47 protein-coding genes and 1 pseudogene (1 of these 48 running past the window's edge) are annotated in these 57671 nt (G+C 71.6%); 34 read left to right on the top strand and 14 right to left on the bottom strand.

The features are described from left to right. Positions 1–21: the 5' portion of a helix-turn-helix transcriptional regulator gene (locus VE614_RS27285; protein WP_324942686.1), read on the bottom strand. Its footprint begins 279 nt before the window's first position; 21 of the gene's 300 nt are visible here — the first part of the coding sequence; the start codon lies at positions 19–21; the stop codon falls past the left edge of the window. 177 nt (positions 22–198) lie between these two features. On the opposite strand from VE614_RS27285, the gene VE614_RS27280 reads away from it, so the two are divergent. The 8 genes from VE614_RS27280 to VE614_RS27245 all read left to right on the top strand — a co-directional run bounded on the left by VE614_RS27280 (position 199) and on the right by VE614_RS27245 (position 11656). Continuing rightward, positions 199–654 carry a helix-turn-helix transcriptional regulator gene (locus tag VE614_RS27280; RefSeq protein WP_324942683.1) on the top strand — a complete coding sequence of 152 codons (456 nt, stop codon included), beginning with the start codon at positions 199–201 and terminating at the stop codon, positions 652–654. Positions 655–806: 152 nt separating this feature from the next. Further along, the gene (locus tag VE614_RS27275) at positions 807–1043 is read left to right on the top strand and encodes a hypothetical protein (protein ID WP_324942680.1); all 237 of its coding nucleotides are present in this window, start codon (positions 807–809) and stop codon (positions 1041–1043) included. 45 nt (positions 1044–1088) lie between these two features. After that, on the top strand, positions 1089–2465 hold the full coding sequence (locus VE614_RS27270) for an integrase (protein ID WP_324942677.1): 1377 nt from the start codon (positions 1089–1091) through the stop codon (positions 2463–2465). A gap of 479 nt (positions 2466–2944) precedes the next feature. Next, a complete protein-coding gene (locus tag VE614_RS27265; protein ID WP_324942675.1) occupies positions 2945–4984 on the top strand; it encodes a thioredoxin domain-containing protein in 2040 nt (679 codons plus the stop codon). 189 nt (positions 4985–5173) lie between these two features. After that, the gene (locus VE614_RS27260) at positions 5174–6436 is read left to right on the top strand and encodes a glycosyltransferase (RefSeq protein WP_324942672.1); all 1263 of its coding nucleotides are present in this window, start codon (positions 5174–5176) and stop codon (positions 6434–6436) included. Continuing rightward, the gene (locus VE614_RS27255) at positions 6433–8079 is read left to right on the top strand and encodes a phospholipid carrier-dependent glycosyltransferase (protein WP_324942670.1); all 1647 of its coding nucleotides are present in this window, start codon (positions 6433–6435) and stop codon (positions 8077–8079) included. The genes VE614_RS27260 and VE614_RS27255 overlap by 4 nt, the downstream gene beginning before the upstream one ends. Beyond that, positions 8076–9257 (top strand): glycosyltransferase, encoded by a 1182-nt coding sequence (locus tag VE614_RS27250; RefSeq protein ID WP_324942667.1) that lies wholly within the window; start codon positions 8076–8078, stop codon positions 9255–9257. The genes VE614_RS27255 and VE614_RS27250 overlap by 4 nt, the downstream gene beginning before the upstream one ends. Further along, the gene (locus tag VE614_RS27245) at positions 9254–11656 is read left to right on the top strand and encodes a galactose oxidase-like domain-containing protein (RefSeq protein ID WP_324942664.1); all 2403 of its coding nucleotides are present in this window, start codon (positions 9254–9256) and stop codon (positions 11654–11656) included. Before VE614_RS27250 ends, VE614_RS27245 begins: the two co-directional genes overlap by 4 nt. A gap of 72 nt (positions 11657–11728) precedes the next feature. On the opposite strand, the gene VE614_RS27240 is transcribed toward VE614_RS27245, so the two are convergent. The 4 genes from VE614_RS27240 to trhA all read right to left on the bottom strand — a co-directional run bounded on the left by VE614_RS27240 (position 11729) and on the right by trhA (position 15490). Then, positions 11729–12466 (bottom strand): Mut7-C RNAse domain-containing protein, encoded by a 738-nt coding sequence (locus tag VE614_RS27240; RefSeq protein WP_324942660.1) that lies wholly within the window; start codon positions 12464–12466, stop codon positions 11729–11731. A 4-nt stretch (positions 12467–12470) separates the two neighbouring features. Beyond that, positions 12471–13100, bottom strand: a complete 630-nt coding sequence (locus VE614_RS27235; protein WP_324942657.1) for a TetR/AcrR family transcriptional regulator — start codon at positions 13098–13100, stop codon at positions 12471–12473. Then, positions 13097–14650, bottom strand: a complete 1554-nt coding sequence (locus VE614_RS27230; RefSeq protein ID WP_324942655.1) for an MFS transporter — start codon at positions 14648–14650, stop codon at positions 13097–13099. Before VE614_RS27230 ends, VE614_RS27235 begins: the two co-directional genes overlap by 4 nt. A gap of 111 nt (positions 14651–14761) precedes the next feature. Continuing rightward, positions 14762–15490 (bottom strand): PAQR family membrane homeostasis protein TrhA, encoded by a 729-nt coding sequence (gene trhA / locus VE614_RS27225; protein WP_324942652.1) that lies wholly within the window; start codon positions 15488–15490, stop codon positions 14762–14764. 303 nt (positions 15491–15793) lie between these two features. Between trhA and VE614_RS27220 the strand changes: the two genes are divergently transcribed. Together VE614_RS27220 and VE614_RS27215 are read left to right on the top strand one after the other, a co-directional pair. Further along, positions 15794–17629 carry a phosphoenolpyruvate carboxykinase (GTP) gene (locus VE614_RS27220; protein WP_324942649.1) on the top strand — a complete coding sequence of 612 codons (1836 nt, stop codon included), beginning with the start codon at positions 15794–15796 and terminating at the stop codon, positions 17627–17629. A 266-nt stretch (positions 17630–17895) separates the two neighbouring features. Then, on the top strand, positions 17896–19629 hold the full coding sequence (locus VE614_RS27215) for an Ig-like domain repeat protein (RefSeq protein ID WP_324942646.1): 1734 nt from the start codon (positions 17896–17898) through the stop codon (positions 19627–19629). 208 nt (positions 19630–19837) lie between these two features. On the opposite strand, the gene VE614_RS27210 is transcribed toward VE614_RS27215, so the two are convergent. Continuing rightward, positions 19838–20251 (bottom strand): hypothetical protein, encoded by a 414-nt coding sequence (locus VE614_RS27210; protein WP_324942643.1) that lies wholly within the window; start codon positions 20249–20251, stop codon positions 19838–19840. 100 nt (positions 20252–20351) lie between these two features. Then, a complete protein-coding gene (locus VE614_RS27205) occupies positions 20352–21563 on the bottom strand; it encodes a pyridoxal phosphate-dependent aminotransferase (RefSeq protein WP_324942639.1) in 1212 nt (403 codons plus the stop codon). 125 nt (positions 21564–21688) lie between these two features. Between VE614_RS27205 and VE614_RS27200 the strand changes: the two genes are divergently transcribed. Continuing rightward, a complete protein-coding gene (locus tag VE614_RS27200) occupies positions 21689–22408 on the top strand; it encodes a hypothetical protein (protein ID WP_324942637.1) in 720 nt (239 codons plus the stop codon). Between the two features lie 157 nt (positions 22409–22565). Further along, positions 22566–23405: a serine protease gene (locus tag VE614_RS27195; RefSeq protein ID WP_324942634.1), complete on the top strand. Its 840-nt coding sequence runs from the start codon at positions 22566–22568 to the stop codon at positions 23403–23405. Between the two features lie 4 nt (positions 23406–23409). Here the strand turns inward: VE614_RS27195 and VE614_RS27190 are convergent, their stop codons facing one another. Together VE614_RS27190 and VE614_RS27185 are read right to left on the bottom strand one after the other, a co-directional pair. Further along, positions 23410–25020: a D-aminoacylase gene (locus VE614_RS27190; RefSeq protein ID WP_324942631.1), complete on the bottom strand. Its 1611-nt coding sequence runs from the start codon at positions 25018–25020 to the stop codon at positions 23410–23412. Between the two features lie 11 nt (positions 25021–25031). After that, positions 25032–26303, bottom strand: coding sequence for an amino acid deaminase (locus VE614_RS27185; protein ID WP_324942628.1), 1272 nt, complete (start codon positions 26301–26303; stop codon positions 25032–25034). A 138-nt stretch (positions 26304–26441) separates the two neighbouring features. Here VE614_RS27185 and VE614_RS27180 point away from each other — a divergent pair, with 138 nt between their 5' ends. The 5 genes and pseudogenes from VE614_RS27180 to VE614_RS27160 all read left to right on the top strand — a co-directional run bounded on the left by VE614_RS27180 (position 26442) and on the right by VE614_RS27160 (position 30839). After that, complete coding sequence (locus VE614_RS27180) at positions 26442–27500, top strand: sugar kinase (protein WP_324942625.1); 1059 nt, start codon at positions 26442–26444, stop codon at positions 27498–27500. Beyond that, positions 27497–28258 (top strand): IclR family transcriptional regulator, encoded by a 762-nt coding sequence (locus tag VE614_RS27175; protein ID WP_324942622.1) that lies wholly within the window; start codon positions 27497–27499, stop codon positions 28256–28258. The genes VE614_RS27180 and VE614_RS27175 overlap by 4 nt, the downstream gene beginning before the upstream one ends. Then, positions 28255–28665 carry a RidA family protein gene (locus VE614_RS27170; protein ID WP_073932203.1) on the top strand — a complete coding sequence of 137 codons (411 nt, stop codon included), beginning with the start codon at positions 28255–28257 and terminating at the stop codon, positions 28663–28665. The genes VE614_RS27175 and VE614_RS27170 overlap by 4 nt, the downstream gene beginning before the upstream one ends. Positions 28666–28782: 117 nt before the next feature. Then, positions 28783–30248: pseudogene (locus tag VE614_RS27165) on the top strand (GntP family permease). 63 nt (positions 30249–30311) lie between these two features. Beyond that, the gene (locus VE614_RS27160; protein WP_324942616.1) at positions 30312–30839 is read left to right on the top strand and encodes a hypothetical protein; all 528 of its coding nucleotides are present in this window, start codon (positions 30312–30314) and stop codon (positions 30837–30839) included. Here the strand turns inward: VE614_RS27160 and VE614_RS27155 are convergent. Continuing rightward, entirely contained in the window at positions 30836–32221 is a 1386-nt protein-coding gene (locus tag VE614_RS27155) for a M14 family metallopeptidase (protein WP_324942612.1), read from the bottom strand. The two genes, VE614_RS27160 and VE614_RS27155, sit on opposite strands and share 4 nt — an antisense overlap. Before the next feature lie 370 nt (positions 32222–32591). Here VE614_RS27155 and VE614_RS27150 point away from each other — a divergent pair, with 370 nt between their 5' ends. The 7 genes from VE614_RS27150 (at position 32592) to VE614_RS27120 (ending at position 40519) form a co-directional block, all read left to right on the top strand. Further along, positions 32592–34922, top strand: a complete 2331-nt coding sequence (locus tag VE614_RS27150) for an ATP-binding protein (RefSeq protein ID WP_324942610.1) — start codon at positions 32592–32594, stop codon at positions 34920–34922. Positions 34923–35161: 239 nt separating this feature from the next. Continuing rightward, positions 35162–36079: an MEDS domain-containing protein gene (locus VE614_RS27145; RefSeq protein ID WP_324942608.1), complete on the top strand. Its 918-nt coding sequence runs from the start codon at positions 35162–35164 to the stop codon at positions 36077–36079. 90 nt (positions 36080–36169) lie between these two features. Next, positions 36170–36661, top strand: a complete 492-nt coding sequence (locus VE614_RS27140; RefSeq protein WP_324942605.1) for an ATP-binding protein — start codon at positions 36170–36172, stop codon at positions 36659–36661. Positions 36662–36798: 137 nt separating this feature from the next. After that, positions 36799–38118, top strand: a complete 1320-nt coding sequence (locus VE614_RS27135) for an Nramp family divalent metal transporter (RefSeq protein ID WP_324942602.1) — start codon at positions 36799–36801, stop codon at positions 38116–38118. A 104-nt stretch (positions 38119–38222) separates the two neighbouring features. Beyond that, positions 38223–38732: a SigE family RNA polymerase sigma factor gene (locus VE614_RS27130; protein WP_324942599.1), complete on the top strand. Its 510-nt coding sequence runs from the start codon at positions 38223–38225 to the stop codon at positions 38730–38732. 62 nt (positions 38733–38794) lie between these two features. Further along, a complete protein-coding gene (locus VE614_RS27125; protein ID WP_324942596.1) occupies positions 38795–40063 on the top strand; it encodes a hypothetical protein in 1269 nt (422 codons plus the stop codon). Between the two features lie 189 nt (positions 40064–40252). Continuing rightward, positions 40253–40519 (top strand): hypothetical protein, encoded by a 267-nt coding sequence (locus VE614_RS27120; RefSeq protein ID WP_324942593.1) that lies wholly within the window; start codon positions 40253–40255, stop codon positions 40517–40519. 430 nt (positions 40520–40949) lie between these two features. Here the strand turns inward: VE614_RS27120 and VE614_RS27115 are convergent, their stop codons facing one another. From VE614_RS27115 to VE614_RS27100, 4 genes are read right to left on the bottom strand one after another with little or no spacing between them, the layout of a single operon-like run. Next, positions 40950–45476 carry a putative T7SS-secreted protein gene (locus VE614_RS27115; protein WP_324942590.1) on the bottom strand — a complete coding sequence of 1509 codons (4527 nt, stop codon included), beginning with the start codon at positions 45474–45476 and terminating at the stop codon, positions 40950–40952. After that, a complete protein-coding gene (locus VE614_RS27110) occupies positions 45473–45964 on the bottom strand; it encodes a hypothetical protein (protein ID WP_324942586.1) in 492 nt (163 codons plus the stop codon). The genes VE614_RS27115 and VE614_RS27110 overlap by 4 nt, the downstream gene beginning before the upstream one ends. Next, the gene (locus VE614_RS27105; protein ID WP_324942583.1) at positions 45954–46430 is read right to left on the bottom strand and encodes an SseB family protein; all 477 of its coding nucleotides are present in this window, start codon (positions 46428–46430) and stop codon (positions 45954–45956) included. Before VE614_RS27105 ends, VE614_RS27110 begins: the two co-directional genes overlap by 11 nt. A 58-nt stretch (positions 46431–46488) precedes the next feature. Beyond that, positions 46489–48189, bottom strand: coding sequence for a chitinase (locus tag VE614_RS27100; protein ID WP_324942580.1), 1701 nt, complete (start codon positions 48187–48189; stop codon positions 46489–46491). Between the two features lie 368 nt (positions 48190–48557). On the opposite strand from VE614_RS27100, the gene VE614_RS27095 reads away from it, so the two are divergent. Genes VE614_RS27095 through VE614_RS27050 form a run of 10 tightly spaced genes read left to right on the top strand, consistent with a single transcriptional unit; the run spans position 48558 to position 57662 of the window. Continuing rightward, positions 48558–49406, top strand: a complete 849-nt coding sequence (locus tag VE614_RS27095; protein WP_324942577.1) for a hypothetical protein — start codon at positions 48558–48560, stop codon at positions 49404–49406. Positions 49407–49454: 48 nt separating this feature from the next. Then, complete coding sequence (gene cpaB, locus VE614_RS27090) at positions 49455–50162, top strand: Flp pilus assembly protein CpaB (protein ID WP_324942574.1); 708 nt, start codon at positions 49455–49457, stop codon at positions 50160–50162. Positions 50163–50171: 9 nt separating this feature from the next. Further along, the gene (locus VE614_RS27085; RefSeq protein WP_324942571.1) at positions 50172–51428 is read left to right on the top strand and encodes an AAA family ATPase; all 1257 of its coding nucleotides are present in this window, start codon (positions 50172–50174) and stop codon (positions 51426–51428) included. A 2-nt stretch (positions 51429–51430) separates the two neighbouring features. Next, entirely contained in the window at positions 51431–51826 is a 396-nt protein-coding gene (locus VE614_RS27080; RefSeq protein WP_324942568.1) for a TadE/TadG family type IV pilus assembly protein, read from the top strand. A gap of 1 nt (position 51827) precedes the next feature. Further along, positions 51828–52205, top strand: a complete 378-nt coding sequence (locus VE614_RS27075) for a TadE/TadG family type IV pilus assembly protein (protein ID WP_324942565.1) — start codon at positions 51828–51830, stop codon at positions 52203–52205. Next, positions 52202–53539, top strand: a complete 1338-nt coding sequence (locus VE614_RS27070; RefSeq protein ID WP_324942562.1) for a CpaF family protein — start codon at positions 52202–52204, stop codon at positions 53537–53539. Before VE614_RS27075 ends, VE614_RS27070 begins: the two co-directional genes overlap by 4 nt. 44 nt (positions 53540–53583) lie before the next feature. Beyond that, positions 53584–54528 carry a type II secretion system F family protein gene (locus tag VE614_RS27065; RefSeq protein WP_324942559.1) on the top strand — a complete coding sequence of 315 codons (945 nt, stop codon included), beginning with the start codon at positions 53584–53586 and terminating at the stop codon, positions 54526–54528. Between the two features lie 33 nt (positions 54529–54561). Further along, positions 54562–55449: a DUF5936 domain-containing protein gene (locus VE614_RS27060; RefSeq protein WP_324942554.1), complete on the top strand. Its 888-nt coding sequence runs from the start codon at positions 54562–54564 to the stop codon at positions 55447–55449. 12 nt (positions 55450–55461) lie between these two features. Next, on the top strand, positions 55462–56877 hold the full coding sequence (locus VE614_RS27055; protein ID WP_324942551.1) for a sensor histidine kinase: 1416 nt from the start codon (positions 55462–55464) through the stop codon (positions 56875–56877). Continuing rightward, complete coding sequence (locus tag VE614_RS27050; RefSeq protein ID WP_324942548.1) at positions 56874–57662, top strand: response regulator transcription factor; 789 nt, start codon at positions 56874–56876, stop codon at positions 57660–57662. The genes VE614_RS27055 and VE614_RS27050 overlap by 4 nt, the downstream gene beginning before the upstream one ends. Positions 57663–57671: the final 9 nt, after the last annotated feature.

The raw sequence follows: 57671 nt of genomic DNA, 5'->3' as shown, positions 1-57671 counted from the left end.
GGTGGGGAGGGGTCTGTGCATGTAGAGAAAGCTAGCGACTATGAATAGCGATTGCTAGTGATACTCGCTAGTAATCTCTAGAAATCTCCAACTGTGCTCAGCGGCAGCCCTTTGGGGTTCGCCAAAGAAGGGCCAAGATCTGGCCAGGAAGGTGGAGATTTCTGGCGGTAGCTAGAGGTAGCTGCCATCATGTGCGGCATGGCGCTCACCAGCGATGACACCAGCCGTCACCGGCGGAGACTCGGATCCCTCGTGACCCAGCGACGCGCTGCGCTCGGCATCACGGACAAGCGCGTCGCCGCGAAGCGCTGCAACATGTCGGTGACGACCTACACCAAGATCGAGAACGGCGACCCAGTCAACCCTCTGAGCTACGCGAAGCTGGAGCAGGGTTTCGGCATGGTCGCGGGTTCGTGCGGGGCGGTGCTCGACGGCGCGGAGTCGATCATGCTGCTGGATGGTGGCGAGCTGTTCGTCGCCGGCCGCTCGGTGGCCGTCGATCGCAGCCAGCTTGAGCCGACGCTCCGGGAGGCCATCACGAAATGGACGAGGCTTGTCCGACCCGACATCACGCTCGGTGAGGATCAGGCCATGACTGACGGCATCCTGGAGGAGCTGCGGAGGCGCGGACTCCTTCCGGATTCCGAGAAATAGTGAGCGCTGACGTACAACCTTTTGGTGTGATCAGATCGTGACCATTGTTGACCGAAAATTCGGTCAACACCCCTGTCGTCACCCTCCGCCACATGCGAGTCTGGCGTCTCGCCTGCCTGGGGGGCTTCCGAAACCTCGACGAGGGGGGACACATGCCGACAGCGAAGGCCATCACGTACGACCGGGAGCCCGGCTTCATCGCCGACGTGCTGGAGATCGACGGCGCGAGCGTCTGCGTAGTGAACCCCGCAGCACTCAAGGACGCCGGCACCCGGTCTCTGGTGCGGCAAGTGGCACAGGGGCGCGGACTCGACTGCGGGACATGCCGCGGATGCCTGGTCGGTACAACCGTGCAGGACGGTGGCGGCGGAACCGTGACGGCGGAATGAACCACTGACGGTCCGCTCCCGCCAGAGACCTCTGAGGGAGGGCGCATGCCCTACGTGGAGCGACGCGGCAACAGCATCCGCGTCAAGTGGTGGGGCGGCGAGTACAAGCCAGGCCCGGACGGCAAGCCCACCAAGACCAAGAAGTACGAGTCCGCCTCCGGGCCAGAGCCCGGCGTTCCGTTCAGGGATGAGGAGGAGGCGTACAACTACGGCCTCGACCGGGAGCACGACGTCCGCCACGGCAAGCACATCCCGCGCGCGGACGCGAGGACGCCGATGGAGGAGTACTGCTGGACCTGGTTCGAGGCGGCGGAACTCCGCCCGAATTCCGTCGACACCTACAAGTCCATGCTCAACGCGGTGATCATCCCAGACTGGCAGGGGCGTGCTGTCGGTGCCATCACGCCCCCTGAGTACGACCTGTGGAAGAAGAGCATCGAACGCAGGTACTCCGCGAACTACGCCAGCCAGCTGCGCGGGGTGTTCCGCATGCTGATGGAGGACGCCGTCCTCAAGTACAAGCTGCGCACGGACTCGCCGATCGTCGAGCAGCACCGACGCGGCCGGTACACCAAGAAGCAGACGCGCCGGAAGAAGCGGCAGCTGCCCATCGAGGCCGTGCACAAGCTCGCCGTCAACGCCTACCACGTCTGGGGCTTCACCGGCTGGACGTACATCTGGACCGTCGCCTTCACCGGCATGAGGCCGCCCGGCGAGATGTACGGTCTCCAGCGCGGCTACACCTCGGCGCACTGGCCGGCCTCCGACCCGGATCCGGAGAGGCGCAAGGAGGCCCTGGAGCGGTACCAGGGCAAGCTGCACGCGCTGCGTGTGCAGCACCAGCTCTACCGAGCGGACGGCCTACCGACACTCGCCGGTCCGAAGTATGAGTCCTACCGGACGCAGGTGATCCCCCCGTTCCTGCACGAGATGCACGCCGCGCTGCTGGCCTCTCATGACAAGCCGTTCGTGTTCCTATCGCTGACCGGCAAGCCGCTGCTGGGAGCGCAGTTCGAGCGGGACTACTGGCATCCGATCCGGGACGGCGCCAAGGAGCGGAAGGCGCGCAAGGGCTACGAACGGTTCACCCGGCCCAAGCTGCCGGCCGTGGAAGAGATGGCAGGGCAAGATCTCTACCGATTGCGGCACTGGCACCGGGAGCTGCTGGACGAGCCGGGCGCCGACATCGCGCGCGTCGCGAAGGAGGCCCGGATGGGTCACGAGCTGCCGGGCGTTGAGGGCGTCTACAGCATGGTGACCTTGGCGATGGAGGAGCGCATCGTCGAGTACCTCCAGGAGGTCTGGGAAAAGTTTCTGAGCACGGGCCCGTGGCTTCCGCCTTTTCCCAACGCTCTCCCAGATGATCAAGGAAACGCTCCGTCCGCGCTGTTCAGCGACTTCCGCATCCTTGAAGGAGAGTGATGAAGTCGATGAACCGGCACATGGGCAAGGTCGACTTCGAGGAGGCCCCGGCGGCCGACGCCGAGACCCCGGCGGCCGGAGCCAAGGCCGACAAGGGCTGACCCGCGCGGACGGGGCGGGCGGCGCCCGCCGCCTCTCACCGCGCCGCCGGTACCGCCACGCCCATCACCTCCCGGGCGTGGCGGCTCGGCACCATGCCCAGCGGCCAGCTCCAGGCGCGCCCACGCCTCGCCGTGCGCGACGCCGATCCGCTTCCCGTCGGTACGGCCGCCCGACCGCCGCACCTCCTCCTCCACGGCCCGGGCAAGCAGCCGCTCTGCCTCGACCCGATGACTGTCCCGCATGGCACGTCCCCCTCCGACGGCAACGGCGTTCCCGGTCAAGTGCGATGTGCATGACGAGTCCAGGAGAGAGGGCGGGGCCCGCGCCGTGTCCTGTGCCGTGCGCCGATTCCGGGGTACTGCGGCAGGATGGATTCCATGCCGAACCGACTGGCCCACGAGACGTCCCCCTACCTGCTCCAGCACGCGGACAACCCCGTCGACTGGTGGCCGTGGTCCGAGGAGGCGTTCGAAGAGGCGCGACGGCGGGATGTGCCGGTGCTGCTCAGCGTCGGCTATTCGAGCTGCCACTGGTGCCATGTCATGGCACACGAGTCGTTCGAGGACGAGGCGACGGCCGTCTATCTCAACGAGCACTTCGTCAGCGTCAAGGTCGACCGCGAGGAACGCCCCGACGTGGACGCCGTCTACATGGAGGCCGTGCAGGCCGCCACCGGGCAGGGCGGGTGGCCGATGACCGTGTTCCTGACGCCGGACGCCGAGCCGTTCTACTTCGGGACGTACTTCCCGCCCGCGCCGCGGCACGGGATGCCGTCGTTCCGGCAGGTGCTGGAAGGGGTGCGGCAGGCGTGGGACGACCGGCGCGAGGAGGTCGCCGACGTCGCGGGGAAGATCGTGCGGGACCTCGCCGGGCGGGAGATCGACTACGGCGCCGGGAAGCAGGTGCCGGGGGAGCAGGAGCTGGCGCAGGCGCTGCTCGGGCTGACCCGGGAGTACGACCCGCAGCGCGGCGGGTTCGGCGGGGCGCCGAAGTTCCCGCCGTCCATGGTGATCGAGTTCCTGCTGCGGCACGCGGCGCGGACCGGGTCCGAGGGCGCGTTGCAGATGGCCGCGGACACCTGTGAGCGAATGGCCCGGGGCGGGATCTACGACCAGCTCGGGGGCGGATTCGCCCGCTACTCCGTGGACCGGGACTGGGTCGTGCCGCACTTCGAGAAGATGCTGTACGACAACGCGCTGCTCTGCCGGGTCTACGCACATCTGTGGCGGGCCACCGGCTCGGAGCCGGCCCGCCGCGTCGCCCTGGAGACCGCCGACTTCATGGTGCGCGAACTGCGCACCGCCGAGGGCGGTTTCGCCTCCGCGCTCGACGCGGACAGCGACGACGGCACGGGGCGGCATGTCGAGGGCGCCTACTACGTCTGGACCCCGGAGCAGCTGCGCGCCGTGCTCGGCGAGGAGGACGCCCGGCTCGCCGCGCAGTACTTCGGCGTGACCGAGGAGGGGACCTTCGAGCACGGGTCCTCGGTGCTGCAGCTCCCCCAGCAGGAGGGCGTCTTCGACGCCGGGAAGGTCGACTCCGTGCGGCGGCGGCTGTTCGCCGCCCGGGCCGAGCGGCCCGCTCCCGGCCGGGACGACAAGGTCGTCGCCGCCTGGAACGGCCTCGCGATCGCCGCGCTCGCCGAGACCGGCGCCTACTTCGACCGCCCCGACCTCGTCGACGCCGCCCTCGCCGCCGCCGACCTGCTGGTCCGGGTGCATCTCGACGACCGCGGGCAGCTCGCCCGCACCAGCAAGGACGGCCGGGCCGGCGCCAACGCGGGCGTCCTGGAGGACTACGCGGACGTCGCCGAGGGGTTCCTCGCGCTGGCGTCCGTGACGGGGGAGGGGGTGTGGCTGGACTTCGCCGGGCTGCTGCTCGACCACGTGCTCGTGCGGTTCGCCGACGAGAAGTCCGGCGCGCTCTTCGACACCGCGGCCGACGGCGAGCGGCTGATCCGCAGGCCGCAGGATCCGACCGACAACGCCGCCCCGTCCGGCTGGACCGCCGCCGCGGGCGCGCTGCTGAGCTACGCCGCGCAGACCGGCTCGGAAGCCCATCGGACCGCCGCCGAGCGGGCGCTGGGCGTGGTGCGGGTGCTCGGGCCGCGGGTGCCGCGGTTCATCGGCTGGGGGCTCGCGATCGCGGAGGCGCTGCTGGACGGGCCGCGCGAGGTGGCGGTGGTGGGTCCCGCCTTCGACGACGCCGCGGCCCGTGAGCTGCACCGGACGGCGTTGCTCGGGACGGCGCCGGGCGCGGTGGTCGCGTACGGCACGGCGGGCGGCGAGGAGTTCCCGCTGCTCGCCGACCGGCCGTTGACGGGCGGTGAACCGACCGCGTACGTCTGCCGTAATTTCACCTGCGACGCCCCGACGACCGACCCCGAGCGGCTGCGCGCCGCGCTGTCGGGGCGGTGAGCGCTGCCGGAAATGAACGGTAATTGAGCAGGTGTTCGGGTAGATCCCGCTAGTCACCCGACCGCGCCGAACACGCTTTTTATCGGAACAGCTCCCGCACTTCACGCTTCCCCCCTAGTCTCTGCACATGCCGCGACGGCTGTGGCCGGCCGTCGCGTGTGGGGGGTTTCGGGATCTGGGGGGATCTGTTTGCTGACGTCTGTCTTCATCGCTGCCGTCTCGCTCGCCCTGTTCTGGATGGCGGCGTTCACCCTGTGGTGGCAGATGCACGCGTGGCGCACGCCCGAGGTGCTGGCCTCCACCCGGTTCAGCCGTCCGGACGGCGCGGAACAGCTGTCCTTCTCGCTGCTGCTCCCGGCGCGGCACGAGCAGGCGGTGCTGGACCACACCATCCAGCGGCTGCTGGAGTCCGCGCACGCCGACTTCGAGATCATCGTGATCGTCGGGCACGACGACCCGGAGACCGCCGAGGTGGCGCACACGGCCGCCGCGCGGGACCCGCGCGTCCGGGTCGTCGTCGACACCCATGAGAAGAAGAACAAGCCGAAGGCCATGAACACGGCGCTGCCGCACTGCCGCGGCGACGTCGTCGGGGTCTTCGACGCCGAGGACCAGGTTCATCCGGAACTCCTCGCCCACGTCGACCACGCCTTCCGCGCCACCGGCGCGGACGTCGTCCAGGGCGGAGTGCAGCTGATCAACTTCCACTCCAGCTGGTACAGCCTGCGCAACTGCCTGGAGTACTTCTTCTGGTTCCGCTCACGGCTGCACCTGCACGCGCAGAAGGGGTTCATCCCGCTCGGCGGCAACACCGTCTTCGTCCGCACCGCCGTGCTGCGCGAGGCGGACGGCTGGGACCCCAACTGCCTCGCCGAGGACTGCGACCTGGGGGTCCGCCTCTCCAGCGTCGGCAAGAAGGTCGTCGTCGCCTACGACTCCGAGATGGTCACCCGCGAGGAGACCCCGGGCTCGCTGATGAGCCTGCTGAAGCAGCGCACCCGCTGGAACCAGGGCTTCCTCCAGGTGTACCGGAAGAAGGACTGGAAGCAGCTGCCCTCCTTCGGGCAGCGGCTGCTCGCCCGCTACACCCTCATGACGCCGTATCTCCAGGCGGTCTCCGGTGTGGTCATCCCGCTCAACGTGGCCATCGCGCTCTTCCTCGACGTGCCGGTCGGCGTCGCCTTCATCACCTTCCTGCCGGCCGTCACCGCCCTGGTGACCTTCGTCTTCGAGCTGGTCGGACTGCACGACTTCGGCAAGCAGTACGGCCTGCGCGTCCGCTTCGTCCACTACGTGAAGCTCATCGTGGGCGGCCCCTTCTACCAGGTGCTCCTCGCCGGGGCCGCCGTCCGCGCCGTCTGGCGGGAACAGCGCGGCCGCAACGACTGGGAGCTGACCAGCCATGTCGGCGCTCATCTCGCGCACGTGAACCGAGAGGACGTTCCTGCGTGACCTCCACCCTTCCCGCGGCGACCGGAATCACGGTCCCCGCGCAACGGACGGCTGCGCCCACGATCCGTTCGACCGGTCGAACACAGCCTCCGCAGCGACTGCGCTCCTCCCGTCCCGACCTGCTCCTGTGCGGTCTCCTCCTCGTCGCGATCCTCGTCGTCCAGGGCTGGAACATCGCCGACTACCCCACTCTCAGCGACGACGAGGGCACCTACCTCGCCCAGGCCTGGGCCGTCCAGGAGGGCCGCGGCCTCGCCCACTACACCTACTGGTACGACCATCCGCCGCTCGGCTGGATCCAGATAGCCGTGCTCACCTGGATACCCGCCCTGATCAGCCCGGACTCGATGACCGTCGGCTCCATGCGCGCCGCGATGCTGCTGATCGGCGCGGTCAGCGCGGTCCTCGTCTACGTCCTCGGCCGCCGCCTCGCCCTGCCCCGCTGGGCCGCCGCACTCGGCATGGCCCTGTTCGGGCTCTCCCCGCTGGCGGTCGTCCTCCAGCGCGAGATCTTCCTCGACAACCTGGCCGTGATGTGGACGCTCCTCGCGTTCACCCTCGCCGCCTCCCCGAGCCGCCACCTGTGGCACCACTTCGGCGCGGGCATCGCCGCCGCGACGGCCGTGCTCACCAAGGAGACGATGCTCGTCGTCCTGCCCGCCCTGCTGCTCACCATGTGGCGGCACAGCCACCGCGACACCCGCAAGTTCGCGGTCACCGGCGCCATCACCGCCTGCGCCCTGATCGGCCTGTCCTATCCGCTGTTCGCCCTGCTCAAGGGCGAGTTGCTGCCCGGTGACGGCCATGTGTCCCTGTGGGACGGCATCCTCTACCAGATGAGCCGCCCCGGCTCCGGTTTCATCCTCGACCCGGGCTCCGGCTCGTACGGCGTCCTCCAGTCCTGGCTCTACTACGACCGTGTGCTGCCCCTCGGGGGCCTCGCCGGTGCCCTGCTGCTCCTGCTGACCTGGCGCTGGTCGGTCACCGCCCGCGCGCTCGCCGGACCCGCGCTGACCGTGGCGATCCTCGCCCTGGTCGCCCTGCGCCCCGACGGCTACCTGCCCGCGATGTACATCATCCAGGCGCTGCCGTTCCTCGCCCTGGTCCTCGCCGGAGGCACCGCCAGCGTCGCCCACGCCGTACTGCACAAGCGGCGCCGCGCGGGGCGCCGGCCCCACGCCCGCTACGCGCTCGCCGCCGTCCTCGCGCTCGCCGCGAGCGCCTACGCCGTGCCCCGCTGGTACGACGGCGCCCGCACCGCGATCACCACCGACGCCAACGCCCCCTACCGGGCCGCCGCGCGATGGCTGGGCACCGAGGTGGAGCACCCCGGGGACACCCGCGTCCTCGTCGACGACGCCCTCTGGCTGGACCTCGTCCACCAGGGCTACGAACCCGGCCTCGGCGCCATCTGGTTCTACAAGGCCGACCTCGACCCCGCCGTCACCAGGACCATGCCGCGCGGCTGGCGGGACCTCGACTACGTGGTCGCCTCGCCGACGGTCCGGCGCGACGCGGTCGACCTGCCGAACGTCAGGGCGGCCATCGAGCACTCGGCGCCGGTCGCCGTCTTCGGCACCGGAGCGGACCGGATCGAGATCCGGCGCATCCAGCGGGCGGGCCTCCCGGGAGGCACCCGATGAGCCAGGACTCCGCCGTTCCCGAGGAGGCCGTCACGGCGGCCGATGTCCCGGGCGCCGTCCCCGAGCCGGGCGCCGTCACCCTCGTCGTCCCGACCTTCAACGAGGCGGCGAACGTCCGCCGGCTGCTGCGCCAGATCACCGAGTCGGTACCGTCCCGGCTGCCCTGCGAAGTGGTCTTCGTGGACGACTCCACCGACGACACCCCGCAGGTCATCCGCGACGCGGCACGGGACTGCCCGTTCCCGGTGACCGTGCTGCACCGTGAGGAGCCCGTGGGCGGGCTGGGCGGCGCGGTCGTCGAGGGCATGCAGGCGGCCGGGTCGGACTGGATCGTCGTCATGGACGGCGACTGCCAGCATCCGCCGTCCCTCGTCCCCGACCTGGTCGCCACCGGCGAACGCGCGGGCGCCGGACTCGTGGTCGCCTCCCGCTACCTCAAGGGCGGCAGCCGCGCAGGGCTGGCCGGCGGCTACCGCATCGCCGTCTCCCGGGCCGCGACCTGGCTGACCAAGTCCCTCTTCCCACGCCGGCTGCACGGCATCAGCGACCCGATGAGCGGCTTCTTCGCCATCCGCCGCAGCGATGTCAGCACGGAGATCCTGCACCCCCTCGGCTACAAGATCCTGCTGGAACTCGCGGTGCGCGGCCGTCCGCGCACGGTCACCGAGATCCCGTTCGTCTTCCAGGAGCGGTTCGCCGGCGAGTCCAAGTCCACCGCCAAGGAGGGGCAGCGCTTCCTGCGGCACCTCGCCGGACTGCGCACGGCCGGTCCGCTGGCCCGGATGCTGGTGTTCGGGCTGATCGGACTGACCGGATTCGTGCCGAACCTGGCCGCCCTGTGGGCGATGACCGAGGCGGGGCTGCACTACCTGCCCGCGGAGATCGTCGCCAACCAGTTCGGCGTGGCCTGGAACTTCCTGCTCATCGAGCGGCTGCTGTTCCGCGACCGGCGCCGGCACCGGCACTGGGCCGACCGCACCGCGCGGTTCGCGCTGCTCGCCAACGCCGACCTGCTGCTGCGCATCCCGCTGATCGCGCTGCTGGTCGCGCAGTTCGGGCTGGCCGCGCTGCCCGCCACGGCGCTCGCGCTCGTCCTCACCTTCGTCCTGCGCTTCGCCGGCACGGAAGCGCTGGTCTATCTGCCACGCAGGAGCCGTAAAGCTAGGAGTACCGCATGAGATCCAGCCGGAGAACGGCCGTCCTGGCCGCCCTGGGCCTCGCCGGAGGCCTCCTCCTCACCACCCCCCAGCCCGCCTCCGCCGCCAACCTCATCAAGAACCCCGGATTCGAGACGGCCGGCACCGGCGACCTGCCGTACTGCTGGCAGAAGTCCGGCTGGGGCGACAACGACTTCACCTTCACCACGACGGCCGACGCGCACTCCGGCGGCAAGGCGATGAAGGTCGAGCTGACCCGGCGGGCCGACGGCGACCGCAAGGCGCTGATCACCGAGTCCGCGGACTGCGCGCCGGTGGTCGCCGCCGGCAAGCAGTACGACCTGTCCCTCTGGTACCGGACGACCACGCCGGACGCCAACATCACCCTGTTCCGGCACGACACCACGGCGGGCTGGCAGTACTGGACCGACCTGAAGACGCTGGAGATGGCGGCGGACTGGACCCGGGCCACGGTCCGCACTCCCGAGGTCCCGGCCGGCACCGACCGCATCAGCTGGGGCGTCTCCGTCTACGGCACCGGCTCGGCCACCACCGACGACTACACCATGGAACAGGTCGCCGACCCGGTCCCGCCCCCGCAGTGCACGGGCACCGCCGAGCAGTGCGCCAACGGCAGGTGGGACGTGCTGCCCGCCCAGAACCCCGTGCGCTCCATGCACTCGGTCGTCCTGCACAACGGCAGGGTCCTGCTGATCGCGGGCTCCGGCAACGACCCGGAGAAGTTCGAGGCGGGCACCTTCACCTCGGCGGTCTACGACCCGGCGAACGGCACCTACAAGATCATCCCCACCCCGAAGGACATGTTCTGCGCCGGACACGTCCAGCTCCAGGACGGGCGGGTGCTGGTGATGAGCGGCAACAAGGGCTATCCGTCGGCGGACGGGAAGATCGGCTACCAGGGGTACAAGGACTCGTACGTCTTCGACCCCGGGACCGAGACGTACACGAAGACCAACGACATGAACGACGGGCACTGGTACCCGTCGGCGACCATCCTCGGCAACGGCGACGTGCTCTCCTTCGGCGGGCTCAAGGAGGACTCCACCGGCTCGGTCACCGCCGACCGCTGGTCACAGGCCGAGCAGCGCTGGCTGCCCACCTGGCAGGTCAAGCAGACCTGGTCGTACTGGGGCCTGTACCCGTCGATGATCCTCATGCAGGACGGGCGGCTCTTCTACTCCGGCAGCCATGTCTTCGGCAACAACATCCCCGGCACCGGCGCCGCGATCTACGACTACGACGCCAACACCATCACCCAGGTGCCCGGCCTGCAGAAGAAGGACGAGCGGGACCAGTCGGCGAGCGTGCTGCTGCCGCCCGCGCAGGAGCAGAGGGTCCTCACCATCGGCGGCGGCAACATCGACTCCAACCCCGACGCCAACCGCCTCACCGACGTGATCGACCTCAAGCAGCCGAACCCGCAGTACGTCGCCGGGCCGCCGCTCCCGCAGGGCACCGTCGACTTCGGCAACGGCAAGGTCGCGCAGACCGGTGACCAGGGCAAGATGTACGCCTCCGCGGTGCTGCTGCCCGACGGCAAGGTGCTGGAGACGGGAGGCGCCCTGCACAACCGCGCCGACCCGGTCTTCGAGACCTCGCTCTACGACCCCCCGACGAACACCTTCGACCCGGTGGCCGTCGACCCCGAGGCGCGCGGCTACCACTCCTCGGCGTTCCTGCTGCCCGACGGCCGGGTGATGGCCACCGGCGACAACCCGGGCAACGGCAGCTGGAACCACAACGTGTCCGTCTACACCCCGCCCTACCTCTTCAAGGGCCCCCGCCCGACGATCACTTCGGTGATCGACACCGAGTGGACCTACGGCGACACCCAGCGGATCACCGTCGACCGGCCCATCGCCAAGGCCGAACTGATCCGCCCGGCCGCCGTCACCCACTCCTCCGACCCCAACCAGCGGTTCGTGGACCTGCCGCTGAGCGTGGACGGCGACAACGTCGACCTGAACGTGACGAGCAACCCCAACCTGGCCCCGCCCGGCTGGTACATGCTCTTCGCGGTCGACGCGAACGGGGTGCCCTCGGTGGCGAAGTGGGTGCACCTCCAGGGCCCGGCCGCGCTCAAGGCCACCGACGCCGCCGCGCACATCCACTCCTTCGCGGACGACCTCCAAGGCACGGTGCAGCGCCCCGGCAAGAAGCGCGCCTCCCAGCCGGTCGGCCCGGCCGTCTCCGGCTGCGACCGGCACTACGGCTCCGCCAACGTCTGCGTGCCCACCGCCTTCCCGCCCCAGGTGAAGGAGACGGCCACCGCCCGCTGCGGCTGGCTGGGGCAGAACGACTACGGCCGTCTGAAGGTCAACGGCGCGGACGACCCGCTCGGTCTCGACCCGGACAGGGACGGGGTGGCCTGCGGAAAGGGGGACCTGACGAGGCGCTGAGCACCCCGGCAGGGGAGCGGGGAACTGCGCGACCGGCCAGAGACGGCCCGCGGTTCCCCACGGCGCTCCCCGTCAACGGCGCTCCGAGCGGAGCGCGAGCGCGCGCTCCACGATGGCCTCCAGCTGGTCGTGGTGCGCGCCCTTCCAGTAGGCGCGCCCGCACGCGCCGCACTGCGCGAACACGTCGTACGTCCGCTGGGTGCCGGCCTCCAGCCGGTCCGCCACCTCCTCCTTGGTGGCCTCCTCGAGCAGGCCGTTGCACGCGGTGCAGCGGGTCCATGGGCGCAGCTCGGGGCGGAACCGGTCCAGGATGTCCTGGAGCTGGTCGTCGGGCCGGGTGCTGTAGACGAAGGCGCCGGCCCACAGCTCACGGCGGCGCAGCAGGCCCCGGTCACGGCTGAGCATGACCCGCCGCTCGGCGGCCGAGCGGGCGGCGAGGGCGGCGTCGCCGATGTCCGTCGACTCGTACGCCGTGTCCACGCCGAGCAGCCGCAGCCGGCGGGCCAGCGTGCCGAGGTGCACGTCGAGGAGGAAGCTCAGGGGAGCACCGGGCACCCGCTGCGGGCGGGCCACGGCCCGTACGGCCACCCGCTCGCCGTCCCGGGGGATGTGCCCGGTGGGCACCGGCCGCCCGTCGACGACCAGTTCACCGACCTCGGTGAGCGGCACCCCGAGGGATTCGACGACGTGACCGAGCGTGGAGACGCCGTCGGTGGCGAGGGGGCTCGCGCCGCGGCGGCGCTCCTGTGGCACGAACAGGGCCAGTTCGGGGGCGACTTCGACGTGGATCTCGGCTGCGTGTGCGTTCACGGGATCAGGATGTCAGGCCGTGTTCCAAGACGGTGAGGGCGCGGTCCACCAGCTCCCCGAGATCCTCGCTGAAGCCGCCCCTCACCCAGTGCCGGGTGGCTTCCATCAGACCGCCGAGCAGGGACATCGTGAACACCCGCACCTCAAGGCTCTCCGGGTCCCGGCCGGTGCGCTCGGCGATGGCCGCGGCGAGCAGGTCGCCCGTGGCCGACATGCTCTCCATCATCCGCGAGCGCACCGCCGGCACCTCGGTCATCAGCGTCGTGCGCAGCCTGGTCACCCGGGGATCCTCGTGCGCGCCGAATCCGACGGCCTTGCGCAGTACGTACCGCAGGGACTCCAGCCAGGGCTCGTCCGCGGGCCGCTCCCGCAGTTCCGCCAGCAGCAGCGGGTCGTACTCGTCCGTGAGGACGATGTCCTCCTTGGTCGGGAAGTAGCGGAAGACGGTCGACGGCGAGACCTCGGCCCGGTCGGCGATCTGCTCGATCGTGGTGGCCTCGTACCCCTGCTCCTCGATCAGCGCGTAGGTGGCCGCACGGATCGCCTCACGGGTCTTGATCTTCTTCCGTTCCCGGAGTCCCAGCTGGGGGCGGTCGGCGGGGGCGGAGGTGCGTGCGGCCGTCATGCAGGTCATTGTCCGGCATCGGCGGCGGGCGTGGCCATCTCCGGGGCGGCGGGCGCGCTCCGGGCGCCGGGCAGGAAGCCCACCACCAGCAGCGCGGACACCAGCGAGGCCAGCGCGCACACCAGCAGCACCAGGGCCATGCCGTGCGCGTACGCGCCGTTCGCCGAGGCGATCAGATCGGGTGCGCCCACCCGTTCGGCGACGAGGTGGGCCGCGACCACCGACTCCCCGGCCGTGTCCGCGGCCCGCTGGGGCAGCCCCGCGACATCGAGCCGGTCCCGGAAGGCGCCGCTGAGCAGCGAGCCGAGCAGGGCGATCCCGATCGCGCCGCCGACCTGGCGCAAGGTCATGAGGAGTCCCGAGCCGCTGCCCGCGCGGTCGGCGGGCAGGGTGGCGAGCGCGCCGTCCATCGCGGGCACGACCGCGAGACCGAAGCCCACTCCGGCGACGGACAGCCACAGCGCGGTGGAGCCGTACCCGGACTCCGCCGTCGTACGCGCGCCCAGCAGCGCGGCGAACGCCAGGACCGTGAGGCCCGCGCTCACCACCTGCCTGGCGCCGAACCGGGCGACGGCCGGCTGGGCGGCGCGCGCCGCGACGAGCAGCCCGCCCATCAGCGGCAGCAGCCGGACGCCCGTGCCGAGGGCGTCGTGTCCGAGGACCGCCTGGAGGTAGGGCGGCAGCACGAACAGCAGCCCCGAGAGCACGAACATCACCAGGGTCGCGGCGAGGGTGTTGACGAGGAACCCGCGCCGGGCCAGCAGCACCATGTCCAGCATGGGCCGCGCGGTCCGCCGTTCGCGCAGCACCAGCAGGGCGAGCAGGGCGAGGGCGGCGCCCAGCATGCCGAGGGTCAGCGGGTCGGCCCAGCCGTGCTCGGGCGCCTCGATGATCGCGTAGATGAGGATGCCGAGCCCCGCCGCGGTGAGCGCGGTGGAGAGGGCGTCGACCTTGGGGGAGGAGGGGTCGCGGGTCTCGGGGAGGAGGAAGACGCAGGCCACGATGCCGAGGGCGGCCATGGGCACGTTGACCAGGAAGACCGAGCCCCACCAGAAGTGGTCGAGCAGCCAGCCGCCGATGATCGGGCCGAGCGGCATGCCGAGCGCCGAGGCGGCGGAGATGACGCCCACGGCCCTGGTGCGCTCTCCCGGCCCGAAGAGCGAGGGCAGCACCGACAGTGAGAGCGGTGTGACCAGCGCTCCGCCGATGCCCATCACCGCCCGCGCGGCGATCACCGCGGGCACGTCGTCGGCGAGCGCGCCGGCCACGGAACCGGCGAGGAAGACGGCGAGCCCGGCGACCAGCATGCGGCGGCGGCCGAACCGGTCGCCCAGCAGGCCGGCGGGGAGCATCAGCGCGGCGAAGACGACGACGTACGCGTCCGCCATCCACTGCTGCTCTCCCGTGCTCGCGCCGAGCTGTCCGGCCATGGTCGGCAGCGCGACGTTCAGGATCGTCATGTCGAAGCCGAGGGTCAGCATGCTCGCCACGAGCGCGGTGAGGGCCCACCAGCGGCGAGGGTCGGGCTGGACCCCGGGGAGATGTGTGACAGTAACCATGAAATGAAAGTAACTCTCAAAATCGAGAGACTGTCAATGCGTGCCGGCGGTGTCGGGCATGAAAAAGGGCCACGGCTCGCAAGCCGTGGCCCGAAGGTGGGGGGCGGTTCCCTACGCGTGCTGATACGCCACCAGGGAGATGCCGACGTAGTGGGCGATGAACGCTGCCAGCGTGAGGGCGTGGAAGACCTCGTGGAAACCGAACCAGCGCGGTGACGGGTTCGGGTGCTTGATGCCGTAGACGACTCCGCCCAGGCTGTAGAGGATCCCGCCGACGACCACCAGGGTGAGGACGGCGACGCCGCCCGTGCGCAGGAAGTCGGGCAGGAAGAAGACGGCCGCCCAGCCCATCGCGATGTAGCACGGCGTGTACAGCCAGCGCGGGGCGCCGACCCAGAAGACCCGGAAGGCGATGCCGGCCAGGGCCGCGGCCCAGATGCCCCACAGCAGCCATCGGCCCGTGCCGCCCGGCAGCAGCAGCACGGTCAGTGGGGTGTAGGTGCCCGCGATGATCAGGAAGATGTTGGCGTGATCCAGGCGGCGCAGCACGCCGTCCATCCGGGGGCTCCAGTTGCCCCGGTGGTAGAGCGCGCTCACCCCGAAGAGCAGACACGCCGTCAGCGCGTAGACACCGCACGCCACGCGACCGCGCGTCGAGTCCGCGAGGGCCGTCAGCACCAGGCCCGCGACCAGCGCCGCGGGGAACATGCCGAGGTGCAGCCAGCCCCGGAGCTTCGGCTTGACGGAGTCCGGCAGGGACGGGTGTGGCAGATGGCGCGCCACGGAACCACGGTCGGCGACCGGCGTGTGCGTGTGCGCATCGGAGGCGGACGCAGTCATGCGGGGCATCGTACCTACGGAGTCGTAAGTGACGGATCAGAGTCCCACGGTGACCGCGTGCGACCACTCAAGTGGATCGCCAAGAAAAGGTCAGCCGAACCCAAGGCGTACGCAAAGAATCACGGCGAAAGCCGCAGGACGTGGCGTTCCTCACGGCGCTCAGGTGTGCGGCCCTCTGGACAAATGCGCGGCCACCTCGGATGATCAAATGAGTGCGGTCGGCACCGGATGAGCGGCTACGAAGCATCCGGGTCGCGGCCCCCACGGGGCAGACAGGACAAAAACCCTCATTTAGGAGCGATCGTGGCGCGCGACAACGCGGCTCCCACCACCGTCAGCCCGACCAACCACCAGGAACTGATCTCGTGGGTCGACGAGATCGCGGCACTGACCCAGCCGGACGACGTGGTCTGGTGCGACGGATCCGAGGCCGAGTACGAGCGACTGTGCGAAGAGCTCGTCCAGAAGGGCACCTTCCGGAAACTCGACCCCGTCAAGCGCCCGAACTCCTACTACGCCGCCTCCGACCCCACCGACGTCGCCCGCGTCGAGGACCGGACCTTCATCTGCTCCGAGAAGGAGGAGGACGCCGGCCCCACCAACCACTGGAAGGCCCCCGCCGAGATGCGGGAGATCTTCCAGGGTTCCGGCGGCGAAGGCGGCCTGTTCCGCGGCTCCATGCGCGGCCGCACCATGTACGTCGTGCCCTTCTGCATGGGCCCGCTCGGCTCGCCGCTGTCCGCGATCGGCGTCGAGATCACCGACTCCGCGTACGTCGCCGTCGCCATGCGCACCATGACCCGCATGGGCCAGGCCGTCCTCGACGAACTGGGCGACGACGGCTTCTTCGTGAAGGCCGTCCATACCCTGGGTGCCCCGCTGGAGCCCGGCCAGGAGGACGTCCCCTGGCCCTGCAACCGGACCAAGTACATCTCGCACTTCCCCGAGACCCGTGAGATCTGGTCCTACGGCTCCGGCTACGGCGGCAACGCCCTGCTCGGCAAGAAGTGCTACGCCCTGCGCATCGCCTCCGTCATGGCGCGCGACGAGGGCTGGCTCGCCGAGCACATGCTGGTCCTCAAGCTCACCCCGCCGCAGGGCGAGCCGAAGTACGTGGCCGCCGCCTTCCCGTCCGCCTGCGGCAAGACCAACCTGGCCATGCTGGAGCCCACGATCTCCGGCTGGACGGTCGAGACCATCGGTGACGACATCGCCTGGATGCGCTTCGCCGAGGACGGGCGGCTGTACGCCATCAACCCCGAGGCCGGCTTCTTCGGCGTCGCGCCCGGCACCGGCGAGCACACCAACGCCAACGCGATGAAGACCCTGTGGGGCAACTCGGTCTTCACCAACGTCGCCCTCACCGACGACAACGACGTGTGGTGGGAGGGCATGACGGAGGAGACCCCGGCCCACCTCACCGACTGGAAGGGCAACGACTGGACCCCGGAGTCGCAGACCCCGGCGGCCCACCCGAACGCCCGCTTCACCGTGCCCGCCTCGCAGTGCCCGATCATCGCGCCCGAGTGGGAGGACCCCAAGGGCGTGCCGATCTCCGCGATCCTCTTCGGCGGGCGCCGCGCCACGGCCGTCCCGCTGGTGACGGAGTCCTTCGACTGGAACCACGGCGTCTTCCTCGGCGCCAACGTGGCCTCCGAGAAGACCGCCGCCGCCGAGGGCAAGGTCGGCGAGCTGCGTCGCGACCCGTTCGCGATGCTGCCGTTCTGCGGCTACAACATGGGCGACTACATGGCCCACTGGATCGACGTGGCCAAGGACAAGGACCAGTCCAAGCTGCCGAAGATCTACTACGTCAACTGGTTCCGCAAGGACGGCGAGGGCAGGTTCGTCTGGCCCGGCTTCGGCGAGAACTCCCGTGTCCTGAAGTGGATCGTGGAGCGTCTGGACGGCAACGCCGAGGGCGTCGAGACCCCGATCGGCATCCTGCCGACCAAGGACGCGCTGGACACCGACGGGCTCGACCTGTCCGACTCCGACCTGGAGTTCCTGCTGACGGTCGACAAGGAGGTGTGGCGCGAGGAGGCCGCCCTGGTCCCCGAGCACCTGAACACCTTCGGCGACCACACGCCCAAGGAGCTGTGGGACGAGTACCGCGCCCTCGTGGAGCGCCTGGGCTGAGCCCACCTGGAGACCCCGCGGCCGGCTGGAACCGACTGTGCCCTGACCAGCTACATCGTCACGGCCGGCCGCGGTGACATCGTCACGGCACCGAAGCCCCGCACAACGGCGTGCGGGGCTTCGGTGTCTGCGCCCGCGGGTCTCCTTCAGGCGGGCGCCCCCGCGTGTCGCCCCTTGCGTCTCCGATCTTCACCGCTGTTTCATGCTCTTTACAGGCGTCTCACAGATCCCTGAGGGGCGCTCAAAGCAGCCTGTGGGGGGCACAGTTGAATACAGCACACCGTTCCGGACGCCTCGCGGCGACCGCTCTCGTCACCGCACTCGCCGGAACCGGCCTCGCCGTCGCCGTCGCACCCGCGGCGCACGCGGCGGCCTCCGACGTCGTGGCCAAGCTGCCGATCGCGTCGTTCTCGGCGCTGGCCGTCGACAACGTGCACCAGCGCGTCTTCGTGGCGGACAGCAATGTCGGCTACTACCTCAACTCGGGCACCATCGCCGTGTACAACTTCGACGGCGAGCGCCTCACCACCATCACCACCAGCCAGCAGCACGTCTCCGGGCTCTCGGTCAGTGCCGACGGCAGCAAGCTGTGGGTCGGCCTGCGCGAGCGCGTCGAGGCCTACGACACCGTCACCTACCAGCGCACGTTCGCCGCGAACGCCTCCTCCGACACCTGCGGCCGCGAGATCGCCGAGTCCGGCGGCCAGCTCTACATGACGGCGCCGCAGGCTCAGTACACCTCCGACTGCCCCACCGCCACCACCCATCTCGACGGCATCGTCAACGGCGCGTACGCCCGCACCGGCTGGAACGACTCCGGCGATCTGCTGCTGGAGGCCGGCGCCGGGGACCGGATGCTCATGGGCCAGTCGCTCAACACCAAGGCGCCCAACCCGTTCGTCACCGTGTTCGACACCAGCGGCGGCACCCTGGTCCGTAACGCCGCGCGCCGCTTCGCCGACAGCGACGGCAAGGGCGCCCTGAACCTGAAGGACATGGCGCTGTCCGCCGACGGCGGCAAGGTCGCGCTCGCCGACGCGTCCGCCGGCACCCGGCTGCTGAACAGCGGCGACCTGTCGGACGCGGCGGCCGGCTACCAGCCGCTGCCCGCCGGGGCCGCCGCCAGCGCGGTCGCCTTCAGCGGCGACGGGAAGTACATCGCGCGGGGCGCCGCCGCCTCCGGCTCGACCCCCGACCTGCTGGTCCAGCCGGCCGATCCGAACGACGCCACCACCCCGCTGGAATTCGTCTTCGAGGGCAGCCTCGACGGCGACCGGGTCGTGCCGCGCGGCATGGAGTGGTCCGCGGACGGCTCCCGGCTGTTCACGGTCACCACCAACGCCACCGGAAGCCAGTACTGGCTGCACGTCATCCAGCCCCCGGCCGTCCAGTACGACGCCCGCTTCACCGGCGGCCTCTCGCACAGCCCCGCCCAGGCGGTGGCGGGCGAGCCGCTGGCGGTGCGCGGGCGACTGGAGGTCGACGGCCCGGCCCCGGCGCAGCCGCTGAAGGTGACGGCCACCCGCACCGACGCGGGCGGCACCCGCGAGCTGGGCACCTTCACCGTCCGGGAGGACGGCACCTACACCGTCCTCGACGAGCCCGGCCTGGTCGGCGACGCCACCTACACGGTCTCGTTCCTCGGCGACCTGACCCACCGTCCCGCCGCGGACGTCACCCACACCGTCTCCGTCGGCAAGGCGGCCAGCTCGATCGCGCTCACCGCTCCGGCGGAGGCGACGCTCGGCGGCGGCATCCGGATCACCGGCACGTTCACCGCCCAGGGCAAGGCGCTGCCGGAGCGCGCGGTGCTCTCCGTGGAGCGCACCGACCGCCTGGGCAGCGGCACCCTCACCCCGGTGACGGTCGCCGCGGACGGCACCTTCACCATCAGCGACATCCCCCGCACGCGCCGGGAGGTGACCTATACGGTCAGCTGGCCGGGCGACGATCTGCACACGGCCTCGACGGCGTCGGCGACGGTGTTCGTCCGCCGCTGAAGCAGCCGGAAGGAGGGCACTGACACTCCCTGAGGGGCGCGGGGAACCGCGCGACCGGCCACCCACGACCCGCCGTCGCGGCCCGCCCCGTGCCCCACGGCGAGAATCAGCTCAGGCCGACGCAGTGCTGTGGCAACCCGGTCCGCGCGTCGCTGCGGGTGCACGCGGACCGGGGCCGATCAAGGGGAGCCCTGCTCGGACGTAGGGCTCAGCCGGCCGCCATCTCGCGCGGCCCAAGGGCCTCCGCGTGCGCGTCCATCCGCTCGGCGGCGAGGATCGCGGCGGCGGTGTCCGCACGGGAGGCCGCGACCACCAGCGCCCGCCCGGCCAGCGTGTGGGCACGCTGATGCAGCGCGGCGAGGTGCGGCTCGGAGACCGGGCTCACCACGGAACGGACCGGCGCCTGCCCGCCGCGCAGCCGGGCGACCTGCTCCGCGAGCCGTGCGGCCGCGGTGTCCAGGTCGCCGGACGGGGTCAGCGCGCGCAGCTCGTCGGTGACGGCGAGCAGTGCCGCGAGATGACCCGCGAGCTGGATGTCCAGCTCTTCCTCACGGGACCGGTGGGGGAAGTCCGGGGCGCCGGCCATCGTGTGGACCGACTTGGTGCGGATCGGTTCGTACATGGGACGGCCTCCTGTGCTCTGACAGAAGCCATCCTACATTGGATCCGTTCTAAAGTTGAGCATGATCCCGAAAGGCGGGACCGGTTCCGGCCCGAGGCCGTCACGGCTGGCTGTAGCCGTCCAGGAAGTTCCCGATCCGTCCGATCGCGTCCCGCAGGTCGCCCGCCGACGGCAGCGTCACCACCCGGAAGTGGTCCGGCTCCGGCCAGTTGAAGCCCGTGCCCTGGACGACCATGATCTTCTCCTGCCGGAGCAGGTCCAGGACCATCCGCCGGTCGTCCTTGATCTTGAAGACCTGCGGGTCGAGGCGCGGGAAGAGATAGAGCGCGCCCTTGGGGCGGACGCAGCTCACGCCCGGGATCTGCGTCAGCATCTCGTACGCGACGTCCAGCTGCTCCTTCAGGCGCCCGCCCGGCAGCACCAGGTCGTTGATCGTCTGGCGCCCGCTGAGCGCGGCGACCACCCCGTGCTGGCCCGGCATGTTGGCGCACAGCCGCATGTTCGCCAGGATCGTCAGGCCCTCGATGTAGGAGTCGGCGTGGGCGCGCGGGCCGGAGATCGACATCCAGCCCACCCGGTAGCCGGCCACCCGGTACGCCTTCGACATGCCGTTGAAGGTGAGGGTGAGCAGGTCGGGGGCGACGGCGGCGGTCGGGGTGTGCGTGGCGCCGTCGTAGAGGATCTTGTCGTAGATCTCGTCGGAGCAGATCAGCAGGTTGTGCCGGCGGGCGATGTCGGTCAGCCCCCGCACCATGGACTCGTCGTAGACCGCGCCCGTCGGGTTGTTCGGGTTGATGATGACGATCGCCTTGGTGCGGTCGGTCACCTTGCGCTCGACGTCGGCGAGGTCGGGCATCCAGTCGGACCGCTCGTCGCAGCGGTAGTGCACGGCCGTGCCGCCGGACAGCGAGACGGCGGCGGTCCACAGCGGGTAGTCCGGCGCCGGGACGAGCACCTCGTCGCCGTCGTCGAGCAGCCCCTGCATCGCCATCACGATCAGCTCGGAGACGCCGTTGCCGATGAAGACGTGCTCGACGTCCGTCTCGATGCCGAGGGTCTGGTTGTGCATGACGACGGCCCGGCGGGCGGCCAGCAGGCCCTTGGCGTCGCCGTAGCCGTGTGCCGTGGAGACGTTGCGGAGGATGTCCTCCAGGATCTCCGGCGGGCACTCGAAGCCGAAGGCGGCCGGATTGCCGGTGTTCAGCTTGAGGATGCGGTGGCCCGCCGCCTCAAGCCGCATCGCCTCCTCGAGCACCGGGCCCCGGATCTCGTAACAGACGTTGGCGAGCTTGGTCGACTGGATCACCTGCATGCCTGGGAGCTTACGGCCGCGTGTGGCTCAGCGGGTCGTGTTTTCCGACACGTGAGACGTGTGGTTTGGGCGGATATGAGCCGACGCTGTCCCTGGAGTCACTCCATTCCCTAGAATGCGCGGCCATGTCCGAGCCCCCCAGAACGGGTGACCACGAGCGTCCGCCGATGGTGTACCAGCCGCAGCCGCGACCGGAGCAGATCCCGGCCTACGAGGAGTACGCCGACCCGGCGACGGCGCACGGCTGGCAGAACGCCTACGACGAGACCCGCGAGCTGTCGCCGGTGACCGCCCCCGGGGCCCGGCGCGCCGGGGGTTCCCGGCGCAAGCCCGGCCCTGGGCGACGGCGGGCCCTGGTGGCCGCCGGCGCGGTGGGCGCGGTGGCCGCGGTGGCGCTGATCGCCGGGTTCTCCTTCTCCGGGTCCTCGCCCTCCGGCGGCGGGACGCAGGGGGAGAAGAGCCGGACGAGCCCGTCGGCGGACGGCCCCGGCGCGGGGGCGCCGTCGGGCACGGGCGCGGACGCGGCCGGTGCCGGTCCCGACGACGGCGGTGGCGGCGGCCCGACGGCCGCACCCGCCGCGGCGACCGGCGGCACCGCCCCGGCCGCCTCCACCGCCTCGTCGGCCTCCTCCGCCTCCGCGGCAACGGCCTTCTCCGGCTCCTCCGGCTCCGCCCCGCCGAGCCCCGCCGAGGAGGGCTCCGAAACCCCCGTGACCGAGGCGCCCGCGACCGCGCCCACGGCCACGTCGGGCCCGACTCCGACCGCTGCCCTCCCGGACGGCGACCCGGGCAACGCCAACGGCAGGCCGGGGCACGGCGTCGGTAACACCAAGCGGCCCAAGTAGCGCTCACGCGGCGCGGGCGTACGAGCGAAAACCCGCCACGGGCGGGCCAAAAACACCTCCTTGTCCCCTCCCGCCTCCGCATTAACAATGCGCATGACAAGACAGCGGGCGGCCGGACGACCTCCGGTCGCCCCGTCGTACCAGAGGGGATCCCCACATGAAGAAGCCTCTCCTGGCCACGCTCGCGGCCCTGGTGATCACCGGGGCGGGCGCGGCACCCGCCGTCGCGGCCATGCCGGACGCCGAGGCGGCACCCGCCGTCAAGGCGGTGAACTTCGCCGGGACCGTGGCGCTCAGCAACTGCTCCGGCTCGGTCGTCCGCATGCCGGACTCCGCCGACGACGACCCGGCGCTGGTGCTGACCAACGGCCACTGTCTGGAGTCCGGCTTCCCGGAGCCCGGCGAGGTGATCGTCGACCGGGCCTCCACCCGTTCCTTCGGCCTGCTGAACTCCGCCGGCACCCGGGTGGCGACCCTGCGCGCCAGCAAGATCGCCTACGCGACCATGACCGACACCGACGCGGCGGTCTACCAGCTCACCCGCACCTACGGGCAGATCCGCAGCTCCTACGGCATCAACGCGCTCACCCTCAACGACACCCACCCGGTCGCCGGAACCGCGATCAGTGTCGTCTCCGGGTACTGGAAGCGCATCTACAACTGCTCCATAGACGGCTTCGTGTACCGGATGCGCGAGGGCGACTGGACCTGGAAGGACTCCGTCCGCTACACCTCCGCCTGCGACACCATCGGCGGCACCTCCGGCTCCCCGGTCGTCGACCAGGCCACCGGCCGGGTCGTCGCCGTGAACAACACCGGCAACGAGAGCGGCGAGCGCTGCACGGTCAACAACCCGTGCGAGGTCGACGCGAACGGCAACGTCACCGTCCGCCAGGGCATCAACTACGCCCAGCAGACCTACCAGTTCGCCGCCTGCTTCGGCCTCGACAGCAAGCTCGACCTGTACGCGAGCGGCTGCACCCTGCCCAAGCCGTAACCGCTCACACCGGGGTGCGGCGGACCGAGCGACCCGCCAGGACGTCCGTCCGCCGCCCGCCGTCGATCACGAACCGGCCGTCCACCAGGACGTACGGGATGCCGGCCGGCAGGGTGCGCGGACGGTCGTACGTCGACCCGGCCGCCACGGTGGCCGGGTCGAACAGCACCAGGTCGGCCCGGTACCCCTCGCGCACCACGCCCCGGTCCGGCAGCCGCAGCCGGGCCGCCGGGCGGGCGGTGAGGTGCGCGACGCACTCCTCCAGCGACAGCACGCCCAGCTCGCGGACGTAGTGCCCCAGGTAGTGCGGGAAGGTGCCGTAGGCGCGCGGGTGCGGCTTGGCACCCTGGAGGATGCCGTCGGAGCCGCCGGTGTGCACGCGGTGGCGCATGATCGCCCGGACGTTCTCCTCGTGTCCGACGTGCTGGAGGATCGTGGGGCCGAGGCGGTCCGCCACCAGCAGGCGGTGCGCGACCGCCCACGGCTCCTCGCCGCGCGCCCGCGCCGACTCCAGGACCGTACGGCCCACGTACCCGGCGAGCGCCGGATCGGTGACGCCGGAGATCTCGATCGTGTCCCACTCCACCGGCACGCCGTGGCAGCCGTCCGCGCCGATCACCTCCATGTGGTGCCGGATCCGCTCCGCCGTCCCCGGGTCCGTCAGCCGCCTCAGGACCGCCTCAGGACCGCCCTCGCTCGCCCAGCTCGGCAGCAGCGCGGCGAGGGTGGTGCAGCCGGGGGTGTACGGGTAGGTGTCGAGGCTGAGGTCGGCGCCGCCGGCGAGCGCGTCGTCCAGGAGGGCCAGCAGCTCGGGCGCGCGGCCCTTGTTCACGCCGAAGTTCATGGTGGCGTGCGCCAGGTGCAGCGCGCAGCCCGCCTCCCGGGCGAGCGCCACCATCTCCTCGTACGCCTCCAGCGCCCCCGCCCCGTAGGAGCGGTGGTGCGGGCAGTAGTAGCCGCCGTACGACGCCACCACCCGGCACAGCTCGGTCAGTTCGGCGTCCTTCGCGTACATGCCCGGCGTGTACGTGAGCCCCGACGACATGCCGACCGCGCCCTGCTCCAGCCCCTCGGCGACGAGCTGCCGCATCCGGTCCAGCTCGGCCGGGCCGGCCTCCCGGTCCTCCCAGCCGACGGCGAGGGCGCGGACCGTGCCCTGGGGGATCAGATAGGCGGCGTTGACCGCGATGCCCCGGTCCAGCCGGTCCAGGTATTCGCCGACCGACCGCCAGTCGAAGTCGATGTCGTCACCGGAGCCGTTCCATCCGGTGATCGCCCGGCGGACCTCGGCGAGCGTACGGTCGTCGACCGGCGCGTACGACAGGCCGTCCTGGCCGATCACCTCCAGCGTGACGCCCTGCGCCGCCTTGGCGCTGTGGTCGGGGTCGCGCAGCAGGGCGAGGTCACTGTGCGCGTGCATGTCGATGAAGCCGGGGGAGAGGACCAGGCCCCCGGCGTCCAGCTCGCGCACGGCGGACGGGCGCTGGCAGCCCGCCGCCGCGGCCTCCTTGACGATCGACACGATCCGCCCGCCGTCCACGACCACGTCGGCGCGGTAGGAGGGGGCACCGGTGCCGTCGACGACGTCCGCGTCCCGGATGACGAGATCTTCCACCGCCGTACCCCCTAGAAGTACGTACGGATGTAGTCGACGACCGTGCCGTCCGCCTCGGCCACCGGAATCAGCTGCCACTTGTCGAACACGGTGCACGGGTGGGACAGCCCGAGACCCAGCCAGTCGCCCACCTGCACATCCGCCTCGGGGGAGGTGCGCAGCCAGGCGTGCTGGTCGGACAGCCCGGTGACCTCGATCCCGGTGGCCGGGCGCTCCACCCCGTCCCGGCGGACCACCTGGGCGAACGGCAGGTGGAGGTCGTACGCGGCGTCCCGCTTGCCCGCGTTGACGAAGGCCTGCTCGGGGGTCGGGCGGGAGACGACCTGGGTCCACAGACGGAACGCGGGCTCCAGCGCGCCCTCCTCCGGGATCCGGGTGAACGGGGTCAGCTTCCGGTAGTGGCCGTCGTCGTGCGAGACGTACGCGCCCGAGCGCAGCAGCTTCAGGACCGGCGCCGACAGGTCCGGGATCCGCGCGAACACCTCCGCCACCGTGTCGAACCAGGCGCTGCCGCCCGCGCTCACCACGATCTCGTGCAGCCCGGCGAACCGGCCCGCCTTGTCGAACTCCACGGCCAGCGAGACCAGCCGGCCCAGCCACGCCCGCACCCGCTCCGGTGTCGCCCGCGGCACCTCGCCCTCGTACCCGGCGACCCCGGCCAGCCGCAGCGCCCGGGTGCCGAGCACCGCGTCCGCGACCCGCGCGGCCTCCGCCTCGGTGCGCACCCCCGTGCGGGCCCCCTCACCGGCGGCCAGCTCCACGACCACGTCCAGGCGGCGGGGGACCGGGACGTCCGCCAGGGCCGCCTCCATCAGCTCCACACCGCGCACCGAGTCGACGTAGCAGATGAACTTGAAGTCGTCGTCGGCGGCCAGCTCGGCGGCGATCCAGCGCAGGGCCACCGGGTCGACCAGCTCGTTCGCCAGGAAGATCCGCTCCACCCCGAAGGCCCGCGCCACCCGCATCTGGTGCGGTACCGCGAGGGTGATGCCCACGGCGCCGTGCGCTATCTGCCGGGCGAACAGCTGTGGCGCCATCGACGTCTTGCCGTGCGGCGCGAAGACCAGACCGTGGCGGGCGGTGTACTCCGCCATCAGCCGCAGGTTGTGCTCCAGGTGCTCGGCGGACAGCGCGAGGACGGGGGTGGTGAAGCCGCCGGTGAAGAGGTTGCGGCGCTGGGCCGCCAGCTCGCCGACGGTGAGCCCGTCGGCGTCCGGCGGGAGGCCCCGGAAGCGGTGGTCGACGCGTTCCTCGGCGAGTCGGGCGAGGGCTTCGCTACTCATGGAGCCTCCCTGATCAGGTGCGTTGCATGTTTTGCAACGTCCATTGCGTATATCGCTTACCGCTGTCTAACATCTCGGCCAACGCGGGGTCAACGAAAGCCGCCGACACCCGTACGACGCCGAGGAGCTACGACGACCGTGACCGCCACCGGACCGTGCGCCACCCCCGCCGCCGTGGACGTCGTCGCGCTCGGCGAGTCCATGGTCACCTTTCTGCCCACCCGTCCGGGCCGTCTCGCCGATGTTCCCTCCTTCGACCGGTCCATCGGCGGCGCCGAGTCCAACGTCGCCTGCATGCTCGCCGCCGCGGGACATTCCGTGCGGTGGGTGAGCCGGGTGGGGGACGACGGGTTCGGCGACCACCTGGTGGAGACGATCGGGTCGTACGGCGTCGACGTCACGTCCGTACGGCGCGACCCCGACCGCCCGACCGGCGTCTACTTCCGCACGTCCGGCGACCGCGCCACGGACGCCCACGAGGTGGCGTACTACCGCGCCGGCTCGGCGGCGTCCGCGATGAGCCCGGCCGGCATCGACCTGCCGGCCGCCCGCGCGGGCCGAGTCCTGCACCTGTCCGGCATCACCGCGGCCCTGTCCGCCGACTGCCTCGGCCTGCTGCGCGACCTGACCGCGCCCGGTCCCGGCCGCCCGCTCGTGTCCTTCGACGTCAACCACCGCTCCCGGCTGTGGCGGGACGATGAAGGCGCCGGGGTGCTGCTGGAACTGGCCCGGGCGGCCGACCTCGTGTTCGTCGGGGAGGACGAGGCCGAGGAGGCCTGGGGCGTCACGGGCGGCCCGGAAGCCGTCCGGGCGCTGCTCCCGGAGCCCGCTCACCTGGTGGTGAAGGAGGGCGCGCGGGGCGCCACGCTGTTCGGAGGGAACCCCGGGCAGTCGCCCGGCGTCTTCGTCCCGGCCCTCACCGTCGACGTCGTGGCGACGACGGGCGCCGGAGACGCCTTCGCCGCCGGGTTCCTCTCCGCCACCCTGCGCGGCCTGCCCCCGCGGGCGCGGCTGCGCCACGGCCACCTGTGGGCCGCCGCCGCCCTCACCGTTCCCGGCGACCTCGCGGCGCCCCCCGCCCGCGACCACGCCGACCGGCTCGCCGCCCTCGACGACACCGCGTGGGGGAGACTTCGACTCGGCCCCGGCTGGACAGCCGCCACGGAAAGGGCCGAGGAGGAGGTACGTACGCCATGAGCCAGACCGTCGACCGCGCGCTGAGCATCCTGCCGCTGCTCGCCGAGGGACCCGCCGACCTCGGTCAGGTCGCCGACCGCCTCGGCGTGCACAAGTCCACCGCGCTGCGCCTGCTGCGCACCCTCCACGAACACGGCCTCGTCTACCGCCAGTCGGACCAGCGCTACCGCCTCGGCGCCCGGCTCTTCGCCCTCGCCCAGGAGGCCATGGAGAACCTGGACATCCGGGAGATCGCCCACCCCCACCTGGTCCGCCTCAACGAACAGTGCGGGCACACCGTCCACCTCGCCGTCCACGAGGACAACGAGGTCCTCTACATCGACAAGGTGGAGAGCCGCTACCCGGTCCGCATGTACTCCCGGATCGGCAAGCCGGTCGCCATCACCGTCGCCGCGGTCGCCAAGCTGCTCCTCGCCGACCTGCCCGAGCACGAGCGGCGGGCCGTGGCCGACAAGCTCGACTACCCCATGTACACGTCCCGTTCGACACCGAACGCCGAGTCCTTCCTGAAGGAACTCGCCAAGGCGCGAGAACAGGGCTGGGCCACCGACCTCGGTGGCCACGAGGAGTCCATCAACTGCGTCGCCGCACCCGTCCGCGGCGCCGACGGCCGGGTCGTCGCCGCGATGTCGGTCTCCGCGCCGAACGTCGTCGTCACCGCCGACGAACTCCTCAGCCTGCTCCCGCTGGTCCGCCGTACCGCGGAGGACATCAGCGGCGAGTACTCCGGCAGAACCACCACGAAGGGCACCGCATGACCGAGAAGACCGCGCTCACCCCCACGACCCACACCACCCCGCCCGCGAAGTTCTCGCACGGTGTGAGGAAGGGCAACATCCTCCAGGTCGCCGGCCAGGTCGGCTTCCTCCCCGCCGAGGAGGGCAAGCCCCCGACGCCCGCCGGCCCCACCCTGCGCGAGCAGACCCTCCAGACCCTCGCCAACGTCAAGGCGATCCTGGAGGAGGGCGGCGCGAGCTGGGACGACGTGATGATGATCCGCGTCTACCTCACGGACGTCGACCACTTCGCCGAGATGAACGACCTCTACAACACCTACTTCGAGGAGCAGGGCCTCACCCAGCCCCCGGCCGCCCGCACGACGGTCTACGTCGGCCTGCCCGCCGGCCTCCTCATCGAGATCGACGCCCTCGCCGTCCTCGGCTGACCCGGCCTTCCCCCCTCGTACGCCCCTACGGCGCGGCGCCCCCCGGCGCGCCGCGCCGCGCTCCCCCCTGTCCGAAAGCCGTATGCATTTACCGCATTCACGTAGAGGACCGCCCGTATGTCCTTTCCGCTCGCCGCCCCCGCCCCGCCGAGACCCCGCCCCACACCGGCGGACTGCTGCTCCTGATCGACGGCACGGCCGGGCTGCTGACGGTCGCCGCCCTCGGCATCGCCCTGCTGCTGTTCCTCATCATCAAGGCGCGGCTCCAGCCGTTCGTCGCCCTGCTCGCCGTCTCCATAGCCGTCGGCCTCATGGCCGGCCTGTCCGTCACCGAACTCTTCGGCACCGTCCAGCGCTCCGACGCCGTCTCCACCATCGAGTCCGGCATGGGCGGCATCCTCGGCCATGTCGCCATCATCATCGGCCTGGGCACCATGCTCGGCGCGATCCTCGAAGTCAGCGGCGGCGCCGAGGTGCTGGCCTCCCGCCTGCTGAACCTCTTCGGCGAGCGGCGCGCCCCGCTCGCCATGGGCCTGACCGGCCTCATCTTCGGCATCCCGGTCTTCTTCGACGTCGGCATCTTCGTCCTCGCGCCGATCGTCTACGCCGCCGCCAAGCGCTCCGGCAAGTCGATCCTGCTGTACTGCCTGCCGCTGCTCGCGGGCCTGTCCATGACCCACGCCTTCCTGCCCCCGCACCCCGGCCCGGTGGCCGCCGCGGGCCTGCTCCACGTGGACCTCGGCTGGGTCATCCTGATGGGCGTCGTCTGCGGCATCCCGGCGGTGCTGGCCGCCTGGGCGTTCTCCGCGTGGATCGGCCGCCGCCTCTTCGTGCCCGTGCCGCAGGACATGGTGGAGGCCGCGGAGGAGGCCAAGCGGGCCGTACTGGACGAGCAGCGCGCCCCGCGCGAACAGCCCGTCGCGCTCGGCACGGTCCTCGCCATCATCGGCACGCCGCTGATCCTGATCCTCGCCGCCACCTTCTCCTCGATCGCGCTGGACCCCTCCACCCCGCGCTCGGTCATCGAGTTCTTCGGCCACCCGTTCGTGGCCCTCACCCTCGCCCTGCTCCTGGCCTACTACGTCCTCGGTGTCCGCCGCGGCTGGTCCCGCAAGTCCCTGGAGACGGTGTCGACGTCTTCTCTGAAGCCGGTCGGCAACATCCTGCTGGTGGTCGGCGCGGGCGGAGTCTTCGGCGCCGTCCTCAAGGCCAGCGGAGTCGCCCAGGCCCTGTCGGACACCTTCAACGACGTCGGCCTGCCGGTGCTCGTGCTGTCGTACCTGATCTCGCTGGTGCTGCGCGTCGCCCAGGGTTCGGCCACCGTCGCCATCGTCACCACGGCCGGCATCGTCGCCCCGCTGCTCGCCGAGGGCGACCACTCCCAGGCCTTCGTCGCGCTGGTCATCATGGCCGTCTCGGCGGGCTCCATCTTCGCCTCGCACGTGAACGACGGCGGCTTCTGGATCGTCGCCAAGTACTTCGGGATCAGCGAGCGGGAGACCCTGAAGACCTGGACCGTGCTGGAGTCGGTGCTGTCGCTGGCCGGATTCGCGGTGGCGGCGGTCCTGAGCCTCTTCGTGTAGGAACACGGCCGTACCGGAGAGCCTGGCTGTCGCGCGCACAGCTCCGTCGTCCATACTTCCGCCGTGGAGCAGCGCATAGGACCCATCATTCAGCCCCTGCAAGGCGCCGCGGCGGACCCGGCGTTCGTCCCCGGCATCACGGGCCCGCGCCCCGGCGAGCCGGAGGAGACGGCGACCGTCGAAACGGAGGAGACGGCCGTCGCGGAGGAAGCCCCGGAGGAGCCGGCCCTCCCCGAGGAAGCCGAGGCGGAGGCAGTGCCGGAGGAGGAGGAAACCCCCGTCGACGGCCCCGTCTTCGAGGCCGCCGACCGGCGCGCCCGGATCGTCGCCGACGCGCGCGGCGTCCGGCTCAGCCTCGACGAGGAGGCCTGCGAGTTCCGCTGGGACGAGATCGGCGCGGTGGAGACGGAGACGGCCCGCTTCGGCAAGCGGTTCACCGTCACGGTGCACACCCCTGACCGGCGCTGGTACCCGATCGAGATCGAGGCGCCGGCCAGGGCGCGCTTCACGGAGTGGGAGTCACAGCTCGACGCGGTGCTGGACGCCTACTTCGAGGACGGCGAGGAACCGGAGGAGAGCAAGGACGCCTAGCAGTACTGGGCTTCCTTGCCGATCGACCGGTACATGCAGTCCGCGTTCTCCAGCAGGTGCAGGACCGCGTCCCGGTTCCGTGAGGTCTCCCGCTCGATCACCTCGTCGGGCGGGTAGAACCCGCCTCCCGAACTGGACCTCGGATACATCTCGAAGGTGTATCCGAAGATCTTGTGCACACCCCAGAGGTAGTCGTCGATCGACCCGTCGGTGATGTACAGGTCGCTGGACTGCTGCGGGGTGTAGCCGTTGCTGGCGGCCATCTTCTGCCCGACGGTCGCGAACGCGTTGCGGTCGTCGGCGGTCATGCCGGTGGTGGTGTCGGAGTAGGTGTAGCCGAACGGCCACAGCACCAGCTCGCTGTAGGTGTGGAAGTCGATGCCCGCCGTGATCTGCTGCTTCCCGCCGACGACCCGGCTGCGCACGAAGTCGGAGACGACCTTGACCTCCTTCGCGGACTCCGGTGCCGAACCCCGGTAGGTCTCGGAGGACGTCGACCCGGAGGAGCCGCCGCAGCAGCCCCAGCGGTAGTTCCAGTTCCGGTTGAGGTCCGTGCCGACGTACGACGAACCGGAGTTGGGCTGCCGGTTCTTGCGCCAGGAGCGGTAGGAGCCGGACGCGATGTCGTACTCTCCGCCGTCCGGGTTGAGGTCCGGGATGATCCATATCTCGCGGTTGTTCACCATGCTGGTGACCCGGGAGTCGGTGCCGTAGTCGGAGGTCAGCTCGCGCAGCAGGTAGAGCGCCATCTCGACGGTCAGGTGCTCGCGGGCGTGCTGGTGGTGGGTGAACAGCACCTCCGGCTCGGACTCGTCCGCGGAGACGTTGTCGCTGATCTTGATCGCGACGATGTTGCGGCCCTGGTAGGAGGTGCCGATGGTGCGCTGGCCGGCGATGGACGGGTTGGCCGCGACGATCGAGTTGATCTCGTTCGTCATCTCCGCGTAGTTGTGGTAGCGCGAGTCGGCCGACGGGAAGTCGTAGAGCCGGACGTCGTCCGCCGCGCCGGACCGGTCGGGCACGGCGTTCAGCGCCGTGACGTCGTACCCGAGTTGCCGCAGCTTGCGGATCTGGTCCGCGCGGCCGGAGACGACCACGCCGTGCCCGTGGACCTCGTCCACGGAGACACCGGCCCGCTGGAGCGCGGTGCGGTCCTCGGCCGTCGAGTGCAGATGGATCTCGTACTGGCGGATGTCGTCCGCCGAGGCGGCGGGTTTCGCCGCGCTGTCGGCGGTGGCGTCGGTGGCCGTCGCCGAGACCGGGGCCGCGAGGGCGAGGGCGAGCAGGGTGGCGAGCGCGGCGGTGCGTCTGCCGCTGCGGGGGCCTCGGCCGCCGGTGCCCCGGCTGCTGCGGGCGCCTTGGCCGCGGATGCGAAGTCGCATGAAGTCTCCTTGGTTCTCCAGGGATTCCGGGGTCTCCGGAAGTGGGGAGTGGAGCTGTGGGGGTGGTTCTTCCGTGCGACGTACGGCGTACTGGGTGCACCGGACGTACTGGTGCGGGTGTGGCGCTCATGGTGGGCTGGTGGCATGAGCAGGTCAATAGCGAGTCCGGGCCGGATGGCCTGAACCAGGCGGAAAACGGCCGCGCAGTGTACGCGCGGCGACCGCCGCCCGAGCCCACCCCGGCAAAGTGCACCCGCGGGTGTGAGCGGCGGGTGCGTATATGTGGCAGGCAGGGGAGAGTGAAGGTCCGCTTCACCGGGAGCCACGGGACCGCCGACTCCCCGCTCACACTCCAGAGAACAGGCTGATCATGGGCGGATCAGCGCCACGACCGGACTGTCACCTGCCGGTCGAGACGACCAGCTTCGTCGACCGGCGGGACGAACAGGCCGAAGGCCGCGAACTCCTGGCGCGTGCCCGGCTGGTGACCCTGACCGGACCCGGCGGCGTCGGCAAGACCCGCCTCGCCGCGCGGATCGCGGCCCGTGTCGCCCGCGCCTTCCCCGACGGCGTGCGCTTCCTCCCCCTCTCCGGACTGCACGACCCCGCCCTCGTCCCGCTCGCCGCCGCCGACGTCCTCGGCCTGCACGACCACTCCGCCCAGCCCCCGCTCGACGCCCTCGTCGAACAGGTACGCGACCGGCGGCTGCTGCTCGTCGTCGACAACTGCGAACACCTGCTGTCCGTCTGCGCCGGCCTCGCCGCCGCCCTGCTGCGCGGCACCACCGGCGTACGCGTCCTCGCCACCAGCCGGCACCGCCTCGGCCTCACCGAGGAACACCTCATGGACGTACGGCCGCTGCCCGTCCCCGACCCCGACGGCGACCTCGCCACCGCCGACGCCGGCCCCGCGCTCACCCTCTTCGCCGACCGCGCCGCCGCCGTCGACCCCGGCTTCCGCCTCACCGCCGCCAACCGGGCCGCCGTCGCCCGCCTCTGCCGGCGTCTCGACGGGCTGCCCCTCGCCATCGAACTCGCCGCCGTCCGCATGCGCGTCCTCGGCGTCGAACAGCTCCTGGCGCGCCTCGACGACCGCTACCGCCTGCTCTCCGCCGGCAGCCCCGCCGTCCTGCCCCGCCACCAGACCCTGCGCGCCGCCGTCGACTGGAGCCACGACCTCTGCACACCGCACGAACAACTCGTGTGGGCCCGCGCCTCCGTCCTCGCCGGCAGCTTCGACCTGGAGACCGCCGAGGCCGTGTGCGCCGACGGCCAGCGGGTGCGGGCCTACGACGTCCTCGAAGCCGTCGCCGGCCTCGTCGACAAATCCGTGCTCTGCCGCGAAGCCGGCCCCGACGGCGTCCGTTACCGCCTCCTCGACACCCTGCGCCACTACGGCCTGGAAAAACTCCGCGAACTCCCCGGCTCCCCCGGGGCCCCCGGTGAGGAGCCCGCCGCCCGGCGCCGCCAGCGCGACTGGATGCAGGAACGGGCCGCCGCCTGCGAACGCGCCTGGTTCGGCCCCGGCCAGCGGGAGACCGTCGCCCGGCTCCGCGCCGACCAGGACAATCTGCGCGCCGCCCTCGACTACAGCCTCACCGCCCCCGGCGAAGCCCTCGCCGGCCTCCGCCTGGCCGGCACCCTCTGGTTCTACTGGCACGCCTGCGGCGCCCCCCGCGAAGGCCGCCACTGGCTCGACCGTGCCCTCGACGCCCACCCCGAACCCACCCCCGAACGCGCCCGCGCCCTGTGGATCTCCGGCCTCCTCGCCGGCTGCCCCGAAGACCTCACCCGCGGCAGCCGACGAGCCGAGGAGGCCGCCGCCCTCGCCCGGCGGCTCGGCGACGAGGCCGAGGCCGCGCACGCCGCGTACGTCATCGGCGTCATCCGCCTGTTCAGCGACGACCTGGGCGCCGCCCTCGACCACTTCCGGGCCAGCGTCGCCCGCGGCCGTGTCCCCGGCCAGCACCTCAGCCTCGTCGGCCTGGACCGGGTCGAACTCGCCTGCGCCCTCTCCTTCCTCGGCCAGGCCGACCAGGCCATCGCCGTCTGCGAGGAGACCCGGCGGCTGTGCGAGGCGCACGGCGAGGAATGGGTGCTGTCGTACGTGCTGCGCATGCTGGCCCTCGCCCACACCGTGAAACGGGACTGGCCGCGCGCCGAACGCCACGCCCGCGAGGCGCTGCGCCGCAAACACGCCGTCCACGACATCGTCGGCATCGGCCTCACCCTCGACCTCCTCGCCCAGATCGCCGGCCACCACGGCGCCCCCGAACGGGCGGCCGTACTCCTCGGCGGCGCCGACCGCGTCTGGGCCGACGTCGACCGCGACCGCTGGGGCTCCGCCGCCCTCGGCGCCGCCCGCGACGGCACCGAGACCCGGGCCCGCGAGGCCGTCGGCGCCCAGGACTACGAACGCGCCTACGCCCACGGCGCCGCCCTCACCCTGTCCGACCTGATCGGCTACGCCCTGGAGGAACACCGGCCACCCGAACCGGAACGCCCCCCGCAGGGCGCCCCCCTCACCCGGCGCGAGACCCAGGTCGCCGAACTCGTCGCCGAAGGACTCGCCAACCAGCAGATCGCCGACCGCCTGGTGATCGCCCGCCGCACCGCCGAAGGCCATGTCGAACGCATCCTCAGCAAACTCGGCTTCAGCAACCGCAGCCAGATCGCCGCCTGGGTGACGGCCCAACGCTGACGCCCACCGGCGCGTGCCGGTCCCGGGGCGAAGGCTCGCCGGACGCGTGCCGGTCCCTGGGCGGAGGCTCGCCGGACGCGACCGGTTTCCGGGCTGAGGCCTGCTGGGCGCGGGCCGGAGCCGGGGTCGGCGTCTGCCGGACGCGGCCCGGTCCTGGTGCCGCCACCTGGTGCCGCCACCTGGTGCCGCTCGCCCCCACGGCACGGCGCCGACCGCCCCTCACCCTCGACAGGAGACCCATGACCACCCCACGACCGGCCACCCCGCCCACCCCGCCCAGTCCCTTCGACCACCGCATGGCCGTTCACAGCTCCGACGAGGAGTTCCTCGGCACGGCGCTGTCCTTCCTCGCCGAAGGGCTCAACGCCCCCGACGGGCCCCCGCCCGTGGCCATCGCCGCGCCCCCCAAGCTCGACCTGCTGCGCGACACCCTCGCCGCTGACGCCGGGCCGCGCGTCGTCATGATCCCGCACACCGACTGGTACACCGGCTCCGCCGCCAACGCCATCGCCCGGGCCGCCGGGTACCTCGCCACGCACGCCGGCCCCGGCGGCCGGATCCACCTCCTCATGGAACCCGACTGGGGCGGCCGGGCCGGCCGCTCCGCCCGCGAGTCCGCCGAGTGGATCCGCTACGAGGCCCTGGCCAACCTCCTGTTCGCCCCGTACGCCACCACCGCCCTGTGCGTCTACGACACCCGCACCGCGGGCCCCGCCGTGATCGCCGCCGCCCGCCGCGCCCACCCCGACACCGAGGTGTACGCCGACCCGCTGCTGGTAGCCGCCGAACTGGACGCCGTACCGCTTCCCCCGCCGCCGCGTGACGCGCACCGGCTGCCCGCGCCCGAACCCGGCGCGATCCGCGGCTGGGCGCTCGCCCGGGGGCTGGCCGCCGCGGAGGCGGACCTGTTCGCCACGGCGGTGGCGGAGGCCGCCGCGGACCCGGTCACCGACGTCCTGCTGTGGGGCGAGGCGCCCTCCTGCGTCTGCGAACTGCGCACCGCCCGGCGCGTCGCCGACCCGCTCGCCGGCTTCGTCCCGCCGCCCGCCGCGGAACCCGCACCCGGTCAGGGCCTGTGGTTCGCGCGCCAGGTGTGCGCGTACGTCGACGTCCGCGACGACGTCATGGGAACCTTCGTCCGCCTCCAGTACGCATGACGGACCGCACCCGGCCCGTGCGGCCACGCAGGTATGGAAACGGGTAGTCCTCCCCGTGTGCCGCACCCGCCCCCGGGACAGGCTGAAGCCATGCCGAGACTTTCCGGTGGCCTCCTCCCGGACCCCCACCCCGAGTACGGCGCGTACCCCCAGCCCCCGCTGGGCGCGGGGCACGCGAGCACCGAGTACGACCCCCGCCCCTCCGCGGTCGGCGAGGCCCGCGCGGAGGTCCGCAGGCAGCTGGAGGGGTGGGGGCTGACGGAGCGCGACGACCTGGAGGACCTGGTGGCCACCGCCGAACTCCTCGTCAGCGAACTGGCCACCAACGCCCTGGTGCACTCCGCGAGCCGCTTCCGGCTCACCCTGTCCGCCGCCCACGGCGTGCTGCGCTGCGAGGTCACGGACGCCGGCCGCCGGGTGCCGCAGGTGCTCCAGGCGGGCACCTCGGAGAGCGGCCGCGGGATGTACCTGGTCGACGCGCTCGCCCGGCGCTGGGGCTGCCACCAGGACGGACCGGGCAAGACCGTGTGGTTCGAGCTCGGCACGTGCGCGTGCGACGGCTGCGGTCGGCGACAGCCGTAGCGCGGCAGCGGCCCGGGCCCCGGCGGCGCACCCGGCCGCCGGGGCCCGTTCGTACGCGTTCGATCACCTGGGCGCAAACGGTGGAGATCCCGCACGCCCCCTTGCCGCGAGGCTGACCATCGGCTTTCTTGACGTTCATGGCGGACACGACGGGAAACACAGCGACAGCACAGACCGGCGGGCCGGAGCCCACGCCCCGCAAGTCCAGTTGGAAGTACATCGGTCCCGGAATCGTCGTCGCCGCCACCGGGGTCGGCGCCGGTGACCTGGTGGCCACCCTCATCGCGGGCAGCAGCTTCGGCTACACCCTCCTGTGGGCCGCCGTCGTCGGCTGCCTGGTGAAGATCTCGCTGGCTGAGGCGGCGGGCCGCTGGCACCTGTCCACCGGCCGCACCCTCTTCGACGGCTGGGCGAGCCTCGGCCGCTGGACGACGTCCTTCTTCGCCGTCTACCTGGTCGTCTGGGGCTTCGTCTACGGCGCGGCGGCGATGTCGTCGAGCGCGCTGCCGCTCCAGGCGCTGTTCCCGGACGTCATGGACCTGAAGTGGTGGGGTGTGGCCTGCGGTCTGGTGGGCCTGGTCTTCGTCTGGTTCAACAAGTACGCGGTGTTCGAGAAGGTCATGACGGTCCTGGTGGGCGTCATGTTCGTGATGACGGTGTACCTGGCGATCCGGGTCACCCCGAACCTCGGCGAGGCCTTCGCGGGCCTGCTCCCGGTGCTCCCCGACGACAAGGACTCCATCCTCAACACCCTGGGCCTGATCGGCGGCGTCGGCGGCACGATCACGCTCGCGGCCTACGGCTACTGGGTGAACGCCAAGGGCTGGACGGACACCGGCTGGATGAAGGTCATGCGCCTGGACAACCGGGTCGCCTACGCCACGACCGGCATCTTCGTCGTGGCCATGCTCTTCGTCGGCGCGGAACTCCTGCACTCCGCGAACGTGGCGATCGCCAGCGGTGACAAGGGCCTCATCCAGCTCACCGGCATCCTGGAGGCCGAATACGGCACGGCCACGGCCAAGTTCTTCCTCATCGGCTTCTTCGCCACCTCCTTCACCTCGCTGATCGGCGTCTGGCACGGAGTGAGCCTGATGTTCGCCGACTTCGTGGCCCGCTACCGCCGCGGCGACGAGGCGAAGGGCGCGGAGATCGCCGCCGGCACCCGCGAGCGCTCCTGGCCCTTCCGCGCGTACCTCCTCTGGCTGACCTTCCCCCCGATCATCCTGCTCTTCCAGGGCCAGCCCTTCCGCCTGATCATCCTCTACGGCGTCCTCGGCGCGGCCTTCCTCCCCTTCCTCGCCGGCACCCTCCTCTGGCTCCTCAACTCCGCCCGCACCCCGCGTGAATGGCGCAACGGCTGGCTGAGCAACGGCATGCTGGCCCTGGCGGGCCTGCTGTTCCTCATCCTGTGCGTCAAGCAGATCTGGGACCAGCCGTGGTCGGAGTTCTTCTAGCCTCCCCGGCGCGGCGGGAAAGCCGTCCACGCGGCATGAAACATTTCCCGGCCCCCACCGCATCAATGAGGTGACAGCGTTGGTGCGTGAGGGCGGGGGCGTGGATGAGACGAGGCCGGGCGGACGAGTACGCGGAGTTCGCGGCGGCGCGCGCCGCGCACCTGTACCGGTCCGCGTGTCTGCTCACCGCGGGTGACACCCACCACGCCGAGGACCTGGTCCAGGAGACGCTGGGCCGGCTGTACGTCAGCTGGCACCGCGTCAGCCGCGCCGGGAACCCCGCCGCCTACGCCCAGACCGTGCTCACCCGTACCTTCCTCGCCCACAAGCGGCGGCGCAGCAGCACCGAGCGGACGACCGACGTCCTCCCCGAGCGGGCGGACACCGCCGGCGGTGACACCTCGCTGCGCCTGACCCTGCTGGAGGCGCTGGCCCGGCTGCCCGCCAAGGACCGGGCGGTCGTCGTCCTGCGCTACTGGGAGGACCGCAGCATCCAGGAGACGGCCGACGCCCTGCACGTCAGCTCCGCCGCCGTACGCACCCGCTGCGTACGCGCCCTCGCCCGGCTGCGGGAACTGCTGGGCGAAGACCTGGCCGAGTACGCGGCGGCCTGAGAAGCCCCCTCCGGCGCGCACCCTTTCCTCTCACCTCACCACACACGAAACGGTGGTTCGGCATGCCCATGGAACCCACACGGGACCCCTTCGAGGACCGGCTCGGCGCCGCCCTGCGCCGGACCGGGGACACCTTCGACACCGACCGCCCCGCCCTGGTCGCCGCGGGTCGGACACGCGGCCGCCGTATGCGCATGCGGCGCCGGGCCGCGGTGTTCGGCGGCGCGGCGAGCCTCGCCATGGTGGGCGTGGGCGCCACGCTGATCCTCCCCGGGAACGGGCAGGGCGCGGACAAGAAGCACACCCAGTCCGTCGGGCGGACGGGCACGGCCGCCGCCGCGAGCGCCACCGCCGCCGCGTCCACCCCCCTCACCGACGAGGAGATGATCGCCGTGCTCACGTCGCTCCTCCCGGACGGCAAGGTGACCGGGGCGACCGCACAGGGCACGAGCACCGGGACGCCGTACGCGAGCCTGGTCTACGACGACGGCCAGGGGGCCGGCGCCGTCGCCGTCAGCCTGGGCCGGGTCGAGCCGGACAGCCAGACGGCCCGCGAGACGACCACCTGCCCGGACGCGGCGATGGTCCCGCACGACGCCTGCCGCACCACGCGACTGCCGGACGGCTCGTTCCTCATGATCTTCCAGGGGTACGAGTATCCGGACCGGCGGGTGGACACCAAGCGCTGGCTGGCGGAACTGGTCACCGCCGAGGGACAGCACATCAGCGTCAGCGAATGGAACGCGGCGGCCGAGAAGGACGCCCCGATCACCCGCCCCGAACCGCCGCTGACCCCGGAGGAACTGGAAAAGATCGCCACGGCCCCCGCATGGCGCGGCGCGGTCGACGCCATCCCCGGGAACCCGAAGGGCAAGACCCCCTCGGCCACCGAACGGCCCCCCGGCGCCGACGGCGACTCCATCGTGAAGACCCTCACGGAGCTGATGCCGAAGGGGCTGAAGGTGGTCTCCGAGGGCGGCCAGGAGACCGAGTACGGATACGCCGTCGTCGACGACGGCAAGGGCGCCACCCTCGTCCAGATCAACGTCCAGCCCGGCATGTCGGACGTAGCCGACCAGCTCTTCGGACCCGAAGCGGAGACCCTGCCCGACGGCACGCAGGTCATGGTCCGGCAGGGCCCGGGGGAGAAGGGCGGCGAGGGGGTCGTCATGTGGACCGTCGACACCCTGCGCCCCGACGGCCACCGCGTCGTGATCAGCGCCTTCAACTCCGGCGCCCAGCACACCCCCGCGACCCGCGAGACCCCCGCCCTGACGATCGGGCAACTCCGCGAGATCGCCCTCAGCGAGCAGTGGCTCACGCTGCTCTGAACACGGGAGGGGGCGACCACCCGGCTAGGCCGGCCGACTATCCTCGTGGCCCTCCACACGTTCCCGGGGGGCCCAACGACGATGACCACACCACCACCGCCCCACGGCCACCAGCCACCGCCCCCACCGGGCTTCGGCCCGCCCCCTCCCCAGTACGCACCCCAACCGCTCCCCGCCGGCCCGGAATTCATGGCGGTCGACCGCCACAGCTCGATCGTCGTCGACGCGGAGGGCGTGTCCTTCGAGATCAACGACGTGACCGCCGAGTTCCCGTGGCCGGAGGTCCGCAGCGTCCACTACAAGGCGAGCCCGTCGGGCAAACACCTCATGATGGGCGTCATCCACCTGGACGGCCGCTTCTACGAGTGCGTCGTGGAGGCGAAGCCCCGCACGAAACTGGGGGAGTGGTTCGCCCAGCTGCAGGCGGTGCTGGGGTTTTACCGGCCGATGGGCTGACGGTTCATCCTCGAAGGCGGCGGGGCGGCGCGCGGCCGACTTACCGGAAGGGGATGCAACAAAATCTGCTCGATATCCGTCGGCGGAACTCAGGAAGATGGTGACGGACCGAACAACACGTCCCCTTTCTTCTACTGCTCATCAACCCGCGACGGACGTGAGGATGACTCCTCGCTCCAGAACTGCAACTGCCTCACCGGACAGGTGGACTCTGGCAGTATGGGGCGGATCAATGAAGTCCATCATCCGCTCATAGCGATTGATCCAGTCAAGAGTGAAAGATGATGCGGCGCCGGCTGAATCCGACTCCGACTCGACGACGAACTGTTGTCCGGTTCGGGGTGCGCCGCCTACGCAACGAATGATGCATGTAGCCGCTGCCGTTTCTCTTTTTTCCACGGAGTAGATCTGCAGCTTCCCGACAGCGCTGTCATCCATGTCTGTAGGCCTCCGCCACGAATTGCCTTATCTGTTCTGACGATAGCTTGGGTATGTCCCATTCTAGGGCATCCGTGATATCCGCGTAGGACTTCAATCTCGGCACATGGATGCCCATGTCGGCTAGAATCGCGTGAGCGGCGCTGGAAGGAAGCTGAACTGCAGCTCTTCGAGCAAGTTCGGACGCGGGGAGGTTGACTCCTACTTCCGCCTCGGCGCGAATGTATCCCGGCATGGTGTCAATCCCATCGATTGCACTTCGCGGAATGAGCTGGACTACGGATTCGCCGAACTGTTCCGAGTGCCTGGCGAATGCGGTCGCCACGCCGGGATCCGTTGATGTAGGGGTGAACCCCGAAGCTTGAGTGTTATCGCTTGCATTGAAGCCTGTCGAGGTTCCACGGAAGAGATGCTCTTCTTCGGGACATCCGGTCGGCGCCAATCCCAATGGGTCGGCCCAGACGTGCGGATTGACCACGTAGGAGGCCGGGTTGGGCGATGGTGCGAGCCCAAGGGGATCGCTGGTGAGGTACCGCGCGGTTTCCGGGTCGTAGTGCCGGAAGTAGTTGTAGTGCAGACCCGTCTCAGGGTCGTAGTACTGGCCCGGGAAGCGCAGCGGGGTGTATGTCGTGCTGTCCGTCGCCCAGGCTGTCGTGCCCCACAGAGTGCTCCGGGTGCGCCAGGCGATCTCGCCCTGCTCGTCGACGAGTTCGCTCGGGGTTCCGACGAGGTCGGTGATGATGGCGAAGAAGCGGGAGTCGATCTCCTCCTGCGGGGCTTCGGCGGCGGCGAGGAGGCGTTCGGTCTGGGCCAGGGGGCGCAGGCCCTGGTGGTCCCAGGTGAGGGTGACCGGGTTCGGGAGAGCCGGGGATGTGGTCGTCTGCTCGCACAGGGTTGTGCCGTCCCAGGTGAACAGCACCTGTTCGGCCACCGTTTCACCGTCCTGCGCCAGGCGGAGTTTCGCGGTACGGCGGCCGAGTGGGTCGTACGTGTAGCGCCAGCGGGTGCCGTCCGGGGTGGTCACCGATGTGAGGCGGTCTTCCGCGTCCCACTCGTAGCGCCACGTGTCCGGCTTGCGGGAAAGGCGGGTCTTCTGGCGTAGGACTACGCGGCCGAGGCCGTCGTGTTCGTAGCGGACTCGGCCGGCCCGGGTGATGCGGGTGCCGGTGTACTCGCGGTCGCCCACCGCCTCCGCACCCGGGTGGGTGGCCGGCCAGGATGCCGAGGTCTGGTTGCCCGCCGCGTCGTAGGCGTACATCTCCGACCAGTTCGCCGCGTGGACGGCCGTCACGCGGCCCACCGGGTCCAGGTCGAAGCGGCGGGAGCCGGAGAGCTGGTCGTCGATGCCGGTCAGGTTGCCGTCGGCGCGGTAGGTGTATGTGCGGTGCTGGAGCCGTGCTCCGGCCGCTCCGGTCACCGACTGCGCCGTCAGGCGGCCGAGGTCGTCGAAGACGTGCTCCAGGGTGACCGTCTCGCCGATCCGGCGGGTCAGTTCGCGGCCTGCTTCGTCGTACGTGAAGTCGATGGCGCGGCCGGAGGCCACCATGCCTGTGCGGCGGCCGGCCGCGTCGTAGGACCAGGTCGTCGTCGCACCGGTCGGGGTCGTGCGGCCTGTTCGGCGGCCCAGGGCGTCGTAGGTGTATGTCAGGGTTCGGCCGTCGACCGTTTCGGCCAGCAGCCGGCCGTACTCGTCGCGGGACAGGGTCAGGGTCGTGCCGTCCGGGCCCGTCGCCCGGGCCAGCTGGTCCGTCGTGTCGTACGTGAACGTCGTGACCCGGCCCGCCGCGTCCTTGCGGATCACCTGGCCCAGCGGGTTGCGCTCGAAGGACACGGCCTCGCCGAGTGCGTTCGCCCGGGAGGTCAGGCGGCCCGCCGCGTCGTACGCGTACGCCAGCCGTCGGCCGTCGAAGTCCGTCTCCGCGATCAGGTGTCCGGCCGCGTCGTACTCGTACGACCAGGTCAGGCCCTGCGGATTGGTGACCTTCGTCAGTCGCAGTTCCAGGTCGTGGTCGAAGTCGTAGCGCACTCCGTCCGGGCCCGTCCGGGACGTCAGCAGGTCGAAGTGCGTGTAGGCGAAGCGCGAGACGCCGCCGAGCGGGTCGGTGTGGCTGGTGCAGTTGCCTTCGCCGTCGTACGTCCAGGTCTCGGTCGCTCCGTCTGCCGTCGTACGGCGGGACAACCGGCCTTCCACCGTCCACTCCAGGCGGGTCACCGCACCCGTGGGGTCCGTGATCACGACCGGGCGGCCGAACGCGTCGCGGTCGTAACGGGTGGTCGCGCCGAGCGGGTCCGTGATCTCCACGGGGAGTCCCGCCGCGTCGCAGCGGACCGTGGTCGTGTGGCCGAGCGGGTCGGTGACGGAGGTGAGGTGGCCGGCGTCGCTGTAGGTGAAGTGCGTGGTCCGACCGGACGGGGTGGTCACCGCCGTACGGTTGCCTCGGTCGTCGTACTCCTGGAGTACGGCCGTGCCGTCCGTGCTCACCACCCGCACGGGCCGGCCCAGTCTGTCGTATTCGGCCTTCGCCTCCCGGCCGTCCGGGCGGACGACCGACGTCACGTTCCCCGCCGCGTCGTAGCGGAACGAGGTGACGTGGCCCAGCGGGTCCGTGCGGGACAGCACGCGGTGGTAGCGGTCCCGTTCGAAGCGGGTGGTCGCGCCGAGCGGGTCGACCTCTGCGACCACCTGGGACAGGTCGTTGACCAGGTAGCGGTGGACGTGTCCGGCGCCCGTCGTCGCCGTCGTCGTGCGCAGGCCCGTCTCCGGGTCGCGTGCGCCGTACTCCAGGCGCAGGCTCATGTGGCCCGCGGCGCCGCCCTCCGCGGTACAGCGGTCCCGGTCGTCGTACTCGTACGTGTAGCCGCGGTCGTTGGTGTCGGTCCAGGAGGTGATCCGGCCCGCTTCGTCGTACGTGAAGCGGAGGGGCAGCCCTGACGAGTTCACGACCTCGGTGAGGTCGCCCGCCTCCGAGTAGCCGTAGCGGATCAGTTCCAGGTCGGTGCCGTCCGGGGCGGCGCCCGCCAGGTGCAGCGCCGTGATGCGGTGGTCCTCGGTCGTGATGCGGACGCGGTAGCCGCCGTTGTGGGCCAGGGCGAGCGGGGTGCCGTCCGGGGCGTACTCGAAGGTGATCCAGTTGCCGTTGCGGTCGTCGATCTGTTCCAGACGGGCGTGGTGGGCCGTCTGGTCCTCGAAGTGCCAGACCCGGCCCGTCGCCGGGTCGGTGATCGTGTAGCCGTCGGGGACGCGGCGCAGCGGCCAGCGGGGGCCCTCGGCCGGGTGGACCGGCCGGCCGTCCGCATCGGGGTGGGGATAGGCGAGGATCAGGCCGTCCTCGTGGAGGAAGACGACGCGTTCCGCCTCGATCTCCAGGCGCTGGTCGACGGTGTTCGACCAGGAGGGGCCGAACCATCGGCCCGCCCGGTAGCCCGACTCCGCGCGGCGTTTGACGACCAGGGGGAGGGTGCCGGGGAGCGTGAGATCCGTCTGCGGCAAGTACATCTTGCCGGTGGCGAGGTCGACGGGGTCGGTGGGGTTGCTGGCCGAGCGGCGGCCGGACTCGCTGTAGGTGCCTGGGCCGGAACCGTCCAGGTGACTCGCGCCGGTCCCCAGGCCGGTCTCCCGGCCCACCCCGTCGACTCCGTCCAGCCGGCGCGCCAGGCCCGCCGAGCCGCCCACCACGGCCCCGCCGCCGAGGCTCGGCGCCAGGTAGCCCAGCATCCGCACCGGGTCCTTCTCGAAGGCGTCCCAGGTGTTCGTCGCGCCTTGGTAGAAGTCCTTCGAGAAGGCGACGGGGTCCCGGACGGCCGCGATGCCGCCGTCGAGGAGCATCGCGCCGTCGTGGAGGTACGCGCCGGGCTCGGTCAGGAGGCGGCCCGGGTTGACCGCGATGGCCAGGTCGGCGAAGTCGTTCACGGCCTCCTTCGCGCCGCCCTCGAAGCGGGACCAGGCGCTCGGCCGGTCCGGGGCCTTCTCCGCTGCCTTGTTCAGCTCCCGCTTGGCGGTGGCGGCGGCTTCCTCGACGTCCTTGCGGGCGGCCTGGATCAGGCCGACCAGTTCGGCCATCAGGGTCTTGCCGGGGTCGGTCTCCGGCGGCTCGGCGGCCGTGGTGTCGCCCGCCTTCACCGACGCGTTGTGGTCCGACACCGCCTTGTCGTACGTACGCGACAGTTCCCGTGCGGCCGGGGCCTCGTTCTCGATGATCCGCCGGGTGAGGCGCTGCGCGCCGTCGAGGACGTTCCGGTAGGCCAGCACCGCCAGGCCGGCCGCGACGAACGCGTCCAGTGCGGTGTCCAGCTCCTTCGGCAGCCGTTTGACGGTGTCGCGGAACACCTCGGCCGCCTCGCCCTGCCAGGGGTCGGTGTTCAGTTTGCGCAGCTGCTCCGCGCCCTCACCGAAGTGCGCCGCGGTACCGGCCAGTTTCCTGATCAGTGCGTCCAGTTCGGAGGGCTTGCCCGGGACCCAGTCCTGGACGGTGTCCTCCGCGGTGATCCATGCCCGGCGGCGGAAGTGCGTCTCGGTCATCGCGGGGGCGCCTGCTCCTCGCCGTGGCCCGGCGCGGCGCTGTCCGTGCGGGCCGTGAAGTGCTGTTCCTTGCCCTCGATGCCGTAGCCCTCCAGCCACGTCGTCACCGGGCGGTCGTCCTCGTACTGCTCCCGCAGCCGGACCCGCCGCGCCTCGTAGCCCACCTTCGTGTCGGTGACGAGGAAGGTGTTGATCGCCGAGGCGAGCGCGGCCACGATGACGTCCGCGTCGTCGGCGATACGGCCGAGGCCGTGGCTCCACTTGTCGAGGAAGGTGTCGACGGCGTCCGTCACGTCGTTCGCGCCGGTCTTCTCGAGTGTGTTCAGCGCCATGAACTCGAGCCGTTGCTCCGCGCTCTCACCGGCGAGTCTGCGTGCCGCCTCCGTGGACTCCTCCAGGGGGCGCGCGATCGACTGGAGGAACTGCACCTCGTACTTGAACTCCCCGCCGTCGGCCCCTCTGGGGATCAGCCAGGATTCACCGCTCATCCGCCGCGCCGCCCCCGTTCCGGTACGAGATGTGCAGCACCGGCCGGGTGTCGCCGACGGCCGCCGACGCCAGCCGCACCGCGTGCTCCGACGCCGGGTCCAGCCAGACGTCCAGTCCGGGCGGCAGCAGGTCGAGTACGTCGGCCCCGGTGGTCGAGAACCAGGGGCCCTCACCGGCGAACAGGGCGAACTCGTCCAGCGAGGAGAAGACGGGGACGAGGCGGGCCGCATCTCCCGGCGTCGGCCCGCCCCGCACCAGGTCCAGCAGGCTGGAACGTGGCCCCTCGATGTTCTCGTCGGCCACGGCCGTCGGCGCGGGCACCGTCAGGAACCCCGGCTTCTCCGGCCGCTCGCAGTACACCCGCGCCCGGACGAACGTGTCGAAGACGTCCTGCGGCGGGGCCAGTCCCTCCCGCGCCCGCCGCACGACGTCAACCAGATCGCCGGCCTCCACCCCCGTACTCATGTTCGCAAAGATCACACGTGCCGGTTACGGAGCGCAAAGCGGCTCGTGTGTTTTCGGACTACGGCAGCGCGTGCACGTGCGGTCCCACCGCGTTCGACCACGCGTTGCCCGCCGTCGCGTCCCAGTTGGTGGACCAGGTCATCGCGCCGCGCAGGCCGGGATAGGTCCGCGGGGGCTTGAAGGAGCCGCAGTTGCTGCCCTTCGTCAGGCAGTCCAGCGCGGCGTTCACGACCGACGGCGGCACGTAGCCGCTGCCCGCTCCCCGGGTGGAGGCCGGGAGGCCGAGGCCCACCTGGGACGGGGCCAGGCCGTTCTCCAGCTGGATGCAGGCGAGGGCGGTGAGGAAGTCGACCGAGCCCTGGCCGTAGACCTTGCCGTCGCAGCCGAGCATGGAACCGCTGTTGTAGTACTGCATGTTGACGACGGTGAGGATGTCCTTGATGTTCAGGGCCGTCTGGAAGTAGGAGTTCGACGTCGACTGCATGTCGATGGTCTGCGGGGCCATCGTGATGATCAGCGACGGGCCCGCCTTCGCGGACAGGGACCGCAGCGCCTGGGTCATGTACGTCGCGTTGAGGCCGTTCTCCAGGTCGATGTCGACGCCGTCGAAGCCGTACGTCTGCATCAGGGAGTGCACCGAGTTCGCGAAGTTCGCGGCCGATGCCGCGTCGTTCACCGCGACCCGCCCGAGTTCGCCGCCCACCGAGATGATGACCTTCTTGCCGGCCGCCTGCTTGGCCTTGATGTCGGCCTTGAACTGGTCGACGGTGTAGCCGCCGAGGCCGGCCGAGTCCAGGTTGAAGGTGACCGCGCCCGGTGTGCTCGTCGCGTCGGCGAAGGCCACGGCGATGATGTCGTACTGGGCCTGGACGTCCGACAGCCGCTGGACGGCCGCCCCGTTGTCGAAGTTCTGCCAGTAGCCGGTCACCGCGTGCTTGGGCACGGAGCCTCCGCCGCCCCCGCCGGCCGGCGCGGTCGTCGCGGTGACGGCCGCCGACTTCGGTGACTCGCCCGCCGCGTTGGTCGCGGTGACCTGGAAGGAGTACGACGTGGCGGCCGCGAGGCCGGTCACGGTCGCCGAGGTGCCGGTGACCGCCGTGGCCCTGGCGCCGTTGCGGTACACGGTGTAGCCGGTCGCGCCCGAGACCGTGTTCCAGCCGAGGGAGACGGAGGAGGAGGTCGTGCCCGCGACGGACAAGCCGCTGGGGGCGCCGGGGATCGTCGGGGCCGGGTTGCCGCCTCCGCCGCCGTCGGGGCCGAAGACGGACACGTCGTCGACGTGGTAGGCCGCCTGGCCGTACCAGCCGTGGGTGTGGACCGTCACCGAGGTGGTGGAAGCGCCGGTGGTGAAGGTGGTCGTCAGCTGCTTCCAGGTGGTGGTGTCCGGGGTCCACGTCGAGACGTCCGTCGTGCCCGTGCCGGTCGCGCCGAGGTAGGCGTAACCGCCCCGCACCCAGGCGCTCAGCGTGTACGTCGAGTCGGGCTTGACGGCGACCGTCTGGGCGCAGCGGGCGTTGTCCTGGCCGGCGGGTGTGGCCTTCAGCGCGGCCGTGCCGCCGTGCACGGGGGAGGAGACGGCCGTACCGCTGCCCGCCGAGCAGGTCCAGTCGGCCAGGCCCGCTTCGAAGCCGGCGTTCCTCACGTTGTTGACGTCGGCGGCGGAAGCCTGGGTGGCGGTGGTGAGGGAGAGGGCGAGGGCGGCGGTGGCGGCGCCCGACCAGAGGCGGATGCGCCTGCTGCGTCTGCGTACGGGGTCCACTGGGGCCTCCGGTGGGGAGTGGGGGTCGTTCGGGACGACGGTGGCCACCGCTGGCCTCAAAGTTGGTCCAGACCAATTGAGTTGTCAAGGGTCCGGGACGAGAGGTCCGAGCGGGACGCCGAGCGGGCGCGAGACGATCGGAGCTTCTGGCCCCGGTTCACCCGAAGGGTGTCGCTTCACACCGCGGTGTGCACAACCTGCCCCGTTTTGCCGTGACTTGTGCGAAGGCAGTTGCCCGCGAGCTACACAAACGCTGTTCTCCGGTCACATGGCCGTGGATACAGTGCTGAGGTAGTCACGCAATGAAGTCACCTCGGTGCGCCGGAGTAACCCCGGCGGGCCGACCGGCGTGAGACGGGGAGCTGCGCGTGCCAACTGCCATTGCCGTGACCAGCGCCGACCTGGCGCTGCCACCGCAGGACGAGCGAACGCTGCCCGCCGTCGTCCTGGAGGACCTCGACCGGCGCCCCCTGGAGCAGGTCCTCGCCGAGGTGACGGCCGTCCTGGAGGCCCACGGCCACCTCGTCGTCGTCCACTCCACGGCCGCCCCCGCCGCAGTCGAACGCCGGCTGCGCATCGTCCGCTCCCTGCTGGAGACCGACCGGATCGCCCTCTTCAGGCCCGGACTGCCGCCGCTCGGCGTCGCCGTCCTCGCCCGCCAGCTGCGCCAGCTCGCCTCCTGCGACCTCGGCCCCGGCGTTCTCGCCTCCGCGGGCCGGCTGCTCACCCACTACATCCACGCCGGAGCCCTGCTCGGCTCGGTCGCCCGCCTCGACCGGATCCCCGTCGGCCTCAAGGCGCACGCCAAGTCGTGGCTGCCCGGCAGCCAGTTCGCCGTCGTGGCGCATCCGCAGCCGCAGCTCGTCCGCCTCGCCCCCGGCGCCTCCCTCACCGGACCCGAGTTCGCCACCTGGATGCTCACCGCCAAGGGCCAGCTCCAGTCCGACTGGGTCACCGGCACGCTCGGCCCGTCCTGGAGGGTCCAGGGCCTGCGCGAGACGGCGCTGCCCGCCGAGTCCGCCACCTGGTGGGGGACCGGCAGGCTGATCGAGTTCTGCTCCTACCTGCCCGACCTGTCCGTCCTCTACCAGCTGGTCGGCTCGGTCCGGCAGGGCGTCTGCCACTGGTGCGGCATCGACGTCATCGGCGACCGCTGTGTGTTCTGCTCCGCGACCGCGCCACCGCCCGACCGGCACCACCAGCTCGCCGCCGGGTGAGCACCCGAGAAACCCCGACCGCCACCCCCCGATGAGGTTCCCCGCGTCATGAACTCCCGTCAGCGCCGCGGCGTGATACTGCTCCTCCTGTCCGTCCTGTGCGCCCTCGGCGCCTTCGCGGGCGTCCTCTCCGTCGTCAACGACGTGAAGTCCAAGGTCGGCCCCGAGGTGACGGCGTACCGCCTGAAGACCCAGGTGGAGCCCTACACCCCGCTCAGCGCCGCCCAGTTCGAGAAGATCTCGATGCCGGAGCGGTGGCTGTCGCCCAACGCGGTCCGCGACCTGGCGGAGATCCGGGGCAAGATCGCCGTCACCGCCCTCCGGCAGGGTTCCCTGCTGCAGACCGACATGATCGTGGAGCGGCCCGCCCTCCAGCCGGGCGAGCAGGAGGTCGCCATCCTGATCGACGCGGCGACCGGCGTCGCCGGGAAGATCACCGCGGGCGCCCGGGTGAACGTCTACGCCACCTTCGAGGGCGAACGGGAGGGTGCCCCCGACCAGTCCAAGATCATCGTCACCAACGCCAGGGTCCTCGACGTCGGCGAGCTGACCGCGCTGAAGCCCGACGAGAACGACCGCGGCCGGGAACCCACCGACGCCGTTCCGATCACCTTCGCCCTCTCCGCCCTCGACGCCCAGCGCATCACCTACGCCGAGTCCTTCGCCGAGCGTGTCCGGCTCGCCCTGGTCGCGCCCGGCGGCGACTCCACGGTCCCCGACGCGGACCGGACGTACGAACTCGCGAAGGACAAGTGAGAGGCCCGCATGCCCACGAGGATCCTGCCGGCGGTCGGCGACGCGGACGCGGCCCGCTCCGTCACGACCCTGCTCAGCCAGCTCCCGGACGCCGAGCCGGTGGCCCCGGTGGTGGACTCCACCCAGCTCGTCGACACCCTCGCCCGGCTCGCCGCCGAGTCCGTCGACGAACTCCCCGAAGTCGTGGTCGTGCACGAGCGGATCGGCCCCGTGCCCGCCCTGGAGCTGATCCGTGAGGTCGCTCTCCGGTTCCCCGCGGTCGGCGTCATCCTCGTCACCTCCGACGCGAGCCCCGGCCTCTTCCAGGCGGCCATGGACGCCGGCGCCCGCGGCCTGGTCACCCTCCCGCTCGGCTACGAGGAACTGGCCAGCCGCGTCCAGGCGGTCTCCCAGTGGTCGACCGGCGTACGCCGTCACCTGGGCCACGGCGGTGACGTGTTCACCGGCGCCGGCGGCACGGTCGTCACCGTCAGCGGGGCCAAGGGCGGCGTCGGAACCACCGTCACGGCCGTCCAGCTGGCGCTCGCCGCCCAGGCCTCCGGCCGCGCCACCGCCCTCCTCGACATGGACCTCCAGGCCGGGGACGTCGCCTCCTACCTCGACGTCCAGTTCCGCCGCTCGGTCGTGGACCTCGCCGCCATCACCGACATCTCGCCGCGCGTCCTCGCCGACGCCGTCTTCCGCCACGACAGCGGCCTCGCCCTGCTGCTCGCCCCCGGCGAGGGCGAACGCGGCGAGGAGGTCACCGACCGCGCCGCCCGGCAGATCGTCAGCGCCCTGCGCTCCCGCTACGAGACGGTCGTCATCGACTGCGGCGCCCAGCTGACCGGGGCCGGCGCGGCGGCCGTCGAGATGGCCGACACCGCCCTGCTGGTCACCACCCCGGACGTGATCGCCGTACGCGGTGCCAAGCGCATGGTGCGCCTGTGGGACCGGCTCCAGATCCGCAAGGCCGAGGAGACCACGATCGTCGTCAACCGGCACACGCGCGCCACGGAGATCCAGCCCGCGCTGGTCGGCAAGATCACCGGCACGACGGTGGCCGCCGCCACCGTCCCCGCCCACTTCAAGGAACTCCAGTCCGTCGTGGACGCGGGCCGTCTGCACGAACTGGACAACCGCAGCACCGTCAAACAGGCCCTGTGGGCCCTCGCGGGCGAACTCGGGCTGGTCAAGACGGCGCCGGGGGACCGCCGGGCGGGCGGGCGGCTGCGCGGCGACCGGGGGACGGTGAGCCTTCGCAGGCGCCGGGACTCGGGGGGATGACCATGCGGCGCACGCGGATACGGAACCCACGCCACCGGGACGACGGCCAGGTCACCATCGAGTTCCTCGGCATGACCCCGCTGATCCTGCTCACGCTGGTGCTGCTGTGGCAGTTCGCGCTCCTGGGATACACCTTCGTGCTCGCGGGTAACGCTGCCGACGAGGCGGTACGGGCCGCCACCGCCGCGGCCCCGGGGGAGCGCCAGGGCGCCTGCGAGGCGGCCGGGCGGGACAAGCTGCCGGAGGCCTGGGAGGGAGGCGCGAGCGTGAGCTGCGTCGGCGAGGGCTTCGTCACGGCCACCGTGACCTTGGAGGTGCCCGTCCTGTTCCCCGGCACGGTCGCCTTCCCCTTCACGGTCGAGGGCCACGCGGGCGCCGTCGAGGAGGAGACGGACTGAGATGCCGTACGACAGGAGAGCGCGGGACCGCGGCCAGGTCGCCCTCGAATACCTGGGGTTCATCCCCGTCCTGATCATCGTCGCGCTCGCCGCCGTCCAGCTCGGGCTGATCGCCTACGCCGCCCAGCAGGCCGGCACCGCGGCCCGCGCCGGAGCCCGCAGCGCCTCCCTGGACGGGCCGTACGCGGCGGACTGCCAGGCGGCGGTGAGCGGGTGGCTGGCCGACGGGACGTCCTGCGCCGGCGGCGGAGGAGGCGACGAGGTGGAGGTCACCGCGACCGTCGACATCCCCTCCGTCGTCCCCGGCTGGGACTTCGGCGACGCCCGCAAGTCCGCCACCATGCCGCGCGACCACGGACCGAGGAGCACGGAGCCATGAGCCTGCGGGCACGTATCAACTCCCCCGAGGAGCACGGACCCCGGGGCGAGGACGGCCACCTGGTCGCCTCCTACCGCGCCAAACTCCTGGAGGAGATCGACCTCGCGGAGATGAGCGCGCTCGCCGCCGCCGAGCGCCGGGCCCGCCTGGAGCGCGTCCTCGGGCACATCATCAGCCGCGAGGGCCCCGTCCTGTCCACGGTGGAACGCGCCCAGCTGATCCGCCGGGTGGTCGACGAGGCCCTCGGCCTCGGCATCCTGGAACCGCTCCTGGAGGACGCCTCCATCACCGAGATCATGGTCAACGGCCCCGACGCGATCTTCGTGGAACGCGGCGGCCGGGTGGAACAGCTCCCGCTGCGCTTCGCCTCCAACGACCAGCTGATGCAGACCATCGAGCGGATCGTGTCCACCGTCAACCGGCGGGTCGACGAGTCCAACCCGATGGTCGACGCCCGGCTCCCGTCCGGCGAGCGCGTCAACGTCATCATCCCGCCGCTCTCCCTCACCGGCCCCACCCTCACCATCCGCCGCTTCCCGCGCTCCTTCACCCTCCACGAGCTGATCGGCTTCGGCTCCCTCGACGAGCCCATGCTCTACCTGCTCGCCGGCCTGGTGCAGGCCCGGTTCAACGTCATCGTCTCCGGCGCCACCGGCACCGGGAAGACCACCCTGCTCAACGCCCTCTCCGGCCTCATCCCGGAGACCGAGCGGATCATCACCATCGAGGACTCCGCCGAACTCCAGCTCCAGCAGCAGCACGTCATCCGCCTGGAGTCCCGCCCGCCCAACGTCGAGGGCAAGGGCCAGATCACCATCCGCGACCTGGTCCGCAACTCGCTGCGCATGCGCCCCGACCGGATCGTGGTCGGCGAGGTCCGCGGCGGCGAGTCCCTGGACATGCTCCAGGCCATGTCCACCGGCCACGACGGCTCCCTGGCCACCGTCCACGCCAACAGCGCCGAGGACGCGCTGATGCGGCTCCAGACCCTGGCGTCCATGTCGGACGTCGAGGTGCCCTTCGTCGCGCTGCACGACCAGATCAACAGCGCCGTCGACGTCATCGTCCAGCTCACCCGGTTCGCCGACGGCGCCCGCCGCGTCACCGAGATCGCCCTCCTCGACAGCCACGGCGGAGAGCCGTACCGGCTGGCCACCGTGGCCCGCTTCGACGCGCAGCCGATGACCCCCGACGGCCGCGTCCACGGCGCCTTCCGGCACTTCCCGCTGCCCCGCCGCACCGCCGAGCGCCTCTACCTGGCCGGCCAGCCCGTCCCGCAGGCCCACGGCGTCGCCCACAGCGCGGACCAGCTCGCGACCCGAGAGGCCAGGTAGAACGACATGGAGCCAGTGAAGCCAGTGGAGCCGGGCAGGACGCCATGGAACTGACCACCCTCGTCTCCCTGACGACCGGGATCACCCTGCTGACCTGCGTCCTCGCCGTGGTCGGCGGGCACGCCTACGCCACGGGAAGGGCCCAGCGCCAGGCCCTGGTCGACCGCCTCACCGCCACCGGGCAGGTCCCGCTCACCGGCCGCCGGCACCGCTTCCGCACCCTCGACCGCCGGCTGCGCCGTACCCGACTCGGCCGGCGCCTGGAGCTGCGGCTGGCCGCGACCGGACTGGACGTCACCCCCGGCGAGTTCCTCGCCGCGATGCTCGCCGCGGTCGCCGGCCTCTGGCTGGTCGGACAGGCGGCCCTCGCACCCTTCTTCGGCCCGATCGCGGGCCTGCTCGGCGTGTGGGCGGCGCTGCAGTTCCTCAACTGGCAGCGCCAGAAACGCATCGAGCGGTTCATCAGCCAGCTCCCCGAACTGGCCCGCATCCTGGCCAACGCCACCCACGCCGGGCTCGCCCTGCGCACGGCCATCGGCATGGCGGCGGAGGAACTGGAGGCACCCGCGGGCGAGGAACTGGCCAAGGTGGCGAACCAGCTCGCCGTCGGCGCGTCGATGGACGACGCGCTCGGGGAACTGGCGGAACGCCTCCCGTCCCGGGAACTGGTGGTCCTGGTCACCACCCTGGTGCTGGCCAATCGCGCGGGCGGCCAGCTGGTCGGCGCGCTGCGCAACCTGACGGAGACGCTGGAGGAACGCAAGGAGACCCGGCGGGAGATCCGCACCCAGCTCTCCCAGGTGAACATGACCTCGTACGCGGTCCCGGTCATGGGCGTCGGCTCCCTCTTCCTGATGAACGGGGTGAAGGACGGTGCCCTGGAGCGCATGACCGGCTCCCCGGTCGGCCAGGCCTGCGTGATCATCGCGTTCGCGCTGTACGCGGTCGGATTCGTGCTGATCCGCCGCATGTCCCGGATCGACGTCTGAGGCTCCGAGGATCCGAGAAAGGGGACCTGGGACATGGCACTGCTGCTGGCCCTGCTGATGGGCATCGGGGTCTGGGGCGTCTTCGCCGGGATCCGCATGTACCGGGCGGACGCCAAACTGCCCACCGACCTGGCGCTCGCCCTGGAGGTGGGCGCCACCCGCACGGGCGCGGTCGACTCGCTCGTCGACCGCCTCGGCATGCGGTACGCGCCCGCCGTACTGCGCCTGATGGGCCCCAGGCAGGTCGCCAAGTACCGCCGCAAGATCGACCTGGCGGGCAACCCCGGCGGCCTGACCATCGACCGCTACGCGGCGCGGCGGGCGGTGTACGGGGCACTGGGCGGCGTGGGCGGCCTCGTCTTCCTCCTCCAGGGCAACCTCCTCATGGCCCTCCTCCTGTTCGCCTTCGGGGCGTTCTGGACGGAGGTCGGCATCTGGTCGGCGATCCGGGTCCGCAAGGACGTCATCGAACGCACCCTGCCGGACTTCCTGGACGTCCTCGCCGTCGTGGTCAGCGCGGGACTCGGCTTCCGCCAGGCACTCGACCGCGTGGCGTCGCGCTACGAGGGCCCCTGGGCGGACGAACTCCGCATCACGCTCCGCCAGATGGACCTCGGCATGAGCCGCCGCCAGGCCTTCGCCGAACTGCGCCGCCGCAACGACTCCGAGCAGGTCGCCATGTTCGTGACCGCGTTGCAGCAGGGGGAGGAGCTGGGCGCCCCGATCGTGGACACCCTCGTCGCCCTCGCCAAGGACATGCGGCGCACCGACGCGCAGAACGCCCGCCGCAAGGCGGCCCGCGCCGTACCCAAGGCCACCATGATGATCACCACGTTCATGGTCCCGGCGACGATGCTGCTGCTGGGCGCCGGCCTCCTCCTGGGCTCCGGGACGGACTTCGGCACCATCACGGGTGAGTGACGGATGGCGACGATGTCGACGCCCACGGGCCGACGGGTGACGGGGTTGCGGGCGGCGGGGTTGTGGGCCGCGGGGCTGCGGGAGACGGGGCTGCGGCTGCGCCGGGGCTCCTGGAAGCCGGCGGGGTCCGGGCCGGCCACGGCCCCGCCGCCTGCCGCCGCCGCGCAGAACCCGGCGGCCCCGGCCCTCTCCCTCCAGGTCAACGCGCTCCAGGCGCTGTGCCGCCAGGTGTTCGGCTTCCGGCTGGCCATGATCGCCCTGGCCGCCCCCGCCGCACTCCTCAACGCCGCCCCCGGCCTGGGAGCGAACCTGGTCGGCGCGGCGGTCGTCGTCACCTTCATGGCGTCGTACGCCCTGTTCCGCGACTGGGAACGCTTCGGCCCCCTCCTCCTGCGCCACCCCACCCTGCTGGCCGCCGACACCCTCTCCGGCTCGCTCCTCCTCGTCTCCGCGGGCCCCGACACCACCCTCGCCTACGTCAGTGTCTGCACGCCCCTGCTCGCCGGCCTCGCCTACAGCTGGCGCGGCGCCGCCTGCTTCGCCTCCCTCCAGTCACTGATCCTCCTCCTGGTCGAGGCCACCCTGGCCCGGTCGGAGCACCGCACCGCCGCCGAGGCCCTGCTCCTGCCCGGCCTCTGCGTCATCGCCGGGGCGGCCGGCTCGGCCCTGCGCAACCTCATGCTCCGCTTCGGCGAGGCCACCCAGGCACTGACGGCCGTCCAGGCCCGGCTCGCGGCCACGGAAGCGGTCGCCGAGGAACGCGCCCGCCTCGCCCGCGAACTGCACGACTCGGTGGCCAAGACCCTGCACGGTGTGGCACTGGCCGCGGAGGGCCTGGCCGCCTCGGCGAACGCGCCGACGCCGGACGCGGCGGTGCTGCGCCGGCAGGCGGACCTCGTCGCCCGCTCGGCCCGCAGAGCCGCCACCGAATCCCGGCAACTCCTCACCGACCTGCGCCACGCCCCGAACCCCCCGGAGCCCACGGACCTCCTCGCCCAGCTCGCGGCGCGCACCGCGGACTTCACCACGCGCACGGCCATCCCGGCGACCTGCCACCCCACAGGCGAGCACCCCCTGCCCCCCGTCCCGCCCACGGTGGCCCGCCAACTGCTCACCATCACCGCGGAAGCCCTGGAGAACGCCCACCGCCACGCCTCCCCCACGAGCGTGCGGGTGAGCGTGGGCGTGGCGGACGACCTGCTCCGCATCAGCGTGTACGACGACGGCCGCGGCCTGCCCCCCGGCACCACCCTGGAACAGCTCCGCGGGGCCGGCCACTTCGGCCTCCTCGGCATGGTCGAGCGCGCCGCGTCCGTGGGCGCCCGCATCCGCATCGGCCGCGGCCCGCACCCCCGGGGCACCGAGGTCCGCGTGGACCTCCCCCTGGCGGCGCCGACGGCCCTGACGACCCCTGGCGACGCAGCATGAGGAGCCACGAGATGCCGTCCCCCTTCGACCCGCCCCCGCTCCCGGCACCCCTGCGGGTGATCGTGGCCGACGACAACCCGGTCGTCCGGGCCGGTCTGACCGCCCTGCTCTCCGGCCGCCCCGACATCACGGTGGTGGCCGAGGCGGCGGACGGCCGCGAGGCGTACGAGGCGGCGCGCACCCGCCGCCCCGACGTCATCCTCCTCGACGTCCGCATGCCCGGCGTGGACGGACTGTCGGCGTTGCCTCACCTCGTACGGCTGGCCCCGGTTCTGATGCTCACCTACAGCCGCGAGTCGGAGATCGTCCAGGAGGCACTGCGCCGCGGCGCGGGCGGCTATCTGGTCCACGGCGAGTTCACGGCGGACCGGCTGGTGACGGCGGTACGGGACGTCAAGGAGGGCAGGGCTCACCTCACGGCGACGGCGGCGGGGGCGCTGCTGGCGCGACTACGGGCGGAAGACCCTGGTCGGGATGCGGATGCAAACACTCCAACTACCTCAACTGCATTAGAGCAGTCGCCCATTTGGCCCGAACCGCTTTCGCGAATGCAACCACTTGTGGCACAGTCGCGGTACATGCTGAGCACCAGGGAGGCGGAGATCATGGACCTCATCGCGTCCGGCATGAACAACCAGCAGATCGCCGCCGCCTGCTTCATCAGCGAGAAGACGGTCAAGAACCACATCAACCGCATCTTCGCCAAGCTCCACAGCACCAGCCGCGCCGAAGCCACCGCCAAGTGGCTGGGCACGTCCCCCGACTCCCCCGGGAGCCGACGATGACCCCACCGC

This window comes from Streptomyces sp. (assembly GCF_035645055.1).
GTDB lineage: Bacteria > Actinomycetota > Actinomycetes > Streptomycetales > Streptomycetaceae > Streptomyces.
Note: the sequence above shows the minus strand (reverse complement) of the source record. Positions and strands in the feature narration are given on the sequence as shown.

Excerpts from the sequence above, each read along its gene's own strand:
- VE614_RS27080 (WP_324942568.1), top strand. The coding sequence starts at position 51,431 with ATGCGGCGCACGCGGATACGGAACCCACGCCACCGGGACGACGGCCAG.
- VE614_RS27125 (WP_324942596.1), top strand. The coding sequence starts at position 38,795 with ATGCCCATGGAACCCACACGGGACCCCTTCGAGGACCGGCTCGGCGCC.
- VE614_RS27055 (WP_324942551.1), top strand. The coding sequence starts at position 55,462 with ATGTCGACGCCCACGGGCCGACGGGTGACGGGGTTGCGGGCGGCGGGG.
- VE614_RS27200 (WP_324942637.1), top strand. The coding sequence starts at position 21,689 with ATGTCCGAGCCCCCCAGAACGGGTGACCACGAGCGTCCGCCGATGGTG.
- VE614_RS27210 (WP_324942643.1), bottom strand. The coding sequence starts at position 20,251 with ATGTACGAACCGATCCGCACCAAGTCGGTCCACACGATGGCCGGCGCC.
- VE614_RS27155 (WP_324942612.1), bottom strand. The coding sequence starts at position 32,221 with ATGCGACTTCGCATCCGCGGCCAAGGCGCCCGCAGCAGCCGGGGCACC.
- VE614_RS27205 (WP_324942639.1), bottom strand. The coding sequence starts at position 21,563 with ATGCAGGTGATCCAGTCGACCAAGCTCGCCAACGTCTGTTACGAGATC.
- VE614_RS27230 (WP_324942655.1), bottom strand. The coding sequence starts at position 14,650 with ATGGTTACTGTCACACATCTCCCCGGGGTCCAGCCCGACCCTCGCCGC.
- VE614_RS27170 (WP_073932203.1), top strand. The coding sequence starts at position 28,255 with ATGACCGAGAAGACCGCGCTCACCCCCACGACCCACACCACCCCGCCC.
- VE614_RS27065 (WP_324942559.1), top strand. The coding sequence starts at position 53,584 with ATGGAACTGACCACCCTCGTCTCCCTGACGACCGGGATCACCCTGCTG.
- VE614_RS27140 (WP_324942605.1), top strand. The coding sequence starts at position 36,170 with ATGCCGAGACTTTCCGGTGGCCTCCTCCCGGACCCCCACCCCGAGTAC.
- trhA (WP_324942652.1), bottom strand. The coding sequence starts at position 15,490 with ATGACTGCGTCCGCCTCCGATGCGCACACGCACACGCCGGTCGCCGAC.
- VE614_RS27235 (WP_324942657.1), bottom strand. The coding sequence starts at position 13,100 with ATGACCTGCATGACGGCCGCACGCACCTCCGCCCCCGCCGACCGCCCC.
- VE614_RS27060 (WP_324942554.1), top strand. The coding sequence starts at position 54,562 with ATGGCACTGCTGCTGGCCCTGCTGATGGGCATCGGGGTCTGGGGCGTC.
- VE614_RS27245 (WP_324942664.1), top strand. The coding sequence starts at position 9,254 with ATGAGATCCAGCCGGAGAACGGCCGTCCTGGCCGCCCTGGGCCTCGCC.
- VE614_RS27075 (WP_324942565.1), top strand. The coding sequence starts at position 51,828 with ATGCCGTACGACAGGAGAGCGCGGGACCGCGGCCAGGTCGCCCTCGAA.
- VE614_RS27110 (WP_324942586.1), bottom strand. The coding sequence starts at position 45,964 with ATGAGCGGTGAATCCTGGCTGATCCCCAGAGGGGCCGACGGCGGGGAG.
- VE614_RS27150 (WP_324942610.1), top strand. The coding sequence starts at position 32,592 with ATGGGCGGATCAGCGCCACGACCGGACTGTCACCTGCCGGTCGAGACG.
- VE614_RS27070 (WP_324942562.1), top strand. The coding sequence starts at position 52,202 with ATGAGCCTGCGGGCACGTATCAACTCCCCCGAGGAGCACGGACCCCGG.
- cpaB (WP_324942574.1), top strand. The coding sequence starts at position 49,455 with ATGAACTCCCGTCAGCGCCGCGGCGTGATACTGCTCCTCCTGTCCGTC.
- VE614_RS27265 (WP_324942675.1), top strand. The coding sequence starts at position 2,945 with ATGCCGAACCGACTGGCCCACGAGACGTCCCCCTACCTGCTCCAGCAC.
- VE614_RS27145 (WP_324942608.1), top strand. The coding sequence starts at position 35,162 with ATGACCACCCCACGACCGGCCACCCCGCCCACCCCGCCCAGTCCCTTC.
- VE614_RS27275 (WP_324942680.1), top strand. The coding sequence starts at position 807 with ATGCCGACAGCGAAGGCCATCACGTACGACCGGGAGCCCGGCTTCATC.
- VE614_RS27195 (WP_324942634.1), top strand. The coding sequence starts at position 22,566 with ATGAAGAAGCCTCTCCTGGCCACGCTCGCGGCCCTGGTGATCACCGGG.
- VE614_RS27120 (WP_324942593.1), top strand. The coding sequence starts at position 40,253 with ATGGCGGTCGACCGCCACAGCTCGATCGTCGTCGACGCGGAGGGCGTG.
- VE614_RS27135 (WP_324942602.1), top strand. The coding sequence starts at position 36,799 with ATGGCGGACACGACGGGAAACACAGCGACAGCACAGACCGGCGGGCCG.
- VE614_RS27085 (WP_324942571.1), top strand. The coding sequence starts at position 50,172 with ATGCCCACGAGGATCCTGCCGGCGGTCGGCGACGCGGACGCGGCCCGC.
- VE614_RS27185 (WP_324942628.1), bottom strand. The coding sequence starts at position 26,303 with ATGAGTAGCGAAGCCCTCGCCCGACTCGCCGAGGAACGCGTCGACCAC.
- VE614_RS27115 (WP_324942590.1), bottom strand. The coding sequence starts at position 45,476 with ATGACCGAGACGCACTTCCGCCGCCGGGCATGGATCACCGCGGAGGAC.
- VE614_RS27250 (WP_324942667.1), top strand. The coding sequence starts at position 8,076 with ATGAGCCAGGACTCCGCCGTTCCCGAGGAGGCCGTCACGGCGGCCGAT.
- VE614_RS27130 (WP_324942599.1), top strand. The coding sequence starts at position 38,223 with ATGAGACGAGGCCGGGCGGACGAGTACGCGGAGTTCGCGGCGGCGCGC.
- VE614_RS27050 (WP_324942548.1), top strand. The coding sequence starts at position 56,874 with ATGAGGAGCCACGAGATGCCGTCCCCCTTCGACCCGCCCCCGCTCCCG.
- VE614_RS27280 (WP_324942683.1), top strand. The coding sequence starts at position 199 with ATGGCGCTCACCAGCGATGACACCAGCCGTCACCGGCGGAGACTCGGA.
- VE614_RS27270 (WP_324942677.1), top strand. The coding sequence starts at position 1,089 with ATGCCCTACGTGGAGCGACGCGGCAACAGCATCCGCGTCAAGTGGTGG.
- VE614_RS27105 (WP_324942583.1), bottom strand. The coding sequence starts at position 46,430 with ATGAGTACGGGGGTGGAGGCCGGCGATCTGGTTGACGTCGTGCGGCGG.
- VE614_RS27175 (WP_324942622.1), top strand. The coding sequence starts at position 27,497 with ATGAGCCAGACCGTCGACCGCGCGCTGAGCATCCTGCCGCTGCTCGCC.